This is a genomic window from Microbacterium sp. DT81.1, assembly GCF_049844955.1.
GTDB lineage: Bacteria > Actinomycetota > Actinomycetes > Actinomycetales > Microbacteriaceae > Microbacterium.
On record NZ_JBNCMA010000004.1, the window covers coordinates 459,792 to 516,742 of the forward strand.

Annotated in this window: 49 protein-coding genes (2 of these 49 cut by a window edge); 24 read left to right on the forward strand and 25 right to left on the reverse strand. The window is 68.7% G+C overall.

Going from position 1 to position 56,951, the window contains the following annotated elements; all coding sequences use genetic code 11:
• The 5 genes in view from ACLQ2Q_RS13695 to ACLQ2Q_RS13715 are tightly spaced (at most 38 nt apart) and all read right to left on the reverse strand, a layout consistent with a single transcriptional unit that may run on beyond the window.
• Positions 1-1,284: the 5' portion of a DUF2868 domain-containing protein gene (locus ACLQ2Q_RS13695; RefSeq protein WP_425821005.1), read on the reverse strand. The gene continues 180 nt to the left of window position 1, outside the view; the window shows 1,284 of its 1,464 coding nt (coding positions 1-1,284); its start codon is at positions 1,282-1,284; the stop codon falls past the left edge of the window.
• Between the two features lie 38 nt (positions 1,285-1,322).
• Complete coding sequence (locus ACLQ2Q_RS13700) at positions 1,323-3,254, reverse strand: glycogen debranching N-terminal domain-containing protein (protein WP_425821006.1); 1,932 nt, start codon at positions 3,252-3,254, stop codon at positions 1,323-1,325.
• The gene (locus ACLQ2Q_RS13705) at positions 3,251-4,156 is read right to left on the reverse strand and encodes a carbohydrate ABC transporter permease (protein ID WP_425821007.1); all 906 of its coding nucleotides are present in this window, start codon (positions 4,154-4,156) and stop codon (positions 3,251-3,253) included. Before ACLQ2Q_RS13705 ends, ACLQ2Q_RS13700 begins: the two co-directional genes overlap by 4 nt.
• Complete coding sequence (locus tag ACLQ2Q_RS13710) at positions 4,153-5,247, reverse strand: carbohydrate ABC transporter permease (RefSeq protein WP_425821008.1); 1,095 nt, start codon at positions 5,245-5,247, stop codon at positions 4,153-4,155. The genes ACLQ2Q_RS13705 and ACLQ2Q_RS13710 overlap by 4 nt, the downstream gene beginning before the upstream one ends.
• Before the next feature lie 2 nt (positions 5,248-5,249).
• Positions 5,250-6,506: a sugar ABC transporter substrate-binding protein gene (locus ACLQ2Q_RS13715; RefSeq protein ID WP_425821009.1), complete on the reverse strand. Its 1,257-nt coding sequence runs from the start codon at positions 6,504-6,506 to the stop codon at positions 5,250-5,252.
• A 197-nt stretch (positions 6,507-6,703) separates the two neighbouring features.
• Between ACLQ2Q_RS13715 and ACLQ2Q_RS13720 the strand changes: the two genes are divergently transcribed.
• Positions 6,704-7,726 (forward strand): LacI family DNA-binding transcriptional regulator, encoded by a 1,023-nt coding sequence (locus tag ACLQ2Q_RS13720; RefSeq protein WP_425821010.1) that lies wholly within the window; start codon positions 6,704-6,706, stop codon positions 7,724-7,726.
• 27 nt (positions 7,727-7,753) lie between these two features.
• On the opposite strand, the gene ACLQ2Q_RS13725 is transcribed toward ACLQ2Q_RS13720, so the two are convergent.
• On the reverse strand, positions 7,754-8,584 hold the full coding sequence (locus ACLQ2Q_RS13725) for an IclR family transcriptional regulator (protein ID WP_425821011.1): 831 nt from the start codon (positions 8,582-8,584) through the stop codon (positions 7,754-7,756).
• A gap of 52 nt (positions 8,585-8,636) precedes the next feature.
• On the opposite strand from ACLQ2Q_RS13725, the gene hutH reads away from it, so the two are divergent.
• The 3 genes from hutH to hutI are packed head-to-tail and all read left to right on the forward strand — an operon-like array spanning position 8,637 to position 13,317.
• Positions 8,637-10,247 carry a histidine ammonia-lyase gene (gene hutH, locus ACLQ2Q_RS13730; RefSeq protein WP_425821012.1) on the forward strand — a complete coding sequence of 537 codons (1,611 nt, stop codon included), beginning with the start codon at positions 8,637-8,639 and terminating at the stop codon, positions 10,245-10,247.
• Positions 10,244-12,043 (forward strand): urocanate hydratase, encoded by a 1,800-nt coding sequence (gene hutU / locus ACLQ2Q_RS13735; protein WP_425821013.1) that lies wholly within the window; start codon positions 10,244-10,246, stop codon positions 12,041-12,043. The genes hutH and hutU overlap by 4 nt, the downstream gene beginning before the upstream one ends.
• Entirely contained in the window at positions 12,040-13,317 is a 1,278-nt protein-coding gene (gene hutI, locus ACLQ2Q_RS13740) for an imidazolonepropionase (protein WP_425821014.1), read from the forward strand. The genes hutU and hutI overlap by 4 nt, the downstream gene beginning before the upstream one ends.
• Positions 13,318-13,512: 195 nt before the next feature.
• On the opposite strand, the gene ACLQ2Q_RS13745 is transcribed toward hutI, so the two are convergent.
• The 6 genes from ACLQ2Q_RS13745 to ACLQ2Q_RS13770 all read right to left on the reverse strand — a co-directional run bounded on the left by ACLQ2Q_RS13745 (position 13,513) and on the right by ACLQ2Q_RS13770 (position 19,422).
• A complete protein-coding gene (locus ACLQ2Q_RS13745) occupies positions 13,513-13,995 on the reverse strand; it encodes a SixA phosphatase family protein (protein ID WP_425821015.1) in 483 nt (160 codons plus the stop codon).
• On the reverse strand, positions 13,992-14,879 hold the full coding sequence (locus ACLQ2Q_RS13750) for an arginase family protein (protein ID WP_425821016.1): 888 nt from the start codon (positions 14,877-14,879) through the stop codon (positions 13,992-13,994). The genes ACLQ2Q_RS13745 and ACLQ2Q_RS13750 overlap by 4 nt, the downstream gene beginning before the upstream one ends.
• 28 nt (positions 14,880-14,907) lie before the next feature.
• Positions 14,908-15,282, reverse strand: a complete 375-nt coding sequence (locus tag ACLQ2Q_RS13755) for a gamma-glutamylcyclotransferase family protein (protein WP_425821017.1) — start codon at positions 15,280-15,282, stop codon at positions 14,908-14,910.
• A 42-nt stretch (positions 15,283-15,324) separates the two neighbouring features.
• On the reverse strand, positions 15,325-16,596 hold the full coding sequence (locus ACLQ2Q_RS13760; RefSeq protein ID WP_425821018.1) for a DUF445 domain-containing protein: 1,272 nt from the start codon (positions 16,594-16,596) through the stop codon (positions 15,325-15,327).
• A 191-nt stretch (positions 16,597-16,787) separates the two neighbouring features.
• Positions 16,788-18,185: an NAD(P)/FAD-dependent oxidoreductase gene (locus ACLQ2Q_RS13765; RefSeq protein WP_425821019.1), complete on the reverse strand. Its 1,398-nt coding sequence runs from the start codon at positions 18,183-18,185 to the stop codon at positions 16,788-16,790.
• A gap of 55 nt (positions 18,186-18,240) precedes the next feature.
• Entirely contained in the window at positions 18,241-19,422 is a 1,182-nt protein-coding gene (locus ACLQ2Q_RS13770; RefSeq protein ID WP_425821020.1) for an acyl-CoA dehydrogenase family protein, read from the reverse strand.
• Positions 19,423-19,499: 77 nt separating this feature from the next.
• Here ACLQ2Q_RS13770 and ACLQ2Q_RS13775 point away from each other — a divergent pair, with 77 nt between their 5' ends.
• Positions 19,500-20,492, forward strand: coding sequence for a TIGR00341 family protein (locus ACLQ2Q_RS13775; protein WP_425821021.1), 993 nt, complete (start codon positions 19,500-19,502; stop codon positions 20,490-20,492).
• Positions 20,493-20,532: 40 nt separating this feature from the next.
• Here ACLQ2Q_RS13775 and ACLQ2Q_RS13780 read toward each other — a convergent pair whose 3' ends face one another.
• Both ACLQ2Q_RS13780 and ACLQ2Q_RS13785 read right to left on the reverse strand, forming a co-directional pair.
• On the reverse strand, positions 20,533-21,294 hold the full coding sequence (locus tag ACLQ2Q_RS13780; RefSeq protein WP_425821022.1) for an alpha/beta fold hydrolase: 762 nt from the start codon (positions 21,292-21,294) through the stop codon (positions 20,533-20,535).
• A gap of 41 nt (positions 21,295-21,335) precedes the next feature.
• Entirely contained in the window at positions 21,336-22,544 is a 1,209-nt protein-coding gene (locus ACLQ2Q_RS13785; RefSeq protein ID WP_425821023.1) for an MFS transporter, read from the reverse strand.
• A gap of 337 nt (positions 22,545-22,881) precedes the next feature.
• On the opposite strand from ACLQ2Q_RS13785, the gene nrdH reads away from it, so the two are divergent.
• Genes nrdH through nrdF form a run of 4 tightly spaced genes read left to right on the forward strand, consistent with a single transcriptional unit; the run spans position 22,882 to position 26,757 of the window.
• Positions 22,882-23,115: a glutaredoxin-like protein NrdH gene (gene nrdH / locus ACLQ2Q_RS13790; RefSeq protein ID WP_425821024.1), complete on the forward strand. Its 234-nt coding sequence runs from the start codon at positions 22,882-22,884 to the stop codon at positions 23,113-23,115.
• A 3-nt stretch (positions 23,116-23,118) separates the two neighbouring features.
• Positions 23,119-23,619 (forward strand): class Ib ribonucleoside-diphosphate reductase assembly flavoprotein NrdI, encoded by a 501-nt coding sequence (gene nrdI, locus ACLQ2Q_RS13795; RefSeq protein WP_425821025.1) that lies wholly within the window; start codon positions 23,119-23,121, stop codon positions 23,617-23,619.
• Positions 23,616-25,745, forward strand: a complete 2,130-nt coding sequence (gene nrdE, locus ACLQ2Q_RS13800) for a class 1b ribonucleoside-diphosphate reductase subunit alpha (protein WP_425821026.1) — start codon at positions 23,616-23,618, stop codon at positions 25,743-25,745. The genes nrdI and nrdE overlap by 4 nt, the downstream gene beginning before the upstream one ends.
• Before the next feature lie 34 nt (positions 25,746-25,779).
• Positions 25,780-26,757 (forward strand): class 1b ribonucleoside-diphosphate reductase subunit beta, encoded by a 978-nt coding sequence (nrdF, locus tag ACLQ2Q_RS13805; RefSeq protein ID WP_425821027.1) that lies wholly within the window; start codon positions 25,780-25,782, stop codon positions 26,755-26,757.
• Between the two features lie 238 nt (positions 26,758-26,995).
• On the opposite strand, the gene ACLQ2Q_RS13810 is transcribed toward nrdF, so the two are convergent.
• Positions 26,996-27,475 carry a MarR family winged helix-turn-helix transcriptional regulator gene (locus ACLQ2Q_RS13810; RefSeq protein ID WP_425821028.1) on the reverse strand — a complete coding sequence of 160 codons (480 nt, stop codon included), beginning with the start codon at positions 27,473-27,475 and terminating at the stop codon, positions 26,996-26,998.
• Between the two features lie 89 nt (positions 27,476-27,564).
• Here ACLQ2Q_RS13810 and ACLQ2Q_RS13815 point away from each other — a divergent pair, with 89 nt between their 5' ends.
• The 5 genes from ACLQ2Q_RS13815 to ACLQ2Q_RS13835 all read left to right on the forward strand — a co-directional run bounded on the left by ACLQ2Q_RS13815 (position 27,565) and on the right by ACLQ2Q_RS13835 (position 32,061).
• Positions 27,565-28,497 (forward strand): SDR family oxidoreductase, encoded by a 933-nt coding sequence (locus ACLQ2Q_RS13815; protein ID WP_425821029.1) that lies wholly within the window; start codon positions 27,565-27,567, stop codon positions 28,495-28,497.
• 137 nt (positions 28,498-28,634) lie between these two features.
• Positions 28,635-29,522: an amidohydrolase family protein gene (locus ACLQ2Q_RS13820; protein ID WP_425821030.1), complete on the forward strand. Its 888-nt coding sequence runs from the start codon at positions 28,635-28,637 to the stop codon at positions 29,520-29,522.
• A gap of 23 nt (positions 29,523-29,545) precedes the next feature.
• Positions 29,546-29,998: a MaoC family dehydratase gene (locus tag ACLQ2Q_RS13825; protein ID WP_425821031.1), complete on the forward strand. Its 453-nt coding sequence runs from the start codon at positions 29,546-29,548 to the stop codon at positions 29,996-29,998.
• 75 nt (positions 29,999-30,073) lie between these two features.
• Positions 30,074-31,600 (forward strand): o-succinylbenzoate--CoA ligase, encoded by a 1,527-nt coding sequence (gene menE / locus ACLQ2Q_RS13830; protein WP_425821032.1) that lies wholly within the window; start codon positions 30,074-30,076, stop codon positions 31,598-31,600.
• Entirely contained in the window at positions 31,597-32,061 is a 465-nt protein-coding gene (locus ACLQ2Q_RS13835; protein WP_425821033.1) for a DUF3237 domain-containing protein, read from the forward strand. The genes menE and ACLQ2Q_RS13835 overlap by 4 nt, the downstream gene beginning before the upstream one ends.
• A 7-nt stretch (positions 32,062-32,068) precedes the next feature.
• Here the strand turns inward: ACLQ2Q_RS13835 and ACLQ2Q_RS13840 are convergent, their stop codons facing one another.
• The 5 genes from ACLQ2Q_RS13840 to ACLQ2Q_RS13860 are packed head-to-tail and all read right to left on the reverse strand — an operon-like array spanning position 32,069 to position 36,358.
• Positions 32,069-32,926, reverse strand: a complete 858-nt coding sequence (locus tag ACLQ2Q_RS13840) for a PaaX family transcriptional regulator C-terminal domain-containing protein (RefSeq protein WP_425821034.1) — start codon at positions 32,924-32,926, stop codon at positions 32,069-32,071.
• Positions 32,923-33,723: an ABC transporter ATP-binding protein gene (locus ACLQ2Q_RS13845; RefSeq protein WP_425821035.1), complete on the reverse strand. Its 801-nt coding sequence runs from the start codon at positions 33,721-33,723 to the stop codon at positions 32,923-32,925. Before ACLQ2Q_RS13845 ends, ACLQ2Q_RS13840 begins: the two co-directional genes overlap by 4 nt.
• Positions 33,716-34,540: an ABC transporter permease gene (locus tag ACLQ2Q_RS13850; protein ID WP_425821036.1), complete on the reverse strand. Its 825-nt coding sequence runs from the start codon at positions 34,538-34,540 to the stop codon at positions 33,716-33,718. Before ACLQ2Q_RS13850 ends, ACLQ2Q_RS13845 begins: the two co-directional genes overlap by 8 nt.
• Positions 34,537-35,367, reverse strand: a complete 831-nt coding sequence (locus tag ACLQ2Q_RS13855) for an ABC transporter permease (RefSeq protein WP_425821037.1) — start codon at positions 35,365-35,367, stop codon at positions 34,537-34,539. The genes ACLQ2Q_RS13850 and ACLQ2Q_RS13855 overlap by 4 nt, the downstream gene beginning before the upstream one ends.
• A gap of 4 nt (positions 35,368-35,371) precedes the next feature.
• On the reverse strand, positions 35,372-36,358 hold the full coding sequence (locus tag ACLQ2Q_RS13860; RefSeq protein WP_425821038.1) for an ABC transporter substrate-binding protein: 987 nt from the start codon (positions 36,356-36,358) through the stop codon (positions 35,372-35,374).
• Positions 36,359-36,674: 316 nt separating this feature from the next.
• Between ACLQ2Q_RS13860 and ACLQ2Q_RS13865 the strand changes: the two genes are divergently transcribed.
• Positions 36,675-38,903, forward strand: coding sequence for a tannase/feruloyl esterase family alpha/beta hydrolase (locus tag ACLQ2Q_RS13865; protein ID WP_425821039.1), 2,229 nt, complete (start codon positions 36,675-36,677; stop codon positions 38,901-38,903).
• A gap of 78 nt (positions 38,904-38,981) precedes the next feature.
• On the opposite strand, the gene ACLQ2Q_RS13870 is transcribed toward ACLQ2Q_RS13865, so the two are convergent.
• The 3 genes from ACLQ2Q_RS13870 to ACLQ2Q_RS13880 are packed head-to-tail and all read right to left on the reverse strand — an operon-like array spanning position 38,982 to position 42,310.
• Positions 38,982-40,172, reverse strand: a complete 1,191-nt coding sequence (locus ACLQ2Q_RS13870; protein WP_425821040.1) for an ROK family protein — start codon at positions 40,170-40,172, stop codon at positions 38,982-38,984.
• 12 nt (positions 40,173-40,184) lie between these two features.
• Positions 40,185-41,252 (reverse strand): Gfo/Idh/MocA family protein, encoded by a 1,068-nt coding sequence (locus ACLQ2Q_RS13875; RefSeq protein ID WP_425821041.1) that lies wholly within the window; start codon positions 41,250-41,252, stop codon positions 40,185-40,187.
• Positions 41,249-42,310 (reverse strand): Gfo/Idh/MocA family protein, encoded by a 1,062-nt coding sequence (locus ACLQ2Q_RS13880; protein ID WP_425821042.1) that lies wholly within the window; start codon positions 42,308-42,310, stop codon positions 41,249-41,251. The genes ACLQ2Q_RS13875 and ACLQ2Q_RS13880 overlap by 4 nt, the downstream gene beginning before the upstream one ends.
• 147 nt (positions 42,311-42,457) lie before the next feature.
• On the opposite strand from ACLQ2Q_RS13880, the gene ACLQ2Q_RS13885 reads away from it, so the two are divergent.
• The 6 genes from ACLQ2Q_RS13885 (at position 42,458) to ACLQ2Q_RS13910 (ending at position 49,319) form a co-directional block, all read left to right on the forward strand.
• Positions 42,458-42,949 (forward strand): VOC family protein, encoded by a 492-nt coding sequence (locus tag ACLQ2Q_RS13885; RefSeq protein ID WP_425821043.1) that lies wholly within the window; start codon positions 42,458-42,460, stop codon positions 42,947-42,949.
• Positions 42,950-43,027: 78 nt separating this feature from the next.
• Positions 43,028-44,578: an ABC transporter substrate-binding protein gene (locus ACLQ2Q_RS13890; protein ID WP_425821044.1), complete on the forward strand. Its 1,551-nt coding sequence runs from the start codon at positions 43,028-43,030 to the stop codon at positions 44,576-44,578.
• Complete coding sequence (locus ACLQ2Q_RS13895) at positions 44,578-45,531, forward strand: ABC transporter permease (RefSeq protein ID WP_425821045.1); 954 nt, start codon at positions 44,578-44,580, stop codon at positions 45,529-45,531. The genes ACLQ2Q_RS13890 and ACLQ2Q_RS13895 overlap by 1 nt, the downstream gene beginning before the upstream one ends.
• Positions 45,528-46,454 (forward strand): ABC transporter permease, encoded by a 927-nt coding sequence (locus ACLQ2Q_RS13900; RefSeq protein ID WP_425821046.1) that lies wholly within the window; start codon positions 45,528-45,530, stop codon positions 46,452-46,454. Before ACLQ2Q_RS13895 ends, ACLQ2Q_RS13900 begins: the two co-directional genes overlap by 4 nt.
• Positions 46,451-48,076, forward strand: coding sequence for a dipeptide ABC transporter ATP-binding protein (locus ACLQ2Q_RS13905; RefSeq protein WP_425821047.1), 1,626 nt, complete (start codon positions 46,451-46,453; stop codon positions 48,074-48,076). The genes ACLQ2Q_RS13900 and ACLQ2Q_RS13905 overlap by 4 nt, the downstream gene beginning before the upstream one ends.
• A 40-nt stretch (positions 48,077-48,116) precedes the next feature.
• A complete protein-coding gene (locus ACLQ2Q_RS13910) occupies positions 48,117-49,319 on the forward strand; it encodes a multidrug effflux MFS transporter (RefSeq protein ID WP_425821048.1) in 1,203 nt (400 codons plus the stop codon).
• A 191-nt stretch (positions 49,320-49,510) separates the two neighbouring features.
• On the opposite strand, the gene ACLQ2Q_RS13915 is transcribed toward ACLQ2Q_RS13910, so the two are convergent.
• The gene (locus ACLQ2Q_RS13915) at positions 49,511-51,334 is read right to left on the reverse strand and encodes a glycoside hydrolase family 15 protein (RefSeq protein ID WP_425821049.1); all 1,824 of its coding nucleotides are present in this window, start codon (positions 51,332-51,334) and stop codon (positions 49,511-49,513) included.
• Positions 51,335-51,631: 297 nt separating this feature from the next.
• The gene (locus tag ACLQ2Q_RS13920) at positions 51,632-52,639 is read right to left on the reverse strand and encodes an AraC family transcriptional regulator (protein ID WP_425821050.1); all 1,008 of its coding nucleotides are present in this window, start codon (positions 52,637-52,639) and stop codon (positions 51,632-51,634) included.
• Between the two features lie 217 nt (positions 52,640-52,856).
• Between ACLQ2Q_RS13920 and ACLQ2Q_RS13925 the strand changes: the two genes are divergently transcribed.
• The 3 genes from ACLQ2Q_RS13925 to ACLQ2Q_RS13935 all read left to right on the forward strand — a co-directional run.
• Positions 52,857-54,095, forward strand: a complete 1,239-nt coding sequence (locus ACLQ2Q_RS13925; protein ID WP_425821051.1) for a styrene monooxygenase/indole monooxygenase family protein — start codon at positions 52,857-52,859, stop codon at positions 54,093-54,095.
• Positions 54,092-55,825 (forward strand): flavin reductase, encoded by a 1,734-nt coding sequence (locus ACLQ2Q_RS13930; protein WP_425821052.1) that lies wholly within the window; start codon positions 54,092-54,094, stop codon positions 55,823-55,825. The genes ACLQ2Q_RS13925 and ACLQ2Q_RS13930 overlap by 4 nt, the downstream gene beginning before the upstream one ends.
• Before the next feature lie 257 nt (positions 55,826-56,082).
• Positions 56,083-56,951, forward strand: partial view of an alpha/beta fold hydrolase gene (locus tag ACLQ2Q_RS13935; protein ID WP_425821053.1) — the 5' portion only. The gene runs 1,375 nt beyond the window's last position; the window shows 869 of its 2,244 coding nt (coding positions 1-869); the start codon lies at positions 56,083-56,085; its stop codon lies beyond the right edge, outside the window.

Genomic DNA, 56,951 nt, shown 5'->3' on the forward strand with positions numbered 1-56,951 from the left:
GCGAAGACGGATGCCCGATTCGTCGACCATCGCGATCAGCGGATTCCCCGTCGTGTGCAGCGCGGCGATCGCGTCGAGGAAGGCGCCGTGCGCTTCGCGCTCGGGCGTTGCCGCGAGGGTGAAGAGGGGGACGACGTCCTCCTTCGCGTCAGACCCCGTGAGCGTCGCCAGAGCCCGGTCGTCGCCCCAGGCGACGGGCGCCTGCACCGTGACGGCGGCGCCGGGGTAGGCACGGGACAGAATCGCGTCGAGCCCCGCTCGCGCCTGCGCCGACGCGGTATAGCTGTACGGCACGACGCGGACTCGACCGGGGCCGCCGACGTAAGAGGAGACGAGCCGCTGGTAGTACGGCTCGGACAGCGGGAGGGAGACGCGGGCGGCGCGGCGCCGCTCGGTCATCCACGCGACCGCGGCCAGTGCCACCCGGGGCAGTATGACGAGGGTCACGACGGTGCCGGCGAGCAGGTGCATCCAGGTCGCCGCGTTCTCGCTGGCGGGTTGCTGTATCGCCGCCACGGATGCCGTGTCGGGCACCGGGATGCCGGTGAGCCAAGAACCGGGGGCGAGGGTCGTGGCCAGCAGGGCCCGAACCTGCTCGGCGCCCAGGAAGGTGCTCTCCCACGTCGCGCGGTACTCGAACGCGAGACCGCGCAGGTAGAGGCCGGCGATCACGCCGAGCGCCGTCATGGCGGCGGCGATGTGCAGCACGCGTGCCGCTCGCGCGCCGTAGAGCGGCGCCGCGACGCGAGCCCAATCGGAGGGAAGCGCCGCGAGGATCGACCGGCGGGCCTCTGCGGCGTCGTCCCCGCGCCGGCGCGAGAAGGGCGTCCGCACCGCGGCGAGACGGATGAGCAGGCTCCGCACGGGCCCCGGTGAGCCGCGGAACGCAACGAGGCGCACCAGCAGGGTGATGTAGACGACGAAGTTCCACACGAGCAGGGCGAAGACCGGGGGAGCCAGGAGATTGATGCTCGTTCCGCCTCCGATCCGGTCGACGATCAGCCCCAGCACGAATGCGCTCAGAACGACCGCCGCGCCCACCCAGCCGCGCCACCGGAGCGCACGGACCGCGCGCGTCACCGCGGGCTGCCGAGGGCCGATCCGCTCGAGCACGAGCCGTGCGCGCCGTGCCAGGAAGGCGTCCTCACCCGCCCCCTCGCCGACCACCTCGGCGGCGGCACGACTGGCCCAGTCCCGATCCGCGTCCGTCCAAAGCAGGCGATCACGGTCGCCCGTCTCCACGGCTCGCGCGGCGGTCACATCGAGGGCGGCTGACTCGTCCATTGGCCGCATTCTATGCGCGCGATGTCGCCTCTCGAGGGTCAGAGCGCGGCGCCGGGCGGAAGCCGTCGCGCGATCTGGGCGGCGGCCACCGCCGACGCCGCCGACCACGCCTGGGGGCGGCACGCCGCGGGATACGGCGTCGGAAGCGACGTCTGCGAGCGGGGGTCGCCGCTGTGCAGCTCCGGCATCCGGAAGCCGAACCCCTCGGCCGCGGCGAGCAGGCCGTCGATCACTGCTCCGGCCTGCTCGTGCAGCCCCGCGAGCGCCATGCCCCGCGCGATGATCGCGGAGTCATGCGTCCACACGCTTCCGCCGTGGTAGCTGAGCGGCCAGTAGCCCGCCGCATCCGTCGACATCGTCCGCACCCCGAAGCCCGAGAGCATGGTCGGCCCCACGAGCAGTGCGGCGACCTGCCGCTCTTCGTCCGGGTTCAACAGACCGGTCCCGAGCAGATGGCCGATGTTGCTCGTCAGCGTGTCCACCGGACGCTTCTGCGCATCGAGGGCGATGGCGGGGTACCTGCCCTCGGGCGTTTCGACCCAGTACGCCTCCGCGAAGCGGGCCTTCAGACCCGCGGCCCAGTCCCACAGCTCGGTCGCCCCCGGTTCTCCGAAGGCGTCGAGCAGCTCAGCACCCGCGAGCGCCGCCTCGTAGGCATAGCCCTGCACCTCGCACAGCGCGATCGGTCCCTGCGCCAGTTCGCCGGAGCGCCACTGGATCGAATCGCCCGAATCCTTCCACCCCTGGTTCGTGAGCCCGTGACCCGTCTCGTCGATGTAGTCGATGAATCCGTCGCCGTCCGTGTCGGCGGACATCAGCCAATCCAGTGCACGTCGGAGGGCGGGGAGCAGTTCGCGCACCTCGTCGTCGGGCATGCCCGCTGCGTGCGCTTCGAAGAGCAGGCAGACCCAGAGCGCGGTCGCGTCGACGGTGCCGTAGTACACGGGCGGCAGGGTGATGCCCTCGCCCGGCATCTCGAGCGGAGCTGCTCGCAGCTCGTGCAGGATCTTGCCGGGCTGCTCCGCCGAATCCGCGTCGGTCGCGTCACCTTGCAGGCGAGCCAGCACGCGAAGAGTGGATGCCGCGATGCGACGATCCAGCGGAAGCGCGAGGCGCGCGGCCCACAGCGAGTCCCGCCCGAAGAGCGTGAGGAACCACGGTGCGCCGGCGGCGTAGAAGGCGTCGTCCGGATGCTCGGGGAGCGCCAGGCGCAGGGCGTCGAGGTCTTGCAGGGCGGCATCCAGCCACCGGCCGATCCGCGGATCCTCTCCCGGCGCCGGCCGTGCGGGTACCACCCAGCGAGAGTGGTCCGACGCGACCTGCACCACGAGCGTCGGGTCTACGAGCGACAGCGACCACGACGCACCCGCGCCTTCGCCCGGCGCGATCCGCAGATCCCAATCGAGGACGATGGCGCCGTCGTCCAGGCTGACGTCCGCGTCGGCCGCGAGGAGCGTGAACGAGCGCTCGCCCGACGAGACGGTGAAGGGGGCCCCCGCCCCGAGCGGAATCGATGGAGACCAGTCCCTCGCCTCCGGCATGCCGGCCTTCACGTCCATGAGAAGCGCGAAATCCGGCACGAGTCGCGCGCGCAGCGTGATGTCCACCTCGTGCTCCACCTTCGAGTGGAAGGTGTAGGTCTCTCCTACTTCACCCGCCGCCACCACGCGCTCGCGCAGCACACGCACCTTCGGGTCGGGCGTACCGTCATCCAGTGCCCTCAGCAGGCCGCCGAAGACGACGCGGGAAGCGCCGTCCGGCGACACCGAGATCCACTCGGGCGCGGCGTCGCCCACGGTGAGCGTGATCTGCCTGATGTGACGGACATCCCCGTGGTAGACGCCGTGGATCGGCTCCGCCCCCAGATCGCCGGAGCGGCCCGACCAGACCTGCGTGGGCGCGCGGAGGGCGATGATCGCGTCGTTGAGCAGCGGTTGCAGAGCGCGCGGGGCGAGAGGTGCGTCGCTCATCCCTTGACGGCTCCTTCGGCGGTGCTCATGATCTTCTTCTGGAAGACGAAGAACATCACCGCGACCGGGATCGTCATGATCGCGGCGGCCGCGAGCTTCAGCGGGTACTGGTTGCCTTGGCCGAGCTGGCCGGACGCCAGCGAGGCGACGCCCTTCGTCAGCGTGGTCAGCTCCGGCGATTGCGTCGACACGATGAAGTGGTTGAGCTCGTTCCACGACCCCTGGAAAGACAGGATGATGATCGTGATGAGCGCCGGTCTCGCCATCGGCAGCACGATGGACCAGAACACCCGGAAGGTGCCGGCGCCGTCGATCCGGGCCTGCTCCTCGACCGACACCGGAATCGACTCGAAGAAGTTCTTCATGATGAACACGCCGGCGGCGTCCACGAGCAGCGGCAGGATCATCCCCGCGTACGAATCGTAGATGCCGATCTGGTTGAGCACGAGGAACTTGGGGATCAGCAGCACCACCCCGGGCACCGCCATGACGGCGACCACGAGCGCGAAGATCACACCGCGTCCACGGAAGTTCAGTCGTGCGAGGGCGTAACCCGCGAGGGACACGAAGAACACGCGGCCGAGCGTGACGCAGATCGTGACGATGGCCGAGTTCATGAACCACAGGGGGAAGGCGCTCCGGCCGAACAGCGCCTCGTAGGCCGCCCACGTGAAGACGTTCGGAATGAGCGAGATGGGGTTCGCGGTGGCTTCCGCCTCGGTCTTGAACGACGTCGCGACCTGGACGAGGAACGGATAGATGTAGATGATCGCGAGCACGATAAGGGTGGCGTAGAGCACCACCTGACCGGTGATCGCGCCCCGGGTCCATCGGCGCGTGCGCGCCGGCGGCTGATCCGGGGTCGCGACGGCCACGGCGTCGGCGACAGCGGTGACGGTCATGATGTCTTTCCCTTCACCTGATACTGGGCGGCTCTGCGCTTGGACACCGGGCGATCCCGGAGCACCCACCGCTGGATGATCGCGAAGAAGATGATGATGAGGAAGAGGATGAAGGCGATTGCCGATCCCTGGCCCCATTCCTGATCGACGAACGCGGATTGGTAGGACAGGAAGGCGGGAGTGACCGTCGTCTTCGCCGGCCCGCCCTGCGTGCCCGTGTAGATCTGGTCGAAGACCTGCCAGCACCCGATCAGCCCGAGCGTGAGCACCGTGAAGAGGGTGGGGCGAAGCTGCGGGAGGGTGATCAGCCGGAAACGCTGCCAGCCGTTGGCGCCGTCCATCATGCCGGCCTCACCGAGTTCGACTCCCACATTCTGGAGAGCCGCGATGAAGAGCAGCATCATCGTGCCGCTCGTGGTGAAGATGGCCATCAGGATGAACGCGAACATGGCGACGGAGGGGCCGGCGAGCCACTCCCACCACGAGATCCCGAGGAATCCGCTGTCCGTGAGCGCCTGGGGGCCCGCGTCGATGCCGACTGCTCCCAGCCCGACGTGCACGATGCCCCTCGGGTCGTTGAACCAGTTCGGACCGTTGATGCCGACCCACGAGAGCACCTCGTTCACGACACCCGCGGTCGAGAAGAGGAACAGCCAGAGCACCGTGATGGCGACCGAGCTCGTCACGGAGGGGAAGTAGAACGCGGTGCGGAAGAATCCGCGGCCACGCAGGATCGCCCTGCTGACCAGGACCGCGAGAAAGAGGGCGAGCATCGTCTGCAGCGGGACGACGAGAAGCACGTACCACGCGTTGTTGCGCAGGGCGATGCCGAAGTTCCGCTCGTCGAGACCGCCGCCGGTCGTCACCGCGGCGTAGTTGTCGAGCCCGACGAATCCCACCGCGGGGGAGAACGGGCTTCCCCGACCGGTCCAGTCGGAGAGGCTCACCCACAGCGCCATGAGCACCGGGATGAAGAGGAACACGCCGAGGATGAGAATCACGGGGGCCGTGAAGAGCCATCCGGCGAGGCCCTCCCCGCGCCGAATCCCGGAGGATCCGGTGCGGGCAGGTGCCTTTGCCTCGGTGGTCATGGTCAGCCGACCATTGCCTCGAGGTTCGCCTGAACCGAGTCGAGGATCGACTGGGGGTCACCGGTCTCCAGCGACTCGAGCTGGGCGTTGAAGTCGGCGATCACCTCGGTTGCGCCCTCCTGGTTGGGCGGGAACTGGGCGTACTCGGCGCCGGTCAGGAACGCGGTGATGTCGGGGTTCGCCTCGCTCCACGCATCGGCCGCGGACTGGATGGACGGCATCGGCCCGAACGCCTCCGAGAAGGCCAGCTGCTGCTCCGTCGAGGTCAGGTACTCGACGAGCTCGAGGGCGGCCTGCTGGTTGGGGCTGTCGGCGGCCATGCCCCAGCAGTTCGTGAACTGGAGTGTGCCGGGACCGGCCGGTCCGGCGGGGAGCTCAGCGACCGTGTAGGTGACGTCAGGGTAGTCGTTCGACATCGCGCCGCCGATCCAGTTGCCCTCGATCACCATCGCGGCCAGCCCCTTTCCGAAGGCTTCGCCGCCCCAGGTGGCGCCGATGTCGGTCGCGTAGGCGAATGTGCCGTCCGCGAGGTGCGCCTTGACGTAGTCCAGTGCCTCGACGTTCTCGGGGCTGTCGGCGACGGCCTCACCGTCGACCACCATGCCGCCGCCTGCCTGCGCCATGAACGTGCCGACGCGCTGGTACTCCGGCCCGAAGGCGAGGCCGACCTGGCCGCCCGTCGTCAGGGTCTGGGCCACGGTGCTCAGCTCGTCCCAGGTGGTCGGGATGTCCTCCTCGGTCAGACCGGCGGCCGCCCAGAGGTCGTTGTTGATGATGAGGGCGAGCGTCGAGAAGTCCTTCGGCGCGCAGTAGAACTCATCGTCGAGGGTGAAGTTCTCGACGAGCGACGGATAGAAGTCGTCCTTATTGGACAGCTCGTCGCCGTATGCCTGCAACGACCCGTTCCCGGCGTACCCGGCGAGTGCCTCGGGGGAGAGGTAGAAGAGGTCTGCGGGTGTGCCGGCTGCGAAGCCCTGCGAGAGCTGCTGGGGAAGATCGTTGGCCACAGTGACCTCGGCCTCGATGCCGGACTCCTCCGACCAGGCGGCGACGGCTTCCTCGACGGCCGCCGTCTCGGCCTCGCCACTCGAGCCGATCAGGATGCTGAGCGCGTCCTCGGATGACGTGAGTCCGCCCTCTTCTCCTCCGCCCGCGTCGCCGGTGTCGTCGAACGAAGAGCCGCCGCAGCCGCTCAGGACGAGCGCGCTGACGAGGGCCAGTCCGCCCACCCCTGCTAATGCGCGTGTGTTCCGTGTCATGTCTGTCTCCTTTGAAAAACACTGATGGTGCTGTTGACGACGTTCTCCGAGATGCCTTGATCGATCCAAACTTTGAACGATCAAATTCGCGATAGTCGAAACGTACGAGCCGTCTTGTGGGCATGTCAACCCCTTGAGATAGCCTGACGATAACGATTTGAACGTTCAGAGATCGGTGCCGGTCGTAAGGAGAAGGCATGGGCAAGCCGCCCACGGTGGAAGATGTGGCGTTGGCCGCCGGCGTCTCCCGGCAGACGGTGTCGAACGTGCTGAACTCGCCGGACATCGTGCGTCCGGCGACGCGGGAGCGGGTGGAGCGCGCGATCGCGGAGCTCGCGTATCGCCCGCACATGGCAGCGCGCCGTCTGCGCACCCGGCGCAGCTCCACGATCGGCGTCCACCTCGATCCCTACTCCGGCGGCATCTCCGGGGTGCTGCTGGACCGCTTCATCCACGCCCTCACCGAACACGCCAGCGAGCGCGGAATGCGGGTGCTGATCTACAGCGCCCGCAGCGCCGAAGAGGAGATCGCGCGTCTCGGCGATCTGGTCGACGGCGCCGAGATCGACGGTGTCGTCATCACGGGCACGTTCTTCGGCGACCCACGCACGGGGTGGCTGCTGGCGCGGGACGTCCCCTTCGTGTCCTTCGGCAGGCCGTGGGGCGGCGACGACGTCTATCGCTCGGCGCACACGTGGGTCGACGTCGACGGAGCCGCGGGCACGCGGGCCGCGACGCGTCATGCCCTCGCGACGGCGGGCGCCAGTGTCGGCTTCTTCGGCTGGCCTCCGGATGCCGGCACCGGCGTCGACCGGGAGCGCGGCTGGCGCGAGGCGATGGCGGATGCCGGGGCCACTGGCCCGCGTTTCGAGGTCCTCGACGGCGTCGCCAGCGCCCGCCAGGCGATGACCGCCGCCTTCTCAAACCCTGCGGTGCTGCGCGAGCTGGATGCACTGGTCTGCGTGAGCGACGCGCTCGCGGTGGGCGCGCATCTCGCCGCCGCGGATGCCGGGCGGCGAGAGCTTCCGATCATCGGGTTCGACAACACCCCGGTCGCCGAGGCCCTCGGCATCTCGAGCATCGAGCAGTCTCCCGAGCGCGTCGCGGCGGCGGTGCTCGATCTGCTGATGGGCCCGACCGGCCGCGCCGTCGCTCCGCTGCAGGCGGACCGGGCGCCCGAGCACGTGCTGGTCGAGCCTCGCCTGATCGTGCGAGGGTAGAAGGCGCGGACGTGCGCGTTCTCCCCGTCAGCGGCGCGCACCCCGGATGCGGCGGCCGAGCTCCGCGGCGGTCGGTCGGACCAGCGCGGCCAGCGCGGCGGCATTCGGAACGCCGTTGCTCGCATAGGTGACGGCGACGGCCGCGATCGGCCAGTCGACGTGGTCGTGCACGGCCACGCCGACCGAGCCGAGCCCGAGGGTGACCTCGCCGTCCTCGATCGCAAACCCGCGGGCGCGCACCTCCCGCAGCACTTCACGCAGTTCGCCCGGACGGGCCGGACCCCGACCGGTGCGGTCTGCGAAGGCCGCGGCATCCGGATAGAGGGCACGCACCTGCTCCCGCGGAAGCGCCGCGAGCATGGCGCGGCCGGACGCCGTCAGGTGGCCGGGGAGGCGGACCCCGACGTCGGTGACGAGTGCCGTCCGCCGCGGAGCCCGCTCCTCGACGATGTAGAGCACGTCCCGGCCCGTCATGACGGCGAGGTGGGCGCTCTCGCCCGCGCGGTCGACGAGCTCGGCGAGCAGCGGGCGGCCGAGCCGGGCAAGCGGCTCCTGGCGCGCATACCCGCCGCCCAGCTCGAAGGCGGCCACCCCGAGCCCCCACCGCCGGTCGTCGGGCAGATGCACGACGAAGCGATGGGTCTCGAGCGCGCCGAGCAGATGGTAGACGCTCGAACGGGGGATGCCGAGCGCCGTCGCGATGGTGCGCGCGGCGACGGGGCCGCGCTGATGCGCAAGGAAGGAGAGGATGCGGAGCGTCTGGTCGGCGGCGGGAACCTGAGCGCGCGGAGAAGGCACGAGCGCAGGGGAACCGGGAGATGCGGGAACATCGGCCTGGCTGTCTGGTATCACAGACACAGGATGGCATAGCGCCCTCGTGAACGGGAGTGCCGGGGTGTGGAATCGAGCCATGACCACCGTCAGCCCTCCTCCTCTCACGCCCGAACACGCGCGCGCCGCCGCACCCCGGAACGTCGTCGTCGGCGCGGCGCCGCTCGACCCCCAAGACGTCGTCGCTGTTGCGCGCTATGGCGCTCGCGTCGAGCTCGATGCCCCCGCGATGGACCGCGTGGCGGCATCCCGTGCGCTCGTCGAGTCGCTGGCGTCGGACCCCGAGCCCCACTACGGCATCTCCACCGGCTTCGGCGCCCTGGCGACCACCTTCATCGCCGAGGACCGGCGAGCGCAGCTGCAGGCGAGCCTGATCCGCTCGCACGCCGCCGGCACGGGAGCCGAGGTGGAGACCGAGGTGGTGCGGGCCCTCCAGCTGCTGCGCCTTCAGACCCTCGCCACGGGCCATACCGGGGTGCGCCCCGTCGTCGTGGAGACGTACGCCGCCATGCTGAACGCCGGCATCACGCCGATCGTGCGGGAGTACGGGTCGCTCGGATGCTCGGGCGACCTCGCGCCGCTCTCGCACATCGCCCTCGCGGCGATGGGGGAGTCGGACGTGCGGGTGATCGACTTCGCTCGGTCCCTGAGCGAGCGCAGCGACACGAAGGGCGCATCCGCAGCGCTCGCCGAGGCCGGCATCGAGCCGCTCGTGCTCCGCGAGAAGGAGGGCCTCGCCCTCATCAACGGCACCGACGGCATGCTCGGGATGCTGCTGCTCGCGCTGCACGACCTCTCGATGCTGCTGGACACGGCGGATGTCGCGGCCGCCATGTCGATCGAGAGCCAGCTCGGCACCGATGCGGTCTTCGCCGCGGATCTCATGGCGCTGCGCCCGCAAGCCGGGCAGGCGGCATCCGCGGCGAACCTGCGTGCCTTCCTCGCGAACTCGCCTCTCGTCGCGAGCCATCGCGACCCGGCGGTGTGCACCCGGGTCCAGGACGCGTACTCGCTGCGCTGCGCACCCCAGGTGCACGGCGCCGCCCGCGACACCGTCGACCATGCCGCCATGATCGCCTCGCGCGAGCTCGCGAGCGCGGTCGACAACCCGGTGATCACCGACGATGACCGCGTGGAGTCGAACGGCAACTTCCACGGGGCTCCGGTGGCGTACGTGCTCGACTTCCTCGCGATCGCCGTCGCCGACGTGGCCTCGATCTCCGAGCGCCGCACCGACCGGGCCCTCGACAGGACCCGCAGCAACGGGCTCCCGCCCTTCCTCGCCGACGAGGTGGGCGTCGACTCGGGGCTGATGATCGCGCAGTATGCCGCCGCCGGGATCGTGTCGGAGCTCAAACGGCTCGCCGTACCGGCATCCGTGGATTCGATCCCCTCCAGCGCCATGCAGGAGGACCACGTCTCGATGGGCTGGGCGGCAGCGCGCAAGCTGCGCCGGGGCATCGACGGGCTCGCGCGCGTGCTGGCGATCGAGGTGCTGACCGGCGCCCGCGCGATCGATCTGCGCGCCCCGCTGCGCCCCGGCCCCGCCACCGGCGCGGTGCGCGATCTGGTGCGCACCGTTGCGCGCGGCCCAGGCCCCGACCACTTCCTCTCACCCGACATCGAGGCGGTGACCGCGCTGGTGCTCTCGGGTCAGATCGCGGCCACCGCGGAAGGAGCAGTGCGATGACCACCCACGACGCTTCGACAGGCTCAGCGACCGCTGGCTCTGCGATTGCAGGCTCAGTGACCGCGGGCTCGGCGACCGCTGGCTCGGCGACCGCTGGCTCGGCGACGACAGGCTCGGCGACGACAGGCTCGGCGACGACAGGCTCGGCGACCGCTGAGCGCCACATCCGTGCCCCGCGCGGCAATCAGCGCACGGCCAAGAGCTGGGGTGCCGAGGCCGCCAAGCGGATGCTGATGAACAACCTCGACCCCGAGGTCGCCGAGCACCCCGAAGACCTCGTCGTCTATGGCGGCACCGGCAAGGCAGCGCGCAGCTGGGAGGCGTACGACGCGATCGTCCGAACCCTCGACGAGCTGGAGCCCGATGAGACGCTGCTGGTGCAGTCCGGCAAGCCGGTGGGCGTCTTCCGCACCCATGAGTGGGCGCCGCGGGTGCTGATCGCCAACTCGAACCTCGTGGGGGACTGGGCGACGTGGCCGGAGTTCCGCCGCCTAGAGCAGCTCGGGCTCACGATGTACGGGCAGATGACTGCCGGCTCGTGGATCTACATCGGCACGCAGGGCATCCTGCAGGGAACGTACGAGACGTTCGCCGCCGTCGCACGGTCGCTCGGCCGCGACGACCTCGCCGGCACCCTCACGCTGACCGGCGGATGCGGCGGCATGGGCGGCGCGCAGCCGCTGGCCGTGACCCTCAACGGCGGCGCCGTGCTGATCGTCGACGTGGACGAATCGCGCCTCGCCCGCCGCGTGGAGCACGGCTACCTCGACGAGTACACGACCGGCCTCGACGACGCCGTCGCGCGCGTCGTCTCCGCGAAGGACGAGGGCCGCGCGCTCAGCGTCGGCGTCGTCGGCAATGCGGCCCTGGTGTTCCCGGAGCTGCTGCAGCGCGGCATCCCGATCGACATCGTGACCGACCAGACGAGCGCCCACGATCCGCTCGCGTACCTGCCGGTCGGGGTGGATGTCGAGGACTGGGCAGCGGAGGCCGAGCGCGACCCGGTGGGGTTCACCGACCGCGCGCGCGGCAGCATGGCCAAGCAGGTGGCCGCCATGGTCGGGTTCCAGGATGCCGGTGCCACCGTCTTCGACTACGGCAACTCGATCCGCGCGGAGGCGCAGCTGGGCGGTTTCACACGAGCCTTCGAGTTCCCCGGCTTCGTGCCGGCGTACATCCGGCCGCAGTTCGCCGAGGGCCGCGGACCGTTCCGGTGGGTGGCGCTGTCCGGAGACCCGGAGGACATCCGCAAGACCGACCGCGCGATGATGAAGCTGTTCCCCGACAACGCCGGGCTCGTGCGCTGGCTGGAGAAGGCCGGCGACGCCGTGCACTTCGAGGGGCTGCCCGCGCGCATCTGCTGGCTGGGGTACAAGGAAAGGCACCTCGCCGGCCTGAAGTTCAACGAGATGGTGGCCTCGGGCGAGCTCTCCGCTCCGATCGTCATCGGCCGGGACCACCTGGACGCCGGATCGGTGGCCTCGCCGTACCGGGAGACGGAGGCGATGGCGGACGGTTCCGACGCGATCGCCGACTGGCCGCTGCTGAACGCCCTGCTCAACACCTCGAGCGGCGCGTCGTGGGTGTCGATCCACCACGGCGGGGGCGTCGGCATCGGCCGCAGCATCCACGCCGGACAGGTCACCGTCGCGGACGGCAGCGCGCTCGCGGCCGAGAAACTCGAGCGGGTGCTGATCAACGACCCGGGCACCGGTGTCATGCGGCACGTGGATGCCGGCTACGACAGAGCCAAGGAGGTCGCGCGCGAGCGCGGCCTGGACATCCCGATGCTATGACCGCGACCCTTCTCACCAACATCGGCGAGCTGACGACGAACATCGCCGCCGACGGCGACCCGTGCGGCACGATCCGCGACGCCGCCGTACTGATCGAGGGCACCAGGATCGCGTGGGTCGGCACCGCCGCCGACGTCGAAACCCTGGGTTTGGGGCGCATTACGTACTTCGGGGCGCACGTAGCGCGCCCCGGCGGACGGAGCGCGCCCCAAACCCCGGACGACGGAGGGATCGCGCCCCGAACCCGCGAGGAGCGGGGGACCGAGATCGTGGATGCCGGCGGGCGGGCGGTGATTCCGGGGTTCGTCGACAGCCACACGCACCTCGTCTTCGGCGGTGACCGAGCCGACGAGTTCGAGGCACGGATGTCGGGCACGCCGTATGCCGCGGGCGGAATACGGCGCACGGTGGCGGCGACCCGGGCCACGAGCGACGTCGACCTGCGCCGCCGGCTGGCGGGTTTCGTGGCCGAGACACGATCGCAGGGCACGACCACGCTGGAGATCAAGACCGGCTACGGGCTGACGGTCGCCGACGAGGAGCGCCTCGCCCGCCTCGCCGCCGAGGTCACGCCGGAGGTCACGTTCCTCGGTGCGCACGTCGTTCCGGCTGAGTACACCGATCGCCGAGACGAGTACGTGGACCTGGTGTGCGGGCCCATGCTCGACGCCTGCGCGCCGCACGCGCGGTGGATCGACGTGTTCTGCGAGACCGGGGCCTTCACGCCAGACGAGACCCGCCGAATCCTCGCCGCCGGCATCGCCCGGGGCCTCGAAGCGCGCGTGCACGGCAACCAGCTTGGCACCGGAGAGGGCGCACGCATCGCCGCGGCGCTGGGCGCGGCATCCGTCGATCACTGCACGTACCTCGACGACGTCGATGTCGCCGCACTCGCATCCTCCGGCACCGTCGCCACCCTGCTGCCGGGCGTGGAGTTCTCGACCCGGCAGCCCTACCCCGACGCGAGGACGCTGCTCGACGTCGGCGTGACCGTCGCGATCGCGAGCGACTGCAACCCCGGTTCGAGCTTCACCAGTTCGATGCCGCTCATGATCGCGCTCGCCGTGCGCGAGATGCGGATGACGCCGGCCGAGGCCGTCTGGGCCGCCACCGCCGGCGGCGCCCGAGCGCTGCGCCGCGACGACATCGGCACCCTCGCACCGGGGATGCGCGCCGACCTGGTGCTGCTCGATGCGCCGACGCGCGTGCACCTCGCCTACCGTCCGGGCGTGCCACTCGTGCGGAGCGTCTGGAAGGACGGCGCGCTCGCCTGAGCCGCCTCGCGGCCGTGAACAGAGCCGCCTCGCTGCCGTGAACAGACCCGCCTCGCGGCCGTGAACAGAGCCGCCTCGCGGCCGTGAACAGAGCCGCCGCGCGGCCGTGGACTGAGCCGCCTCGCGGCCGTGAACAGAGCCGCCGCGCGGCCGTGGACTGAGCCGCCGCTCTTCGTCAAGCCCCGCTGCCGGTGGTCAGCTCAGCCGCGGTGCGTCGAAACGCCAGTTCGTCGGCGCGGAGGCGAGCGCCGTCTCCCACGAATCTCCGCTGCCGTCCGCCCAGGTGAAGGTCGCGACCGCACACGTCGGCATGTGCACGATGTCCGGCGCGAACCGTCCGGCGAGGACGCTCATGCCGGGGTCGTGCGCCACGACCATCACGCCGTCCACGTCGCGCTCGGCCACGATGGCCGTGATGTCCGAGGGCGAGGCTCCGTAGAGGCGCTGATCCGGCTCGACGGGAAGGCCGAGCACGTCGGCGAAGACCTCCGCGGTCGTGAGGGCGCGCAGCGCTGTACTGGAGAGGATGGCATCGAGCACGACTCCGGTTCCCGCGAGCCGCTTAGCCATGCGCGGCGCGTCGTGCTCGCCGCGGTCGTTCAGCGGCCGGTCGTGGTCATCGATGTCGGCCTCGTCCCAACTGGATTTGGCGTGGCGGGCGAGCACGAGGGTCTTCACGATCGCAAAGATACGCCCGCCAGCAGCTCCAGCACGCATAAAGCCGCGAGACGCACCGTACGCCCATCCGGAGCGTCGGCGGTGGCATCCACTTCGACGATGTCGGCCGACGCGAGACGGGCATCGGATGCCGCGTCGCGTACGAGCGCCCGCAGCTCCCACGCGGCCAGTCCGCCGGGGATGCTCGCGGGGCATCCGGGGGCGACGGAACGGTCGCACACGTCGACATCGATGTCGAGATGGATGTCGCCGCCGCCCGAGCCCGCCACCTCCAAGGCCTCGGCCATCACGTCGGCAGCGCCCCGGCGCCGCACGTCGTCGAGGCCGATGACGGTGATGCCGTAGTCGCGCGCCCGCCGGGCGTAGGCCGCCGAGTTCGCGAAATCGGCGATGCCGACCTGCACGATGCGCCGGGCGTCGAAGCCGTCCTCGACGAGGCGCCGAACGGGCGACCCGTTCGAGACTCCGTCGCGCAGGTCGAAGTGCGCGTCGATCGTGACGAGGCCGGCGGATCCGGCGCCCTGCGCCGTCGCGTACGTCGCGCTGTTGTCGCCGCCGAGCGCCACCACCAGGCGCGCCCGTGCCCTCGCCGCGGCCACGAGCGCCCGCACCGCGGCCTCGCCGTCCGGGCCATCGGGCTCCGCGACGTCGCCTGCATCCGCAACGCGCAGCGCGCCGAGATCGACGGGTCCGCCCATCAGGGTCGGGCTGTAGCGGCGGAGCGCCTCCCGCACGGCGGCAGGGGTCGCGTGCGCGCCCGTGGGCGAAAGCGAGGTGCGCCACGCGGGGACCCCGACGATCACCGCATCGAGGGCATCGCCCGGGTCATCCAGTGCCGGCCAGCCGCCGGCTCGTGGCCACAGGGGATCGGAGGGAAGCGCCACAGGTCGAGGTTACTCCGGCACCGTGACGTCACTCGGGGTGGATTGCACGGTCCATCCCGTGCCCGACGTACACCCATGCATCCAAGCCGCTCGCCAGGCGCACCCGCTCGCGGTGGTACTCCTCCACCTTGTACTCGTCGGCGGCGTCCAGCTCATCCTCGGTGATGCGCACTGCGGCGCCGACCACCTTGTCGAGCGGATTGCCGGTGTGCCGCACGATGGGGCGCGACGCCTGCGCGCTGCTGACGGCGTGCGGGTCCTCGATGTCGACGTAGTCGACCGTGTAACCGGGCAGGACGTCGGCGTCTCCGTACATCAAGCGACCGAACGTGTCGAGCTGCACCTGCGGGATGCGCAGAGTGTCATAGGTGAAGAGGATCTCGTTCGCGGGGGCGTCGCTCACGCCACCAGGCTAGTGGCTTCGCGCCCGAACGAGTCGTAGATTTCAGCCCAGCAGCGCGTTGGCGATCGTGAAGATGACGAGCCCCGCGAGGGCGCCGACGAACGTGCCGTTGAGGCGGATGTACTGCAGGTCCCGGCCGACCATGAGCTCGATCTTCTCCGTGGTCTCATCCGGATCCCACCGCTCCACTGTTTCGGTGATGATGCTCGCGATGTCGTGGCGGTAGCGGTCGACGAGGAAGACCGCGGCGTTCGTCACCCATTCGTCGACGCGGTGCTGCAGCGAGGGATCCTTCGTCAGGCGCTCGCCCACCTCTTCGAGCGCGGCCTTGGCCCGCACCCGCAGCCCGCTGGCCGGATCTTCGAGCGCCTTCAGCAGCCCCGTCTTCGCGGTGTTCCACGCCTCGCCCGCCAGTTCGCGCACCCGGGGGCTGTCGAAGATCCGGGACTTCGCGTCTTCCAGCTTGCCGATCGTCTCCGGGTCGTGCTGCAGGTTGTCGGCAAGCCGGGTGAGATAGTCGTCGATGGCGATGCGGGCGGAGTGCTGCGGATCTGCCTGCATCGCGAGCATGAACGTCACCGCCTCGCGGTAGACGGTGTCATCGACCAGCCGCGCCGCCATCCGCGGCAGCCAAGCGGGCAGCCGGCGGGATACCAGGCCCTCGAAGGCCGCGTAGTTCACTTCGAGCCAGCCCAGGATGCTGTCGACGGCGAGGTCGACCGCCCCGTGATGTGCGCCGGACCCGATGACCCGGGTGAGCCACGCGCCGGCGGGAGGCCCCCATTCCGGTTCGATCAGATGCTCGCGGGCGAGGTCTTCGATCACCTCGCGCACGTCGTCGTCGCTGAGGGCGCGAAGCACCCCGGCGGCCATCGCCGCCCCCTCCGTCGCCACGCGCTCGGCGTGCGCGGGGGTTCTCAGCCATGCGCCGAGGCGCTCCGCGATGTGCGTCGCTTCGAGCTTGGTGCGCACGATCTCGCCCGAGAGGAAGTTCGTCTCGACGAACTCGCCCAGCGTGCGGCCGATCTCGTCCTTGCGGTTCGGGATGATGGCCGTGTGCGGGATCGGGATGCCGAGCGGATGCCGGAACAGGGCCGTCACGGCGAACCAGTCAGCCAGGGCACCGACCATGCCGCCCTCTGCGAATGCCCGCACGTATGCCATTCCGGGGTACGTGCTCTGCAGGGCGAAGGCCACGACGAACAGCAGCGCCATCAGCAGCAGGGCGCCGAGCGCGACGCCCTTCATCGTGCGGAGCGCCCGGCGTCGCTCCTGGTCCGCGGGGCTCAGCAGGGCCGTGGGGGTGCGCGCCATCACGCCATCCTCGCATGCCCTCCGCTGCGCGGGCCCGACCCACACCGAGCGACACTTCGTCGCGCTGCGCTCGCCCCGTGCGGGTCGAAGCGACACGAAGTGTCGGCCGGGCGCTTCGCGGTGCCGGCAGGAGACGGAAGTGTCGCCGGGCGACCGGTGAGTGGCCACCGACGTCCCCTCGGCGGTCGCCGTCAGGAATCGAAACCCAGGCCGAGGGCATCCAGCGTTCTGAGCAGCACGTCGCGACGGCCCCCGTGGCGGTCGGCGCGGTCGAGCGAGCGGCGGGTGAGGTTGATCCCGATCGCAGCCGCCGGCTCGGGCGGGAACGGGAGCGGGCGTCGCCGCACCATCTCGAGTTCGGTGCGTTCGGTGGGTGCCCCCTCGAGCAGATCGAGCATCACATCGGCGGCGAACCGGGTCGCCCCGACACCGAGCCCCGTGAACCCCGCGGCATACGCAACCCGCCCCTCGCGTGCGGTGCCGTAGTACGCGCAGAAGCGCGTGCAGGTGTCGATCGCACCGGCCCACCGATGCGTGAACCGCAGCCCCTCGAGTTGCGGGAACGTCGTGAAGAAGTGCTCGGCGAGCGTGCGGTAGGTCTCCGGCCGGTCCTCGTACCGGGACCGGACACGCCCGCCGTAGTGGTAGACGGCGTCGTACCCGCCGAACAGGATCCGATTCCCGGCCGTGAGCCGGTAGTAGTGGAACTGGTTCGCCGAGTCGCTGAGGCCCTGTCGGTGCGACCAGCCGATGCCGGCCAGCTGCTCCGCGTCGAGCGGCTCCGTCATCAGCACGTAGTCGTAGACCGGCACGGTCATGAGCCGGTTGCGCTTCAGCAGCGACGGGAAGACGTTGGTCGCCAGCACGACGTCGCGGGCGAGGACGCGGCCATGCTCCGTGCGCACCGACACGGGGTGTGTGCCCTCGAGGCCGCGCACGGGGGAGTGCTCGAAGATCTCGACGCCGAGCTCCGCGGCCACACGCGCGAGCTCGAGGGCGAGCTTCGCCGGATGCACGAGCGCGTTCGACCGCTTGTCCCACGCCCCGGCCAGATAGGTGGGGGAGTCGACCTCGGCGCGCACGGCATCCGTGTCGAGGAACCCCTCCTCCTCCCGCAGCCACTCCACCTGATGCGGCTCGGTCGCGACGCTGAGCGCCCCGGTGCGCTCGAAGTCGACGTCCATGCCGTAGCGGCCGACGGTGGCCTCGATGTCGTCGAGGTTCTCCGCGCCGAGCCGCTCCAGCCGGTCGATCTCCTTCGGCCAGCGGGTGACGCCGTTCTCGCGGCCGTGCGTGATGCTCGCCTCGCAGAAGCCGCCGTTGCGGCCGGAGGCGGCCCATCCGATGCCGGCCGCTTCCACGAGCACCACTCGGCGCTCCGGGTCGCGCTCCTTCGCGCGCACCGCGGTCCACAGACCCGCGTAACCCCCGCCGACGACGGCGAGGTCGGCTCGGACCTCTCCTCGCAGGGATGGATGCCGGGGGCGTTCGACGTCGTCCAGCCAGAACACCGCGGGCTGCGTGGTCGAGAGTGCGTCGGCCACCGCCCCGGCCGATGGCGGCCGTCGATCGAAGACGGTCGTGCTCATGGGTGTCCTCCGTTGCTGCAGGGTCGAGCAGCCGAGGTGTTCGGCGCCGTGCGCACTATGCATCCACCGGGCCGAGCCAGGCGCTCGCGACAGTGGAATGGGCCGATTCCGGATCCGAGGGGTGGAAGAGGCCCGCGAGCACGTCGCGGTACAGCCGGCTGAGCTCGGATCCGGAGAAGTACGACGAGCCGCCCGCCACGAGGATCGCGTCATCCACCACGGTCTTGGCCATGGTGACGGCGCGGTGCTTCACGCCGGCGAGCAGCGAGAACCACCGGGAGCCGTGATCGACGAAGCCGTCTATGTCGCGCCCGATCGCCTCGAGCTGCGGCGGAAGCGCGTCGTACGCCAGCGCCATCTCGGCGACGCGCCAGCGGATGTCGGGGTCCTGGCTGTAGGTCTTGCCGGTCTTCTTCGACCGCCGCTTTCCGGCGGTCTGGACGGCGAGCTCCAGGGCACGGCGGGCGATCCCGGTGTAGACCGAGGCCAGCAGCAGCTCGAAGACCCCGAAGAGGCCGAAGATCAGGGGGTCGGGATTCGGGCCCGGCGGGATGCGCCGCACGACCCGGTCCGGTGGGGCGACGGCGCCGTGCAGCTCGGTGGTGCGGCTCTGGGTGCCCCGCATGCCGAGGGTGTCCCAATCGTCCCTCGTCACGAGGGTGCCGCCGGCCTCGGCATCCGCCCGCCCGACGAAGGCGTAGATCATCTGCGGCGCGTCCGGGGACGTGGTGTCGAGGCCGTGCAGCCCGAGCTGTGTCCAGACCGGGGCGAGGGACGTGAAGATCTTGGTGCCGGTGAAGGCGTACGAGCCGTCGGGCTGCGGGGCGGCATCCGTGTCGCTTCCGAAGAGGACGAGGTCATTGCCGGCCTCGCTGATGCCGAAGGCGAACACTTCCCCGGCCGCCGCGCCCTCCTGCACGAACGCCAGGTCGTCGATTCCGCGATCGCGCAGCACCTTGGCCACGCCCGTCCACACGAGGTGCATGTTGATGGCGAGCGCGGTGGCGGGGGCGGCGCCGGCAAGGCGCTGCTGCAGCACGGATGCCTCGGCGAGGCCGAGCCCGGCGCCTCCACGGTCGCGCGGCACCAGGATCGACAGGTAGCCGGCGGCCTTCAGCTCGTCGAGATCCTGCTGCGGGAAGGTGTTCGCCCGGTCGTGCGTCGCCGCGCGGGAGCGGATGCGCTCGAGCAGCTCGTCGGGAAGGAGAGCGGCGGGGTCGAATCCGGGAGCGGTCACCCGTCCATTCTGTCCCGGCGGCGTGCGTGGCGGCGCGGCCCCGTCATCCCCGACCGCGCCGGGAGCATGATGTGGACATGTCGCGAATGACGCAGTCGCTGATCCCCGTGTCACAACGCCAGCCGGTCGCCGTGCTGAACGATTCACTCGACCTCGACCACGGCGACGTGATCAGCAAGCGCAGTGGATTCCTCATCATGCTGACCCTGTCCGCCGTCATCGCGATCGCCGGCATCCTGACAGACTCCACCGCCACGGTGATCGGCGCGATGATCATCGCACCGCTGGCGACGCCGATCCAGGGCATCGGTCTCGGCATCGTGACCGGTCACCTGAGCCTGGTGGTGAGGTCGATCTTCTGGGTCGTCGCGGGCATGCTGATCGTGATCGTGCTGGGCGTCGTCTTCTCGGCGGTGATCGCGGATCCCGCGAGCCTCTCCACCAACTCACAGATCACCAGCCGCACGGCACCGGGTCTGCTCGACCTCCTCGCGGCGATCGCCACCGGAACGGCCGGTGCCTTCGCCCTCGCCCGGCGGGACCTGAGTGCGGTGCTGCCGGGTGTCGCGATCGCGATTTCGCTCGTTCCGCCGCTGGGTGTCGTCGGCGTCACCCTCGGGCAGGGGGACTGGAACGGCGCATTCGGGTCGCTGATGCTCTTCCTCTCCAACCTCGTCGCGCTCGTCATCGCTGCGAGCATCGTGTTCACGATGTCGGGTTACGCGAGGGAGCCTGATTCGCTGCCCACGGCCAATCGCCGCCGCGCCTACACGGTGGTCGGCGTGCTGGCGCTGCTCGTGACGATCCCGCTCGCGGCCAATTCCGTGGTGGCCGTCGCCCTCGCGCGGTGGAGCGTCGAAATCAGCGATTCCACCGCGGAGTGGCTGGGGGACGATTCGGAGGCGAGCGTCGACGACGTGCAGTGGCAGGGCCTGACGGCCGTCGTCGATGTCACGGCGCCGGACGGCGACGTGCCCTCCGTCGATGAGCTGCGCGACATTCTGAACCTGCCGAGCTTCGTCACGGTCGTGCTCGAGATCGACGAGGGGTCGAAGATCCCGGTGACATGACATGCAGTGACGTGACGCGGCGCGACCAGTCGCGGCGCGATCAGTCGCCCAGCGCCGCGAACAGCTGCGCGAGCGTCGCGTCCGGCTCGTCGCGGTGGGGCGAGTGTCCCGCGCCCTCGACGATCGACATCGTGATGAGGGGGTTCGCCGCGAGCACACCCTCCGCCGTCGCTCCGGTGAACAGGCTGTACACCTTCGGATCCGCGCCGAGCACGTGCGTCGGCACAGTGAGGCGCGCCGCGGCATCCCGCACATCCCACGGACGGTTCTGCACGCTGGTCTGCTCCACGGCCCATCGGCTGGCGCGCGCGACCGCGTCGATCTTGAGCTCGAGGTCGTGCGGATGCCAGTTCGGGTGCTCCTCCCGCACCACGGCGAGGCGGTTGTCGGCGAACGCGCGCTCCTGGCTGGAGCGCACGATCTCGGCGTCGCGCTGCATCACGACGATCCCCGGGTCCACCAGCACCAGGCGACGGGTCCAGTCCGGGCGGTCGGCGGCGGCGAGCACGGATGCCGCGCCCCCGAGCGAATGGCCGACCACGAGGTCCCACGGCCCGCCGCCCTCCGGACGGGTCTCGGCAAGGTCCGCGGCGTACGCGGTGAGCCGGTAGTCGAGGGCGCGCGGCGCCGAGCCGTGACCCCGCAGGTCGACGGCCTCGGCGTGCCACCCGGCATCCGCGAGTCCCACGCCGATGCGCCACATCAGCGCACCGGACGAGCCGAGGCCGTGCACCAGCAGGGCGCGCCTGGGTGCCGAAGGATCGCCCCACGCCAGCCGTGGAAGGGTCAGCGGTGCGCTCATCCGGCCAGTTTACGAGCGGGCGCGGCGCGGGTGCGCAGCGCTCAGGAGGTCGGAAGGGTCAGCGGCTCGGTGTCGGGGATGGGGCTCGGATCCCGGTGCCGCAGGTCGGGGAAGGCGCGCACGAACACCAGCGCCACGACAAGGCCGAGCAGGGCGAACGTCGCCGCCGCCCAGTACGCCCCCTGCGGGCCGATGCCGTCGATGAGGAAGCCGGCCACCGCCGAGCCGGCGGCGGCGCCGATGAGCTGGCCCGTCCCGATCCACCCGTACGCCTCGGCGGTCTCGCTGAACTTGACGCTCGCGCTCGTCATCGCGAAGAGCACCGCGAGGGCGGGGGCGATGCCGATTCCTGCAAGAAAGAGCGTGCCGCCGATCCACCAGATGTTCAGCGAGACGATCGTGAGCGAGAGCCCGACGGCGAGGATCGCCATGCGCCGCGCCATCGCCCACGGGCCGATCGGGATGTGGCCGAACGTCAGGCCCCCCGTCAGGCTGCCGATGGAGAACACCGCCAGCACGAGACCGGCCTCGAGCCCGCTGTGCCCGAAGGTCGCCACGACCCCCGCCTCGACGGCGGCGCACGCGCCGATCAGGAGGAAGCCCACGACCGTGGCGAGCAGGATGGGCGGCTTCATCAGCACCTTGCCAAGACCGCGACGGCTGCGCGGGATGCGCACCCTGCCCACCTCGGGCGACAGGATGAACCAGGCGCCCCCGCCGATCAGGATGACGACGATCAGCAGCAGCGCCTGGACGGTGCCGACCTGCGTCGCCACGATCGTGATGACGACCGGCGCCACGATCCAGATGATCTCCTGCAGCGACGCATCGAGTGAGAAGAGAGGCGTGAGCTGCCGGGAGTTGACGAGCTTCGGGTAGATGGTGCGCGCGGCCGACTGGATGGGCGGCGTCGCAAGGCCCGCGATCACGCCGAGGGCCATGTACCCGGGAAGGGGCAGCTCCAGCAGCGCCAGGGCGGTGATGGCGAGGGCGCAGATCGCCAGGGTCACGGTGAGGACCCGACGCATGCCCCAGATGCCCATCCAGCGGCTGGTCACCGGGCCGGCGATCGCCTGACCGACGGAGGTGGCAGCCAGAACGAGTCCGGCGGCGCCGTAGGAGCCTGTGACCTGCTCGATGTGCAGCAGGATCGCCAGCGAGGTCATTCCGTTGGGGAAGCGCGCGGTCAGCTGCGCCGCGATGATGCGCCCGACACCAGGGGTTCGCAACAGATCCCGGTAGGCGCCCACGAGAGACAAGCCTAGGGCGCGACACGCCGGAGCCCGTTGTCCACAGGAGATCGGATGTCGGAGGCCACGCGTAGCGTCTGGTCTGTGGAGAGGATGTGGCCGCGCCATCCGAAACAGCCGTGATTCAGGCCTTTTCCAGGTTCGGAATCCGCGGCGTCCCTGTGGATGAAACGGTGGACAACCTGTGTTGTACTCAGGGAGAGCGGTGGAAAACTACACGGATGTAACTACTAGCCCTTGTGGTGCTACCTAATGTCGGTACCCATATGTAGTATTGGACTCCCGGCGGGGGCATTGCCGGACATACCATCAGATTCAGAGGGAGAACGGGTCACACATGTCGATCACCGTCTACACCAAGCCCTCCTGCGTTCAGTGCACGGCGACCTACCGCGCGCTCGATTCGAAGGGCATCGAATACGAGGTCCTCGACCTCTCGCAGGACCCCGCGGCCCTCGAGCAGGTCAAGGCTCTCGGCTACCTGCAGGCGCCTGTCGTCATCGCCGATGAAGACCACTGGTCGGGCTTCCGCCCCGACAAGATCGACGAGCTCGCCGCCCGCCTGGCCTGACCGATGAGCGCCGCGGCCACAGCACCACATGTGCCGCTGCGCAGCAGCGACGCGCGGTTGGCCGACGCGTCCGCACCGCTGGTCGTCTACTTCTCCAGCACCTCCGGAAACACGGCTCGTTTCGTCGCCAAGCTCGAACAAGCCGGCTCCCTCGGATCGCCCGCGGTCCGCATCCCGCTCCATTACTCCGACCCTGTCCCCGTGATGGATGCACCGTATGTGCTCATCACGCCGACCTACGGGGGCGGGGAAGGCCGCGGGGTGGAGCGCGGAGCGGTGCCCAAGCAAGTCATCCGGTTCCTCAACGACGAGCGAAACCGGAACAACCTGCGGGGGGTCATCTCCGCGGGGAATACCAACTTCGGCGAGTCGTTCTGTCTCGCCGGCGACATCATCAGCCGCAAGTGCCATGTGCCGCACTTGTACCGGCTCGAAGTTTTCGGCACACCAGAAGACGTAGATCGCGTGAGCGAAGGATTGGAACGACTGTGGAAGCGACAGTGAACGAAAAGGTCGATGCATACGCGGGTTTGGACTACCACTCCCTGAACGCGATGCTCAACCTCTACGGCGCGGACGGCAAGATCCAGTTCCAGGCCGACAAGCGTGCCGCGCGCGAGTACTTCCTGCAGCACGTCAACCAGAACACGGTCTTCTTCCACACCCTCAAGGAGCGGCTCGACTACCTCGTCGAGAAGGAGTACTACGAGGGAGCGGTGCTCGAGAAGTACCCGTTCGAGTTCATCCAGAGGCTCAACGACCTCGCGTACTCGAAGAAGTTCCGGTTCGAGACGTTCCTCGGGGCGTTCAAGTACTACACGAGCTACACGCTCAAGACGTTCGACGGCAAGCGCTACCTCGAGCGCTTCGAGGACCGCGTGGTGATGACCGCCCTCGGCCTCGCCGACGGCGACCAGAAGCTCGCCACCGAGCTGGTCGAGGAGATCATCTCCGGCCGCTTCCAGCCCGCCACGCCGACGTTCCTGAACACCGGCAAGGCGCAACGGGGCGAGCTCGTCTCGTGCTTCCTGCTGCGCATCGAAGACAACATGGAGTCGATCGCCCGCGGCATCAACTCGGCCCTGCAGCTCAGCAAGCGGGGCGGCGGCGTGGCGCTGCTGCTCTCGAACATCCGTGAGGCCGGCGCGCCGATCAAGCAGATCGAGAACCAGTCCTCCGGCATCATCCCCGTGATGAAGCTGCTCGAAGACTCCTTCAGCTACGCCAACCAGCTGGGTGCCCGTCAGGGCGCCGGCGCGGTCTACCTGTCGGCGCACCACCCCGACATCATGCGCTTCCTCGACACCAAGCGGGAGAACGCCGACGAGAAGATCCGCATCAAGACGCTGTCGCTGGGTGTCGTCATCCCCGACATCACGTTCGAGCTGGCCCGCAACGACGAGGACATGTACCTCTTCTCGCCCTACGACGTCGAGAAGGTCTACGGCAAGGCCTTCGGCGACATCTCGGTGACCGAGAAGTACCGCGAGATGGTCGATGACCCTCGGATCAAGAAGACGAAGATCAACGCGCGCGAGTTCTTCCAGACCATCGCCGAGATCCAGTTCGAATCGGGCTACCCGTACGTCATGTTCGAGGACACGGTCAACAAGGCGAACCCGATCAAGGGCCGCATCAACATGTCCAACCTGTGCAGCGAGATCCTGCAGGTGAACACCCCGACGACCTACAACGAGGACCTCTCGTACAAGGAGATCGGCAAGGACATCTCGTGCAACCTCGGCTCGATGAACATCGCGCTGTCGATGGATGCCCGTGACCTCGGCAAGACGGTCGAGACCGCCATCCGCGCCCTGAGTGCGGTGAGCGAGCAGAGCCACATCCGTTCGGTCCGCTCGATCGAGGACGGCAACGACCGGTCGCACGCGATCGGCCTCGGGCAGATGAACCTGCACGGCTACCTCGCGCGCGAGCACGTGCACTACGGTTCCGAAGAGGGCATCGACTTCACGAACATCTACTTCTACACGGTGCTCTTCCACGCGCTGCGGGCGTCGAACAACCTCGCGATCGAGCGCGGCACGGCGTTCGACGGGTTCGAGGACTCGACGTACGCGAGCGGCGCGTTCTTCGACAAGTACATCGACCGCGCATGGGAGCCCGAGACCGCCAAGGTCAAAGAGCTCTTCGCCGGCCAGCACATCCCGACGCAGGACGACTGGGTGGCGCTGAAGGCGTCTATCCAGCAGCACGGCATCTACAACCAGAACCTTCAGGCCGTGCCGCCGACCGGGTCCATCTCGTACATCAACAACTCGACCTCCTCGATCCACCCGATCGCGTCGAAGATCGAGATCCGCAAGGAAGGCAAGCTCGGTCGCGTCTACTACCCGGCGGCGTTCATGACCAACGACAACCTGGAGTACTACCAGGACGCCTACGAGATCGGCTACGAGAAGGTCATCGACACCTACGCCGCGGCGACGCAGCACGTCGACCAGGGCCTCTCGCTGACGCTGTTCTTCAAGGACACCGCGACCACGCGCGACATCAACCGCGCGCAGATCTACGCCTGGAAGAAGGGCATCAAGACGATCTACTACATCCGCCTGCGGCAGATGGCCCTCGAGGGCACCGACATGACCGAGTGCGTCTCCTGCATGCTTTAGTAAAGACGACTAACAAATAGCGAAGAAGATCACAATGACCCCCGAAAAGCTCAAGCTGCTCTCGCACGTCGAGGCGATCAACTGGAACCGGATCCAGGACGACAAGGACGTCGAGGTCTGGAACCGCCTCGTCAACAACTTCTGGCTGCCCGAGAAGATCCCGCTGTCGAACGACATCCAGTCCTGGAACACTCTTACCCCTGACGAACAGCTGCTCACCATGCGGGTGTTCACCGGGCTGACGCTGCTCGACACGGTGCAGGCCACGGTCGGCGCCGTGTCGCTCATCCCCGACGCCATCACGCCCCACGAAGAGGCGGTGTACACGAACATCGCGTTCATGGAGTCGGTGCACGCGAAGAGCTACTCCTCGATCTTCTCGACGCTCGCGTCGACGAAGGAGATCGACGAGGCGTTCCGGTGGTCGGTCGAGAACCCGAACCTTCAGAAGAAGGCCGCGATCGTCATGGAGTACTACCAGGGCGACAGCCCGCTCAAGCGCAAGGTCGCATCGACCCTGCTCGAGAGCTTCCTCTTCTACTCCGGGTTCTATCTGCCGATGCATTGGTCGTCGCGTGCCAAGCTGACGAACACGGCCGACCTCATCCGTCTGATCATCCGCGACGAGGCCGTGCACGGGTACTACATCGGCTACAAGTTCCAGAAGGGCCTCGAGAAGGTCAGCGAGCGCGAGCGCGAGGAGATCAAGGACTACACCTTCTCGCTGCTCTACGAGCTCTACGACAACGAGATCCAGTACACGCAGGACCTCTACGACGGCGTCGGCCTGACGGAGGACGTCAAGAAGTTCCTGCACTACAACGCCAACAAGGCGCTGATGAACCTCGGCTACGAGGCGATGTTCCCGTCATCGGTCACGAACGTGAACCCGGCGATCCTGTCGGCGCTGTCGCCGAACGCCGACGAGAACCACGACTTCTTCTCGGGATCGGGTTCCTCGTACGTCATCGGCAAGGCCGTCGCCACCGAAGACGAGGACTGGGACTTCTGAGCTGACGCGAGCCCCTGAAAACGGCTGCTGAGAGGCCCGGTCCCGCAGGATTCTGCGAGTCCGGGCCTCTTTCGTGCCTTCTCTTGACAGACAGAGGCGGACAGCGATGGACATGAATTGCCCTTCGGTCGGGCATGCGGGGGGCACGTGCGCACCCCTCACATGGGTCAGCGGCTCGCAACGGGGACGATTTTGGACTCGAGGTGGCTGTGACCTCGTGCCCATCGGAGCACCGCGATCAGGCTGCGGAATCGGGGAACGCGAGCTTCCGGAGCAGTGCGGTGAGCTGCCGGCGCTCCGCGGCGCCCAGACCGCCGAGCACCTCGGCCTGGGCCGCCGCCACCGACACCGCGGCGCGCGCGTGCAGTGCGCGCCCTTCGTCCGTCGCGAGGACGACGTTCACGCGGCGGTCGTTCGGGTCCGGGAGCCTCGTGACCAGGGAACGGCTCTGCAGGTCATCGACCAGGGCGACGACCTGGCTCGGATCCAGGCGGAGGAATTCGGCGAGTTCGCGCTGAGTAGGCTGTCGACCGCTCGCCGCCAGAGCAAGCACCGAGTAGGACCGCACCCGAAGCCGGTGCTCGCTGAGAGCCGCACTTCCCGCCGCAAGCGACAGGGCGTTGACGCGGGCGAGGAGGAAGCTCGGGTCATCGAACAGATCCGCGTCCGCATCGGATCGCCAGCCGGGATTCCCGGGCCTCGACTCGACGCTGCTCATGGTCCGAGGATAGCAAACATCCACGTTCTCAATCATTGACAAGTTCAACGATTTGACGTTCAATGTAGCGAGACACGAAGGAGTTCCGCATGTCGCTGAACGGCAAGGTTGCCATCGTCACCGGATCCGGCCGAGGCCTCGGCCTCGCCTACGCGGCCGAGCTTGCCCGGCAGGGCGCATCCGTCGTCATCAACGACGTCGACGCGCAGACCGCCGCGGACGCGGTCGCCACCGTCGAGGCCGCGGGAGGCAAGGCCGTCGCCGTTGTGGCGCCGGTCGGTCCCACCGAGACCGCGCAGAAGCTGGTCGCTGCAGCGGTCGAGAACTTCGGCCGGCTCGACATCCTCGTCACGAACGCCGGCGTGCTGCGCGACACCGTGCTCTGGAAGATGAGCGATGACGACTTCGACACCGTCATCAACGTGCACCTTCGCGGCACCTTCACCTGCGTGCGCGAAGCCGCGACCCGCATGCGCGAGCAGGGTGAGGGCGGGCGGATCATCTGCATCGGTTCTCCGACGGGCCAACGAGGCAACTTCGGCCAGACCAACTACGCCGCTGCCAAAGCCGGCATCGTCGGCATGGTGCGCACGTGGGCTCTCGAGCTCAAGCGCGCGGGGATCACCGCGAACGCCGTCATCCCCGTGGCGGCGACGGCCATGACGGCGACGGTGCCCTACTTCGCCGCGGCCGTGGAGGCCGACGCCAAGGGTGAGCCGATGCCCGCGTTCTTCCGGCACGATCTCGGGTTCGGCACGTCCGATGATGTCGCGGGCGTCATCGCGTACCTTGCATCGGATGCCGCAGCCGACGTCACGGGACAGGCGATCGGCGTCGGCGGCGATCGACTGCAGCTCTGGTCGCACCCCGAGCCCGTCGTCACCGCGTACCGCGACGGTGGGTGGACATACGACGCCCTCGAGGCGGACTTCGCGGGCGAGTTCGGCGGCTCGCTGCAGTCGGTGGGGGAGAGCTTCCCGCCTCTGCCCGAAGATCTCCAGCGCCCGGCGCCGTCCGCGTGACGATCGTGTTCAGTCTGCGTGCGGTCGCGGGGCGTTTCGTCTCGCTTCGCTCGCTCAACGACCGGGGCGCGGCGCGGTCGCGCGGCGACGGGCGGGCACTCAGTCGCCTTCCGGTCGCTGAGCGGGCGGCGGGCGGGATGACTCGGTACGAAGCCGCGATCGACGTCGATGCCGTCGAGGCGATCGACATGCACGTGCACATCGAAGTCGACGAGCACGGGCGCACCTCCCTTCCGCCCGATCTGGTCGAGGCCGCCAGCCGGTACTTCAGCACCGACGCGCCCCGGCCGGACCTGGACAGCGTCGCCGGGTACTACCGGGAGCGCCACATGGCGGCGGTGGTCTTCACCGTCGACGCGGGCACCCGGCTCGGGCACGCCCCGCTGTCCTCGGCGGAGGTCGCTGAGGGCGCCGCGCGGAACAACGACGTGCTCATCCCGTTCGGCTCGGTCGACCCGCTGCGCGGTGCCGCGGCCGTCGACGACGCGCGTCGCCTCGTCGAGGAGAGCGGTGTGCGGGGCTTCAAGTTCCACCCGACCGTGCAGGGGTTCGACCCGAGCGACGAGGCGCACTACCCGCTCTACGCGGCGATTCAGGATGCCGGGGTGCCGGCGCTCTTCCACACCGGGCAGACCGGCATCGGCGCCGGCATGCGCGGTGGGTACGGGTTCCGCCTCGGCCTGTCGAACCCGATGCTGCTCGACCCCGTCGCCGCGGACTTCCCCGACCTGCAGATCATCATGGCCCACCCGTCCGTGCCCTGGCAGGACGAGGCGCTTGCCGTCGCGACCCACAAGCACAACACGTGGATCGACCTGTCCGGCTGGAGCCCGAAGTACTTCCCTGCCGAGCTCGTGCGATACGCCAACTCGATCCTCAAGAAGCGCGTCCTCTTCGGATCGGACTTCCCCCTGCTGATGCCCGACCGCTGGATCCGGGATGCGGAGCAGACCCCCCTCAAGCCCGAGGTGATGCCGGGGATCATGAAGCACAACGCGGCCCGGCTGCTCGGGCTCGCCCCCTGACCCATCGGAATGAAGGAGCACCAATGACCACCACCGTCGCCTACGCAGATGTCGCCGGCCTCGCCGGCGCCGACCTCGGATACACGGATTGGCTGGAGATCACGCAGGAGAAGGTGAACACGTTCGCCGACGCCACCGGCGACCAGCAGTGGATCCACACCGACCCCGAGCGGGCCAAGGACGGCCCCTTCGGCGGGCCGATCGCCCACGGATTCCTGACCCTCTCCCTGGCCGTGACCTTCTGGACCGAGCTGTTCGAGGTCGAGGGGGTCAGCACGAAGGTCAACTACGGCCTCGACAAGGTGCGGTTCATCTCGCCGGTGAAAGTCGGCGCGCGGGTGCGCATGACGGCCGTCATCGCCGAGGTCACCGAAGTCGCCGGCGGCTACCAGTTCGGCGTCGACCAGACCATCGAGATCGAGGGCGGCACGAAGCCCGCCGTGGTCGCCCGCGGCCTGTATCGCTTCTACGCCTAGCGCGTTTTGGTCTCGCGGCGCTCGCTCGACGACCGATCCCGCAGGACGGCAGCAAGCCTCGACGGAGAGGATGAGATGGACCACCCAGGCCTCGACACCTGGCTGCGCAAGCGGCGCCTGAAGACGCCAGGCAAAACCGCGCTGATCCACGGCGACGGCTCGGCCGTGACCTACGCGCAGCTCGCCGACTTCGCGGACCGGGTCTCCGCGCTGCTCGCCGCGCGCGGCATCCGCAAGGGGGATGCCGTCGCCTATCTCGGCGAGAACAGCCCGGAGTTCCTTGCCACCTTGTTCGGCTGCGCTCAGGTGGGAGCCGTCTTCGTGCCCGTCAACACCCGGCTGGCTCCGCCGGAGATCCTGCACGTCCTCGCCGACTCGCGGGCGCACATGTTCATCCACGACCGCGAGTTCACGACGCGCATCGCGCCGCTCGTCTCGGCGGTGAACCTGCCCCACGTCATCGAGACGAGCGAACTCCCGAGCGAGCATCTTCAAGGGGCCGGCGAGGACGAGAGCGAGCCGCCGAGCGGCTTTCGCGCCTCACCCGAGGACCCTGCGGCGATCATCTACACGTCGGGCACCACCGGGCGGGCGAAGGGCGCCGTGCTCTCCCACCAGAACCTCACCTGGGTGGCGCTGAACTGCCTCGTCGACTACGACGTCGTGTCGAGCGACGTCGCGCTGATGATCTCCCCGCTGTTCCACGTCGCCTCCCTGGGCATGGGGGCTCTCCCCGTCCTGCTGAAGGGTGGCACGATCGTGCTCGAGAAGGGCTTCGACCCCGGCCGAGCGCTTCGTCTCATCTCGGAGCACGGCGTCACCATGCTCAGCGGCGTCCCCACGACCTACCAGCTGCTCGTCGATCACGCCGATTGGGCCACCACGGATCTGTCCACCCTCACCAAGCTGACCTGCGGGGGATCGGCCGTTCCGACCCGCATCCTGAACGCCTATGAGGAGCGAGGCCTCTCCTTCTCGCAGGGTTACGGCATGACGGAGACCTCCCCTGGCGCGACGTCGCTGTCGCCCGCGATGACGAGGCAGAAGCAGGGCAGTGTGGGTCTGCCGCACTTCTTCACCGAGGTGCGCGTCACCGACGAGAGCGGCGCCGAAGCTCTCCGCGGCACGGTCGGGCAGATCGAGATCGCCGGCCCCAACGTGTTCCCCGGCTACCTCAACCTTCCCGAAGCGACGGCCGACGCGTTCTCGCCGGACGGATGGTTCCGCTCGGGCGACATGGGATACCTCGACGAGGACGGGTATCTCTTCGTGTCCGACCGGCTGAAGGACATGATCATCTCCGGTGGTGAGAACATCTATCCCGCAGAGATCGAGAACCTCCTGAACGACATCGACGGCGTGACCGGCGCCGCCGTGATCGGCGTCCCCGACGATCAATGGGGCGAGGTGCCCTGGGCGGTGCTGACCGTCGCAGACGAGGCATCCGTCACCACCGAATCCGTGCGCGAGCACCTGACCGGGACGATCGCCCGGTACAAGATTCCGAAGCGCGTCGTCGTGGTCGATCAGCTTCCGCGCACCGCGTCGGGCAAGGTCCGCAAGGCCGAGCTGCGGGCACGGTTCTCGGCCGGTGCGCCATGAGCGGGCCAGCGCCGCCGCCGCTTCAGTTCCTCGCGACGATCGAGGTCGATGTGGGCGAGCCCATCACGGTCGGGCCGACGGACGGCGGCGTGCGCCGCGTCGTGCCGATCCTCGGTGGACGAGTCTCCGGACCCGAGCTGTCGGGCGTCGTCCTGCCGTTCGGCGAGGACTTCCAGCTGCTGCGCTCGGACACCGTCAGCGAACTGCACGCGCGGTACCTGATCCAGACGGATGACGGCGAGCGTGTCACCGTCGACAACCGAGCGCTCCGCGTGGGGGGAGCCGACGTCCTCGCACGGCTCAATCGCGGCGAAGAGGTCGACCCGGGCGAGGTGTACTTCCGGTGCACGCCCCGGCTCGAGGCATCCGGCCGTTGGTCATGGCTGTCGGAGAGGATCATCGTCGGCACGGGGGAGCGGCGCCCGCGGTCGGTCCTCATCCATCTCTACGTCGTCGAATGATGCACACCTACGACGCGCGGCGCTGGGTGCCATCAGCGGTCAACGCGGTGAACTGCCGGGTGGATGCCGCCTCCAGGGCGTTTCGCGCGGCCCAGTAGACCTCGTACGAACGATCCGCCGGCCAGTCGTCGTCCATGAAGGCCCGAGGAAGCCGCGGGTCGGTTCCCAGGAGCGCGAGCCAGTCGGCCACGAGCATCGCACGTGCGGAGAGCGGGCTGCCCGCCTCCGCGGCGGTGGACGCGGCGCTCCACGTGTCGATGAAGGCCAGGTGCTCGTCGCGGATCTTCTCGATGTCCCACGCGGCCCGCACATTGTCGGCCATGGCGTATCCGGGCAGCTCCCGCGCGTGGAAGGCGGTGATGGCTGCGGCGGGCAGGTCGGCGCGCAGCGGCTCGAGCGCTGCGTCGAGATCCACCTCGCCGGGCGCCAGCCAGAGGCCGTCCCGCAGGGGTGCGAAGCCCTCCCATGTCAGGGCGGAGCGAAGGCGGTGCCGCAGGGTCCGCTGATCCTCCGGCACCGTGAAGGTGACCAGGGTCCAGCCGGTGCCGTGCGGCTGGAAAGGGTGCGGGCCCCTCACCCGTTCGGTCGCCTCGCGGAGCACCGCGCCACCCTCCTCGGTCAGGGAGAAGAGGATCTCGCGGCCGCGGCGCTCGCGGGTGAGGAGGCCCCGCTGCACCATCCGGTCCAGCGTCGCCCGTGTCGCGGGCGCCGCGACGCCCGCCCCCTCGAGCACCTCGATGAGAGAGCTCGCCCGCAGCGGCGGCACGTCCTGATCGACCACGTGCTCGCCGAAGAAGGCGAGCAGCAGCTGCTTGGGCTGGCGGCTGCGCATGCTCTTCCCCTTCTCGGCCGGTGCGATGCTCACGCGACCGGCCGTACGGCCTCCCCGCGCTTCGCCCGCTGGATCTGCTCGTACACATGGGTGCGCAGTTCTGTGAAGCGGGGCAGCGCCCGCGTCGTGATCTGGTCGCGCGCGGGGGAGAGATCGATGGACAGGTCTTCCTGCACCCAGGTCGGCGACTTGGAGAGCACGATGACGCGCTCGCCAAGATACACGGACTCGTCGATGTCGTGCGTCACGAACAGGATCGACATCCCGCGCTCCAGGTGGAGTCGCCGGACGAGGTCCTCGAGATCAGCCCGTGTCTGCGCATCCACGGCGGCGAACGGCTCGTCCATGATGAGCACCTCGGGCTGGTAGGCAACCGCACGCGCGATCGCGACGCGCTGCTGCATCCCGCCCGAGAGCTGCCACGGGTAGCTCCGGGCGGCGTGGTCCAGGCCGACGGCGGTGAGGGCGTCGTCGATCAGGCGATCGCGCTCGGCTGCGGCGAGGTTCTTGTGCTTCAGCGGAAGCTCGACGTTGCCACGCACCGTCAGCCAGGGGTAGAGGCTGCGGCCGTACTCCTGGAACACCAGCGCCATGTTGGGCGGAGGTCCGGTGACCCGCTTTCCGTCGAGGTCCACGGTTCCCTGGGTGGGGCGGAGGAGGCCGGCGATGCACTTGAGAAGCGTCGTCTTGCCGCATCCCGATGGCCCGACGATGCAGACGAGCTCGCCGGAGCCCATCTCGAAGCTGATGTCGCCGATGGCCTCGACGTCGCCCGTCGTGGATTCGTAGACCTTCTTCAGATGCTCGACCTTGAGCAGGGTCTCAGGCACGTTCGACCTCCTTGATTCCGTGGTACCAGCGCAGCACGCGCTTCTCGACGATGCCGAACAGTGCGGCGAGCAGGATTCCGATCAGGCCGAGCAGCAGGATGCCGCTCCACATCTCGGCGATCAGGTAGTTGCGCTGGAAGTAGACGATCCGGTATCCGAGCCCGGACGACGATGCGAACATCTCCGAGATCACCATCAGGATGAGCGCGACCGACATGGTCTGGCGCACTCCCGCCATGATCCGTGGGCTGGCCGAGGGCAGCACGAGGTAGCGCAGCCTCTCCCCGCGGGTGAGGGCGAAGGAGCGGGCGGTCTCGGTCATGACGCTGTCGGTCGACCTGACGCCCTCGATGGTGTTCAGCAGCACCGGCCACACGGCGCCGAAGACGATCACCGCGACCTTCATCGCATCGGTGATGCCCATCAGCAGCATCACGATCGGGATGAGAACCGGCGGCGGGATGGCGCGGAAGAACTCCAGGAGGGGCTCCAGCAGTTCACGCAGCCACCGGTTCAGGCCGATCAGGGTGCCCGCGACGATGCCGATCGCGATCGAGAGGACGATGCCCAGCGCCAGACGGCCGAGGCTCGGCAGCACGTCGGTGAAGAAGGCGGGTCCCACCCAAGTGTCGATGAACGCCTGCAGGATGACCAGCGGCGGTGGGAAGAACTTCGCAGGGGCGACGGTCGCCCACACCCCCCACAGCACGAGGAGCAGGAACGGCAGCCCGATCGCGTAGGCGATGTTCTCGCCGGCGCGCCTCCTCGCCTGCGAGCGCTGCGGCGGCACGCGGACGGTGCTGGTGTAGAGGGTCACAGCAGTTCCTCCCCCCGCACCGACTGGTGCCACGCGAGCGATTTCCGCTCGATAAGGCGGAAGACCAGGTTGATCGCGAGTCCCAGGAGTCCTGTGACGACGACGAGCGAGTACACACCGACCCAGTCTCCGGCTGCCTGGTAGAAGACGATCGCCCTGCCCAGCCCCGGTGTGCCGATCACCATCTCGGCGGTGATGGCGAGGATGAGGGCGACGGATGCCGCGAGCCTCAGCCCCGTCATCAGGTAGGGGAGTGTGGTGGGAAGGATCAGGTACCGCACCCGTTCGGCGCGGGTGAGCCCGAACGCGCGCGCCGTGTCGCGGGCCACGGCATCCACGTCCGCGACGCCGTAGAGCACCTGCACGAAGACCTGCCAGAAGCTCGCGAAGACGATGATGACGAGCGCCGCCTGCAGCTGGATGCCGTAGAGGAGCACGGCGAGCGGGATCAGGGCGACGGACGGGATCGGCCGCAGGAACTCGACGGTCGTGTGGGTGGCTCGCCGGAGGAACGGGACGAGCCCGATGATCGTGCCCAGCACGGTGGCTGCGACCGTCGCGATGAGCAGACCCAGGAACCACGCGGTCATCGTGCGACCGACGTTGCGCCAGAACTCCAGATCCCGGAACTCCGCGACCATCCGCGCCAGGGTCTCCGTCGCGTACGGCAGGTACTGAGGGCTGACGATCCCGAGCGTGGGGATGAGCTGCCAGAGGATCAGAAAGCCCAGGATGCCGCCGGCGCCCAGCGCGAACGTGCGCGCCGTGTGAGCGGACCGCCTGGTTCGGCGGGGGGCGGCGACCGCGGGGGCGTCGGCGGTGGCCATGGAGCTACTGCTGCTGGATCAGCGTGTCGAGGTCCGGCTCCTCGGTGAGCACGCCGAACTGCATGGCGAGCGCGACGAGCTGTTCGATGGCGTCGACATCCACCTCGGACGTGAAGTTCGGAAGGGTGATCCCTGCTGCCGCTTCCTCAGGGATGCCGAGGTTCTCCACGATCGCCGCCCGGACGGCGTCTTCGTTGGCCGCGGCCCAGTCGAGAGCCTCGGCCATCGCGTCGGCGAACTCGGAGACGAGTTCCGGCTCGGTGTCGAGCAGCTCCTGGGTGGTGATGTCGACGAGCAGCGGCAGGCCGGGGATCGTCGCCTGGTACGGGTGCACGACGAGGTTGCCGCCGGCGCCGACGATCTGAGACATGAACGGGTCGGGAACCCATGCGGCATCGATGTTGCCGGCGTCGAGCTGCGCCTGTGCGTCGGGGAACGCGACCTCGACGAACTCGATCGTCGAGGGGTCGCCGCCGTCGTCCTCGACCGCCTTCATGATGGTCACATCGCCCGCGGCGCCGAGGCTGTTGACCGACACGCGCTTGCCCTCGAGATCCTTGGGCGTCGTGATGCCGGAGTCCGCGAGCGAGACGACCGCGTTGACGTCCTTGCCCTCCTCGAGCGAGCTGGCGTAGTTGCCGATCACGACGACGCCGAGATCCTGCAGATCGGCCCGGATGGGGCCGAACGGCTGGCCGATGGCGAACTGGATGTCGCCGCTGAGGAGTGCGGGAATCGCCTGCGCACCACCCTGGGCCGGCACGATCTCGACCTCGAAGCCGTGCTCCTCGAAGATGCCTTCATCGATCGCGCCCCACAGTGCCCCGGTCTCGGCGATAGGCAGGGCGGCCACGCGGACCGCGGTCAGTTCGCCGCCTTCCGCATCGTTCTCCGTCGGAGCGGATGACGGAGCGGCACCGGAATCGGTGCATCCGGCGAGCGCGAGTGCGGCGGCGGCCAGCAGGCCGAGCGCGGCGAGCCTCTTCTTCATGAACGGGCCTCTCTGTGGTGTCGGGAGCGTCTCGCGACGAGGGGGAGGTGCCCGCGGCATCCGGTCTCACGTCGTCGTGGTGACACTGCAATGGTCGATCACGTCACGCTGATTGTCAAGGATTTGGTGACGGGCGTCACAAATCGGTTGAGTAACGGAGCGGAGCGGGCTACCGTAGCCGCATCGGCGAGCAACGGTGCGCGCCGTCGTCACAACCCGCGTGCGCACGTCGCCTCGCCGGCGCGGCAAGGAGAGGATCGACAATGTCCGTCGTAATCAGGTGCCTTCCGTTCATCACGAGCAGGGGAGATCGGCGATGACGCGCTGGGGACGCGGCCGGAGCGCTCTCGTCTCCGCGCTCGCCACCGGTGCGCTGCTCATGAGCGCCGCCATCGCTCCCGTCTCGGCCGCGGAGCAATCCTCCGATCCGCCGCAGCTCACGGCGGCCCAGCCCGGCACGCTCGCCGAATGCGAGGGGCTCGCGGAGTTCGCGTATCCGAGCACGGTGATCGACGGTGCGGAGGTCGTGCCCGCCGGCTCCGTCAACGGCGTGGAAGTGGGGGAGCACTGCCTGGTCACCGGACGCATGAACGAGCGGGTGAGCGACGTCGACGGTGCGACGTACGCGATCGGGTTCGAGATGCGCCTTCCTGTGGCCTGGAGCGGGCGCTTCCTCTATCAGGCGAACGGGGGCCTGGACGGAGCGGTCGTTCCGGCGCTCGGAGGCACCGGGGGCGGCGAGAGCGGATTGCAGATGGGGTTCGCCGTCATCAGTTCGGATGCCGGGCACTCCGGCAGCCAGGGCCCCGTGTTCGGGCTCGATCCGCAAGCCCGGCTCGACTACGGCTACCAAGCCGTCGGCACGCTCACGCCGATGGCGAAAGCGCTCATCGAGGCGGGATACGGCCGTGGCCCCGATCGCTCGTACATGACCGGCGGGTCCAACGGCGGGCGGCACACAATGGTCGGAGCGGCGCGCTACGCCGATCAGTACGACGGGTTCCTCCCCATCGCGCCCGGCTTCAACCTTCCCCAGGCGGCCGTGGCGCAGATCTGGGGAGCGCAGCGGTACGCGACAGTGGCCACCGACCCGGCGGACATCTCGACGGCGTTGACCCCGGCGGAACGCGCCGTCATCGCGGCGTCGGTCCTGGCGCGCTGCGATGCGCTCGACGGACTGGCCGACGGGATGGTACAGGCCAGCGCCCTCTGCCAGCAGGTCTTCTCGCTGGATCGCGACGTGCCGACGTGCGACGCCGACCGGGATGGAACGTGTCTGACCGTCGAGCAGAAGTCGGTCGTGTCGGACATCTTCGCCGGAGCGCGCACCAGCGACGGTGAGCCGATCTACAGCTCCTTCCCGTTCGACCCGGGCCTCGTCCAGCCGGGATGGGGGTTCTGGGAGTTCACGGCATCGGTGGCACTCGATCCTGGCGCCGTGGGGTATCTCTTCACCACACCGCCGGACGCGCCGCCGCTTGCGTCGCTGCCGGCGTACGCGCTCGGGCTGGACATCGACGCCGCCGCGGCGAGCATCTACCAGTCCAGCGGCATCTACACCCAGAGCGCGATGTCGTACATGACGCCGCCCGATCCCACGAACCTCGAGAGGCTTCGCGATCGCGGCGGCAAGATGATCGTGGTGCACGGCGCCTCGGATGCGGTGTTCTCCGCCGATGACACGGCCGCCTGGTACGACCAGCTCGATGCCCGCAATGACGGCGACGCCGAGCGGTTCGTGCGCTACTTCGAGGTTCCGGGGATGGGCCACGTGCAGGGCGGTCCGGCAACCGATCAGTACGCCGCGCTCGCCGCTCTGGTGGACTGGGTCGAACAGGGCCACGCGCCCGACCGGCTGGTGGCTTCTGTGTCCAGCACCAACGCGGAGGTACCCGCATCGTGGTCGCCGACGAGGACGCGGCCGCTGTGCGTGTACCCGTCGGTCGCGGTGTACAGGGAAGGCGACCCCGAGAGCGCGGACAGCTTCGTGTGCGATCAGCCGGCCACTCCGGTCGGCGTGACCGCGCCGGTGGTATCCGGTCAGCCCGACGTCGGACGCACGCTCTCGGCGACTCCCGGAGAGTGGGCGGGCGAGAACCTCGCGTTCAGCTATCGATGGCTAAGGGACGGTGTCGCCATCCCAGGTGCAACGGCACCGACCTACCTCGTGGGATCGGCTGATCAGGGCAAGGCGCTGACGGTGGAGGTCACCGCCTCCGACGGCTCCGGCACGGCGAACGCGACGAGCGCCGGGGTCACCGTGCGCTGGGTGTCTGCGGCTGTGGTCACCACCACGCCGCTGCTCGTCGCCGCGGCATCTCGACCCGTGACGGTCACTGTGCGCATCCTTCCTCTCCGGGCGGATGCCGAGGGAACGGTCACCGTCACGACGGCCGGGAGGACGTTCACGGGCACGGCTGCCGACGGCAAGGTCGCCATTCCGGTGGGGAAGCTACCCCGCGGAGTGCACGCCATCGTGGCCGTTTACGAGGGGAGCGCAGCGGTCGCACCGACGAAGGGCTACGGGGTGGTGGTCGTCCGCTAGGTCAAACAGAAGAAATGGCCCGGGGACTCGACGCTCGCGTCGGGTTCCCGGGTCAGCGGTGCGCTCGGTGCCCTCGGCTCAGGCGTGGCGGGCGACGACGGCTTCGACGTTCTGCGAGGACAGCACCTGCTGCGTGACCAGAATCGCCGCTCCGAGCACCCCCGCCCGTTCCTTCGCCTTCGTCTGCACCACCTGGAGGTTCTGCGTGGCGGCCGGGATCGAGGTGCGGTACACCACTTCCCGGATGCCGGCCAGGAGGTGGTCACCGGCGGTGGCGACGACGCCGCCGATCACGATGATCGCGGGATTGAGCGTGTTCACCACCATGGCGAGTACCTCTCCGACCTCGCGGCCGGCCTGACGGGTGGCGGCGATCGCCGCCGGGTGGCCCTGTTCGACGAGACGGACGACGTCGAAGCCGTTCGCGGCTTCCAGGCCTTTGGCACGCAGCTCGGCGGCGATGGCCGTCCCGCTCGCGATGGAGGAGAGCCCGCGTTCGTCGTCGATCGGCCGCACGGAGTCCTTGCTGTGCGGCACGCGCACGTGGCCGATGTCGCCCGCGATCCCCTGCGAACCCCTCTGCAGGACCCCGCCCGAGATGATTCCGGCGCCGATCCCCGTCGCGACCTTGACGAAGACCAGGTCGTCGACGTCGGGCCAGCTGAGCGTCCTCTCCCCGAGGGCGAGGACGTTGACGTCGTTGTCGACGTACACCGGCACGGGGAAGCGGCGCTGGACGTACTCCGGGACGTCGAAGCCGTCCCATCCGGGCATGATCGGCGGCTTGACCGGGCGTCCTGTCGAGTGCTCGACAGGGCCGGGCAGCCCGATTCCCACCCCGTACAGGGGCTTTTGAGGGGCATGCTGCTCGAGAAGCTCGGCTCCGATCTCGAAGACGCGGTCGAGAATCTCGGTCGGCCCCGCAGAGATGGCCATCGGCGTCGAGTGAAGCCCGAGCACCGACGCGGCGAGGTTCGTCACGGCGATCGTCGCATGGGTGGCCCCGAGGTCGACGGCCAGCACCACGCCGGCGTCGGCGTTGAAGGCCAGTCGAGCGGGCCGGCGACCGCCGGAGGAGGGGTCGGAGCCGACGGGCACCACGAACCTGCCTCTGAGGAGCGCGTCGACCCTGGACGACACGGCGTTGCGGGACATGCCGGTGATCTCCCCGAGCTCGGCTTTGGTACGTGCCCGGCCGTCCAGGAAGATCTGGAAAAGCTCTCCCGTGCCTATCCCGCCAGATGTCGTCAGCACGGCCTCATCTCGCATTCCGAAAGTCAATCACACGGCCGGAACGGCGACCGCGCGCTGCTGCGTCACGGATTCGTAGGCGGCTTCCACGATCGCGGACAGTGCGAGTCCGAGCTCCAGGTTGCCGTTCCCGCGTTCGCCGGTCTTCATCTGCTCGACCCACTGGCACAGCGCGGGCGACGCGTCCGGCCGCACGTCGACTTCCTGCCACCCCGTCGTTCCCGTCCTCGTGGAGCGCACGCGAAGCCGTGGCCGCTCGTCTGGGCCGTCGCCGCGCGCGGGACCGCCCCCGTTCCGCGCCGCGACCAGCGCACCGATCCCCGGCTCCGAATAGAGGATGCTTCCCTCGGTGCCGTGCACCTCGATCGTGAACGGCGTGATGCGCGTGACCGACGAGGTCTCGGCGATGCCGATCGCCCCGTTCGGGTATGACAGCAGCACCGCGGCGTTGTCTTCGGTGCGCCGTCCGGTGACGTGCCCGAACGTCCCGACCACGCTCTGCGGCGTGCCGACGATGCGCGCCAGGAGATAGAGGGGATGGCAGAGGTCGATGAGCACTCCGCCCTTGGCCTCGGTGGGATCCCAGAACCGGTCGGGGAGCGTGCCATCAGGTCGCCCGTCGGCGGGAAGGGCGAAGGGATGCCCATCGCGCACCCGTGCGGAGGTCACCTCGCCCACGACCCCGCTCTCGACGAGCTCCGCGATCTGCGTGGTGTACCCGCGGTCCGATCGCCACAGCGAGACGACCAGTGCGACGCCGGCGGCGCGCGCCTCCTGAACGATGGTGGATGCCTCGGCCAGCGACGCGCTGATGACCTTCTCCATGAACACGTGCTTTCCCGCCCGGATGCAGCGCAGGACGACATCCAGGTGCTCGGCCGTGGGGTTGCAGACGATGACGCCGTCGATCTCGGCGTCGTCGAGGATGTCGTCAAGGTCGGAGACGTACGGGATGTCGTGCTGCGCCGCGCCGGCCACCCCTCGCTCCGGATCCTCGTCCCACAGGCACACGAGATCGAGCTCGGGATGCGCCTGGGCATCGCGTGCGTAGTCCGTGCCGTGCAGGTGCCAGAAGCTGACGCTTGCGACCTTCATCATGCGGTGCGTTCCTTCACGTCGACCCAGTTGTTCGAGTGGGCGGCGGCTTCTGCCGCAGCCACGATCTGCTGCACCCGCCACCCGTCGGCGAACCGGGGGAGAACCTGCACGTCGGCGAGAACGGCATCGATGAACTCGGCATCACCGCTCGGCGCCGCAAGATCACCGGGAAGATCGAGCACGGCGAAGTCACCGCGATCGTCCGGGGCGTACCGAAGCTCGGAACCCGCGAAGGTGTGCGTCAGCTCGAGACGACCGGTCTCACCCTGCAAGTGGACGGTGTTGCGCTGCGCGCCCGCGCCGATGTGCGACAGCACGCTCACCTCGAACGTGGCGTGCGCTCCCGTCTCGAAGACCAGCGCACCGACGCAGGAGTCGTCTGCGGTCGCATACGCCGTGCCGTCGGGGTGCGGGCGGTGGACGAAACCGGCACCGTGTGCCGCCACCGAGCGCACCTCGCCGACGTACCAGCGGGCCAGATCGAAGAGGTAGCAGCCGAGGTCGGCGACGACGCCCCCGCCCCGCGAGGCGTCGAACCGCCAGTTGTATTCGGGCGATCGGAAGAAGCCGTGCGCGAGCGTGAAGTTCGCGGTGCGCACCGCCCCGATCAGTCCCTCTGCGACGAGCTGACGCAGGTGACGGTGATGCGCCGATGTCCGCAGGGCGAAGTAACTCATGTTCACGAGCCCCGACGCGTCCGCGGCATCCATCATCCGACGGGCCGCCTGCGGCGTGCTCGCCAACGGCTTCTCGCAGAGCACGTGGATCCCCGCACCGAACGCCGCGATGGCGATGGGCTCGTGCAGATCATCCGGCGCGACGACGATGAGCGCATCCACTTCACCGGACCCGATGAGCTCTTCGTACCCGGCGTAGACCTGCGGCACGTGGTGCGTTGCGCCGACGGCCTCTGCGCGCGTGCGATCCCGGCCGGCGATGGCTGTGAGAACGGCTTGCGGGTGCTCCTTGACACGTCTCATGTGCGTCTCGGCGTACGCCGTGGTGCCGATGACGCCGACCCGCAGAGGGCTGCGGATCGAGCGCGTCCTGTTCGGCATGAGAATCCCTTCTTCGCGATTCGAGTCGGTCGAGCGAGACATCCGTGACCGCGTATGTGCGTAAGTCAATGCGTCAAGGACAGCACAATGTCCGAGAAAATACAACTTCTGCTTGACAACGGGCAAAAGATGGCGCACCATCATTCTGTGATCAAGGACGACACCGATTCCCCCGCACCCCGCACCGCCTATGCCGGACAGGCCGCCCGTTCGGTCGAGCTCATTCGCGTGGACCACGTGGGAATCATGGTCGACGAGCTGGACCCCGCCGTGAACTGGTACGTGAACGCGCTCGGGCTCTCCGTGACTGACAGGTGGGAGAACGAGTCCAGCGGGATGGCGTGGGCGCACCTCCAGGCCGGAGGGATCCGGCTCGAGATCGTGCAGCGCCCAGGTCTCGCTTCGCCGACTCCCGGGGCCGCCGGCATCCACCACATCGCGATCGTCGTCGACGACTGCGCTGCCGCGACCGCGGAGCTGATCGAACGCGGCGGTGACGAGGTCATGCCTGCCTCATACTTCGAGCGCCACGACATGGACTGGTCGTTCGTGCGTGATCCGTTCGGCAACATCCTCGAGATCGTCTCCTACCGATCCACAGACGTCCCTGAGTCGCAGGGCGGCGCCGACCGGCGCTGAATCGGCAGTAGCCACTGCCGCACGACAAGCCAGCAGGCTTTCCGCACTGATGCACCAATGAACAAGGAGTGTTCTGACATGACGAAGAAGTCCAGAGGGCTTGTCACGCTCGTGGCGGCGGTTGCCGCCGCTACCGTGCTCGCCGGATGCGCGGGAGGCGGTGGCGGCGGCGTCGCGGCCAGCCCTTCCGCTTCAGAGTGGGATGGCGCCGCCATCCCTTCGGCCGTGATCTCGCTGGCCGCCCAGACGGCGAGCTTCGACCCGACGGCGACCGTCTCAGCGACCGACCGGGCGGTCAGCGCCCTGATGAACACCTCGCTGTTCGTGGTGACGGCCGACGGCGAGACCGAGCCGGGACTCGCAGAGAGCGTGACGTACAGCGACGACTTCACGTCGGCGACCGTCACCCTCCGGGATGCGAAATTCTCGGACGGCTCCCCGATCACGGCGGAGGATGTCGCGGCCACCATCAACCGGCACAAAGCCGTCGAGGGCAGCCGGATCGCCTCGACGACGAATCGAATCAGCACCGTGACGGCGACCGATGAGTCGACCGTGGAGTTCACCTTCCCCTCGCCGTACCCGTCGTTCGAGGGGCAGGCCGGTCTGCTGGCGATCTTCCCTGCTTCCGCCATGGCTGACGCCGACACCTACTTCCAGGCGCCGACGGTCACGTCCGGTCAGTACACGATCGAGGAGGGCTGGGCATCGAGCAAGCTCGAACTGACGGCGAGCCCGAACTTCTGGGGTGAGGCTCCTGCCGTGGAGCAGGTGACGTTCGAGATCATCCCCGACGGCAACTCGGCGCTGAGCCAGCTGCAGTCCGGTCAGGTCGACTTCGCGGGCGATCTCGCGCCCAACTTCATCACTCAAGTCGCCGGCGACGCCGGTCCGCAGGTGCTGATGACCGACGTGTACGGATTCTTCGACCTCCGCCTGCAGAACACCCGCGGACCGTTTGCGGACGCCGATGTGCGCAAAGCAGTGAACGCGGCGATCGACCGGGAGGCGATCGTGTCCTCGATCTGGGGCGAGTACAACACGCCGCAGTCCGGATTCTGGCCCGCGGGGACCGACGCCTACGATGACAGCAAGCCGGTCGCGCAGGATCTCGATGCCGCGAAGGAGTTCCTCAAGGGCACGGAGTGCGAGTCCGGCTGCACGGTCGACATGGTCTATTCCGACCAGGACTTCGCGTTCTCCGGCCAGCTGGCACTGATGGTGCAGCAGCAGCTCGAGGAGATCGGCATGACCGTCGAGCTCGAGAAGGTGGACGGCGCGACTCTCGTCGACCGCCTGTTCGCCGCCGACTACGACATCGTGCCCGGCGCGATGGCGAGCGCCTCCAACACGCCGGATCAGCTCATGGCCAACGCGCTGCTCGGCACCGGTCCCCTCAAGTCGGAGTTCACCGGATACAACTCGGAGGAGATGAATCAGCTCATCGCGCAGGTGAACGCGACCACCGGCGCCGAGCGCCTGGAGGCACAGGCGGCCGTCGAGGAGCAGTTCTCTGAGGACCAGCCGTTCGTGACGCTCGCCCCGTGGGTTCGCGGCAGTGTCTCGACACTTCCCGACGGCGTGTTCACGCTCGTGCAGTCGATGGCACGGATGGAGTCGCAGAACTGATGAACGCACGAGCAGTCACGACCCGGATCGGACGGATGACCGGTCAGGCTCTTCTGACCATCGCTGTTGTCGTCGTCCTGGTGTTCCTGCTCGTGCGACTCATCCCCGGCGACCCGGTGAGGGTGATCCTCGGATCGGAGTATTCGCCCGAGGAGGCCGCGGAGCTCGCCAGCCAGCTCAACCTCGACAAGTCAGTCCCGGAGCAGTTCCTCCTCTACGTGGGTGGGCTGTTCCGGGGCGACCTGGGGGAGTCGACGTCCCAGCCGGGTCGCTCGGTCGCCGACATCATCGGCGACGCGCTCCCCGCCACCGCCGCCATCGCCCTCGCCGGGATCGTCATCGGCGTGACGGTCGGCATCATCCTCGGGCTGCTCGCCGCCCTCACCCGGCGGCGCGGGGTCGACCTGGCGGTGCGGACGTCCAGCATGATCACGTTCTCCACGCCCGCGTTCCTCGTGGGACTGCTCCTGATCCTCGTCTTCTCGCTGACGCTCGGCTGGCTGCCGGCCGGCGGATGGCCGGGGACCTGGCCGGAGAACTTCGCATATCTCATCCTCCCCGGGGTCGCACTGTCCACGACCATGTCGACGCTCGTCACCAGGACCGTTCGTCAGTCGGCGATCGACTCCCAAGGACAGCAGTACATGGAGGCCGCATTCATGCGCGGTCTGCCGGCACGCGTGCTCACGATGAAGCACACGCTTCCCAACAGCCTGCTCCCCGTGCTGACCCTCATCGGCATCAGCTTCGCCACCCTGCTGACCGGAGCCATCATCGTCGAGTCGGTCTTCGGCATCCCCGGCCTCGGATCGGAGATGAGCCAGGCCGTCTCCCGACGCGACTACCCGGTCATCCAGGGCATTGCACTCGTCTCCGCCATCGTCGTCGTGATCAGCGGCTATGTGGTGGAGATCGCCTACACATTCGTCGACCCGCGAGCGAGGACCCTGTGACCGACCGCAAAGTAATCGACCCCATCGTGACCGACCTCGTCGCGACGGACGCTGTCGTCGACCGCCGGGTCTGGGCGCTGGGATGGCTCCGTGCCGTCGTCGGTGCGCCGGCCAGCCGGATCGTGGGCGCCACGGTGTTCGGCATCATCGTGCTGGCCTGCATCTTCGTCCCGCTCTTCTACCCGTACGGTCCCGACGACTTCGTCGCCGCTCCGTTCCAGGCGCCGAACCTGGCCTTCCCGTTCGGCACGGATGCCGTCGGCAGGGACGTCTTCCTCCGTACTCTGGTGGGCGGTCGCGTCGACCTCTCGGCAGCCGTCATCGTCACGATCTTCGCCCTCGTCGTGGGAACACTCCTCGGAACGCTGGCCGGTTCCGGTGCCCGATGGATCGACTCGCTGATCATGCGCATCGTGGATGCCGTGATCGCCTTCCCCCTCGTCATCCTGCTGCTCGCGCTCGTGGTGCTGATCGGGCCGGACACGTCCTGGGGACCAGCGCCTCCGGGCCTTCCGGCGGCCATGATCGCCCTGATGTGCGTCATGTGGTCCGGCTACGCGCGGGTCGCCCGAGGACAGGCGCTCGCGCTCCGCGACTCGGACTTCGTGCTCGCCACCCGGGTCGCGGGCATCTCGAACACGCGCATCGTGACCCGCCACATCGTGCCTGGCGTGAGCCGGATCACCGTCGCTCTCGCCGTCAGCGACATCGTCATGGTCGTCGTCATCCTCTCGTCCCTTCCCTTCCTCGGGGCGGGCGTCCAGCCGCCGGCTGCCGAGTGGGGAAGCATCATGTACGAGGGACGCGCCTTCCTGCGGCAGGCGTGGTGGATCACGATCCTGCCGGGCGTCGTGCTCGCGCTCACGGGCCTGTCCCTGAGCTTCGTCGCAGACTCCCTGCTCGACTCCAGGAGGAACAAGTGAGCGCCGTGAACCTGCTGTCCCTGAACGACATCTCCGTCGAGCTGGGCGGACGCGCCGTGGTGCGCAATGTGACCCTCGACGTCGCCCGCGGCGAGTCGCTCGCGCTGGTCGGCGAATCGGGATCCGGCAAGACGGTCACCGCGCGCGTCATCACGGGCCTCATCGATCGGATCGGCGGCACGGTAACCTCCGGCGAACTGCGATTCGACGGGCAGCCCATCGCGCAGGGCGACCCCGCGTGGCAGAAGCTCCGGGGCAGACGGATCGCGCTGGTGCCGCAGGCCTCGCTCTCCAGCCTCGACCCCGTCGTGCGCATCGGCAACCAGATCGCAGAGGCCGTTCGCGCCCTCGACCCCGGCGCGAACGTCGGCGCCCGCTCTCGCGAGCTGCTGGAGCACGTCCACATGCCGCGCATCGAGAACGTGCTCAAGTCGTACCCCCACGAGCTGTCGGGCGGGATGCGCCAGCGCGTCATGATCGCGCTCGCGCTCGCCGGCCGGCCGGAGCTGATGGTCGCCGACGAGCCGACCACAGCGCTCGATGTCACCGTGCAGGCGAACATCCTCAAGCTGCTCGGGGAGCTGCGCAGGGAAACCGGGATGTCGCTCCTCATGATCGCCCACGACCTCGCCGTCGTGGGCATGGTGTCCGAGCGCGTCGCGGTGATGCGCGATGGCGAGATCCTCGAGACGGGCAGCACGCACGACGTGCTCACGGCGCCGAAGCACCCCTACACCAAGGCGCTGCTGGCCGCCCGTCCCGAGACGTCCGCCCCGGGTGCGCCGCTTGCGGTTCTGAACCGATCGACGGGCGAGCTGCGCGCCCCGGATGCTGCCATTCCGGTGCAGACGGATGCCCGCACCATCGTGTCGCTCACCGACGTGTCCGTCACCTTCCGGCACGCCAAGGCACCGGCGGTGGCGCCGATGTCCATGGAGATCAAGGCGGGCGACTCGATCGGGATCGTGGGGGAGAGCGGCAGTGGGAAGACGACGCTCGGCCGCATGATCGTCGGAGCGCTCTCGCCGACGACGGGATCCGTCCTCGTGAACGGGCGGTCGTGGGGCGGGCGGCGGGCGATCGGCAAGACCCGCCGGGAAGTGCAGATGATCTTCCAGGATCCGTTCGGGTCCCTGACACCGTGGCGCACGCCGCGGCAGACGGTCGCCGAGGTTCTGCAAAGATGGCACCCGATGACTCAGAAGGCCGGGGCCGCCGCGGCCGGTGAACTTCTCGACGAGGTCGGTCTGCCGCTGCAGGCCATGGATCGCAGGCCCTCCGGACTGAGCGGCGGCCAGTGCCAGAGGGTCGGCATCGCCCGGGCCCTCGCCAGCGAGCCGAGACTCCTTGTGGCCGACGAGCCGACCTCCGCCCTCGACATCTCGGCGCAGGCTCAGATCCTCAACCTGCTGATGCGTCTGCGGGCGTCGCACGGGCTCGCCCTCGTGCTCATCTCGCACGATCTCAGCGTCATCCGGCATATGACGTCCGACGCTCTCGTCATGCGCCACGGCGAGGTCGTCGAGGCGGGGTCCTCGGAGGCGCTGTTCACCGCGCCCGAGCACCCCTACACGAGAGACCTGGTCGCCGCCACACCCACCTTGCCGAAGTCGAGAGGATGACGGCGGGCGGGCGATGACGGAGGGCGCGAACCCCCGACGGGTGACCGCCCCCCTGACCCTGGCGCTCGGGGTGATGGCTGCAACGGGCCCGCTCAGCCTCGACGCCTATCTCCCGGCGCTGCCCACGATGGCGACGGAGTTCGGAGTCTCGCCGCAGGTCATCCAGCTGTCTCTGTCCGCGTGTCTGCTGGGTCTCGGGGTGGGGCAGCTGTTCGCCGGCCCGCTCGGGGATCGTTTCGGGCGCCGCATCCCCATGGTGATCGGCGCGGCACTCTATGTGCTGGCCTCGCTCGGATGCGCCCTCGCCCCCGACGCTGTGTGGCTGATCGCATTCCGGGCGATCCAGGGCCTGGCGGGTGCGGTCGGTCTCGTGCTCTCCCGGGCGGTCGTGCGCGACATCACGAGCGGCAACACCGCCACGAGGCTCTACTCGCAGATGGCCGCGGTTTCCGGGGCCGCGCCCGTCGTGGCCCCGGTGGCGGGTGCCCTCCTGATCGGGGCGGCGGGATGGCGAGCGGTCTTCGTGGCGCTGGCCCTTCTCGGCATCGGGATGATGCTCCTCGCCCAGTTCGTCATCCGAGAGACGCATCCACGGAACGCACGTACGTCCGCCGCGGTGATACCCGTCCTGCACTCGTACGGGCACCTGCTGCGTGACCGCACGTTCCTGGGCTATATGGTCGTGGTGCTCTTCACGGCCGCGATCCTCTTCTCCTACATCTCCAGCGCTCCCTTCGTGCTGCAGAACGTCTTCGGCCTCACCGAGCTCGGTTTCGCGCTGTGCTTCGCGGCGGTGGGCGGCGGACTCGTCGTGGTCAGCCTGCTCAATGCCCGCCTGGTCCGGCGCCACGGTGCGCGTGTCACGCTTCCCATAGCGTCCGGCGTGCAGCTGCTCGGCATCATCGCACTCGGCGCCCTGATCGTGGTGAGGATGACACAAGGCTGGAGCTCCATCCCGCTGCTCGTCGTCTGTCTCGTCTGGGCGGTGACGCCATGCGGGGCCATCACGCCCACGTGCGTGTCGCTCGCGATGGCCCGGGGCGGGAACCGAGCCGGATCCGCGTCCGCCCTGCTCGGCACGAGCATGTTCTTGGTCGGCGGGCTGGTGAGCCCGATCTCGGGAGGTGTCGCCCCGGCGATCGCGATGGTCGTCCTGATGCTGATCGCCTGCTGCGCCGGACTCGTCGGCATCCTCGTGGTGACCCGCCGCGGGGCGGACCCGGAGAGCTCCACAGCGGACTGAGACGGGGCCACCGGCACAGCCGCTTCCCGAGCGCGTGGGCCGGTCAGGATCCCCAAGCGGACAGTTCCGTCGGACGCCGTTACCCGCGTCGGTGGTGTGAACGATTCGCCGATGGGCGATGACTGTGCGGGAAACGTCCGATCCAGTGCCGATCGAGTGTGCGTGCCGGGCGGGGTTCACCCGGCCGGTGTTCACTTCAGCTGCCGGGCGCGTGCGTCACTCAGCGCCTCCGCGGCGATGACGAGCCCCAGGTGGCTGAAGGCTTGCGGAAAGTTTCCGAGGAGCTCGCCTGTCTCGCTGTCGACCTGTTCCGCGAGCAGACCGAGGTCGTTCGCATAGCCTGCCCCTCGGATCAACACGCCCTGCGCTTCCTCCGTTCGACCGACCGTCGCGAGCGCTTCCGCGAGCCAGAACGTGCAGAGCAGGAAGCTCCCTTCCTCGCCGGCAAGTCCGTCATCCGCGGTGTATCGGCGGACGAGACCGCGCTCGTCGACGAGTTCGCCCATGATCCTCTCGAGAGTTGCTGCGAACTTCGGGTCGTCAGGCGGGAGGAACCCGGTCAGCACAAGCAGAAGAGCTGATCCGTCGAGTTCCCGGCTCCCGAAACTCTGGGTATAGGCGCCCTCAGCTGCATTCCAGCCCTCGGCGACGATCGCGTGCCGGATCTCGTCCCGCACCCTCGCCCATCGCTCGAGACGGTCGGTTGCGCCGAGCATGTCGGCGAGCGCGATGCCACGGTCCAGGGCCACCCAGCACATCAGCGTGCTGTGGAGGTAGCGGCGCTGCGGCCCGCGGATCTCCCAGATTCCGAAGTCGGGCGTCTGCCATCCTTCGGCGGCGGCTTCCACGGCGGCGATGAGCAGCTCGCGACTGGGCTCCGCCAGGTCGGGGAGCTGGTTGCGGAGGGTGTAGGCCGCGTCGAGGAGGGCCCCGTAAATGTCTTGCTGGCGTTGCGCCCATGCGCCGTTTCCGGTGCGCACTGGCGCGCTGTCCCGCCATCCGCGCAGTTGAGGGTGCGACCGCTCTGTCAAGTCGCGTTCACCGCCGATGCCGAACATGATCTGCATGGGCAGCCCCCGCTGGAGCTGGGTCGAGGTGGCCCTCGCGAGGAAGGCGAAGAATTTGGAGGCCTCCTCCGGGCATGCCGCGATGAACAGCCCACGCATGGTGAGGCTGGCGTCGCGCACCCACGTGTACCGGTAGTCCCAGGTGCGCGCCGTGCCGATGCCTTCGGGGAGGCTCGTAGTCCCGGCGGCGAGAATGGCACCGCTGCGGGCGTAGGTGAGACCCTGGAGGATGACGCCGCTGCGATGAACGAGTTCTCTGAGCGGTCCCTCGTATCGCTGGTGCAGGTTCGACCAGCTCTCCCACGCCGCCTGGGTGTTCTCGATCCTCCGAATGACCTGTCGCTGACCGAGGGGTGCCGGTGGGGTATCCCATGCGTCGGACTGCTCGAGTGCGAGAGTCAGATGGTCTCCGGCAGCGAGCGCGATCGTCCCGGAAGCGCCCACCACGCCCGTGGAGAGCGGGGCCTCAATGGAGAGCAGCAGCTGCGTCGCACCGCCCAACGCGAGGAACCCTCCAGCAACGGGTCCGAGACGCGGATGGATCAGACCGAACTCGGGACGCGGACACCACTCGACCAGAACCTCCACCTCACCGCTGACGCACTCGGCGTCTCGGAGCAGAATGCTCGGCGCATTCAGGCCGAGGTCATGCCCTCGCTCGTTCTCGCCGAGGCTCAGCGCGTCACGCACCCTCAACTCACCGGCAGCGGATGTCCAGGTGGTTTCGAGCACCAGACTCTGCGGCAGGTAGCGGCGCTCCGCCCTTGCGCGTGGGTCCGCGGGCCGGAGAGCCAGGTAGCCGGCATCCTCATCCAGCAGGCGGGCATGGGCGGGAGTGCTGTCGAAACGGGGAAGGCACAGCCAGTCCACGCGTCCATCCCGACTGACCAGCGCACTCGTACGGGAATTCGACAAGAATGCGTACTCGGCGATCGGCGTCTGACTCATCGGTGGCCGCCTCCCGTCAGCGTGCGTCTGCAAGGGTGAATGCGAGCGAGAGGTTCCTGCTCGCCTTCGAGGAAGCGATCGACTGCCTCCTAGCGGTCGCAATCGGAGATTCTCCGGGGTCCACCAGGCCGAGCCTCGTCTCGGTGAGCTAGCCCCGAGTGCCCTGCGACGTGTCCTGGGTCGCACTCTGCCTCGCGGCCCAGCGTGCCTGCTCTGCCCTACGAGGTCAAGTTACGGATCGATGACGTCGAGGCGCCGTGCGGTCATCTCAGAGGGTTGATGCGATTCCCGTGCCGCTCATCGCCGCAGTGTCTGGGCGGGACTCTCGCCGTACCGCGCTCGGTAGTCGACCGAGAAGCGTCCGAGGTGACCGAATCCGCACCGCTGGGCGATCGAGGTGACCGATTCATGGGTCTGGTCGGATGCCGCGAGGAGCTCGTGAGCGCGACGGTATCTCGCATCGCGCAGCAGCGCGGACGGAGTCGTTCCAGCCGCCGCGCGGACGTGCTCCTGTAACGTGCGCAACGGAACGCCGATCGCTGCTGTGGCATCCATCACGCCCGCTTCGGTATACGCCGCGTCGTCCAGAAGGGCCAGGTAACGGCGATAGATGCTGTCGCCGTGCACGACCGTCGATGCCGTGGCCCACGCCTTCGGACGGCCACCGAGCGAGTGCTCGATCGACTGGAGCAGGCGGATGATCATGAGTTCGGCCGCGAGCTTGCCGGCATAGTCGTCAGTGCCGACAGGCTGCTGAAGTGTGTCGTGGAGCTCGACGACGGCGCGGAGGAATCGGAGGCTGTCGATCGTGTCGAGGTTCAATTGCGGGGCGACCGTCAGCTGCGGCGGCTCGGCCAGCCCGTACATCGCAGCGGCGACACGGACCAGCTCGTCGCGTCCCACGTAGACGATCAGGTGCGGGGTGCCGGCGTCCCAGCGCAACACGAAGTCCCGGTCGATGGGAGGCACGGTCGCAACGTGGCGGGAGGATTCGACTTCGACGCGCCCCGCACTCATGGTCGCCCGGCCCGTCAGCGGAATCTGCACCAGGTGGAAGTCGTTCAGACCCACCGGGGAGATTTGCACGGGTCCGCCGTAGTCGAGGAATTCGATACCGGTCGTCGCCAGGTGTGCTGATCGCAGTCGAAGGTGCACGGGATCCCGCCCGAGTGGCCTCAGGACGTGGGTGCAGAACAGGTCCGAGATCGTCGCCTGGGCGTCGTCCACATCATCCCGCGCGACCGTATCCCGAGACGAGAGCACGTCATCGGCCTGTGGCAATTCGATTCGAGCGGGCGTGCTCATGGCGGGTCGCCTCCTTGCGCGAACTCGATCCGCGTCGGATGGACAGATCCTGCGTCGTGCGGATAGCAGGGCGCACCGTCATCGGAGTTGACTCCAGTTACGCAGTCGCATCGACGGTGCCACTGTACGCCGGGGTCCGCAGAGTCGCACTACGGCATATCCGCTCCTTCCGGCCGAAGCAGGACGAGGAGCATCACACCGAAAGGCAGCTCCACGCATGTCACATCGATACGTCACCATCGTCGGCGCCGGCCAGTCCGGCCTTCAGCTCGGGCTCGGTCTCCTCGATAACGGATATCAGGTTCGGATCATCTCGGATCGGACGCCGGGCGAGATCCGGTCTGGCTCGGTCGCCTCCAGTCAGTGCATGTTCGCCTCGGCGCTCGGCTACGAGCGCGATGTGGGCATCGACATGTGGAACGCCGCTCCCTGGGTGGAGGGGATCGGATTCGCGGTTCCTGATCCGGCTGCACCGGGGGAGAAGCTGTTCAGTTGGGCCGCCCGCCTGGACCGCCCGGCGCAGTCGATCGACCAGCGGGTGAAGTTTCCCGCCTTGATCGACCTGTTCACCCGTCGCGGCGGTGAAGTCGTCTACGAACAGGCTGGCATCGCCGAACTGGAACGCTACACCCAGGAGTCGGAGCTCGTCATCGTCGCGGCCGGCAAGGGTGAGATCGCGCGTCTCTTCGAGCGTGACGCACAGCGCAGCACGTACGACGCGCCGCAGCGTGCCCTCGCCCTCACGTATGTGCACGGCCTGACGCCGACGCCCGACTTCTCGCGGGTCAGCTTCAACCTGATCCCCGGTGTGGGCGAGTTCTTCTCGTTCCCGGCTCTGACGATCACCGGGGCGTGCGACATCTTCGTGTTCGAGGGCGTCCCCGGCGGCCCTCTCGATCGGTGGGCCGGTCTGACACCTGAGCAGCACCTCGAGGCATCCCTCGACGTCCTACGCACCTTCCTCCCGTGGGAGGCCGAGCGTGCGGCAGACGTGACGCTCACCGACGATCGCGGCGTGCTGCAGGGGCGCTTCGCGCCGACGGTGCGCAAACCCGTCGCGGCGCTGCCTTCGGGTCGCACCGTGCTCGGCATCGGCGACGTCGTCGTCTTGAACGACCCGATCACCGGGCAGGGATCCAACAACGCATCCCGCAGCGCGCAGACGTACCTCGAAGCGATCCTCGATCACGGGGCGCTGCCCTACGACCGGGCATTCCAGCAGGGCGCGTTCGAGCGCTACTGGGCGCGGGTCAAGCCGGTCATCGACTGGACGAACGCGCTCCTCCAGCCGCCGCCACCGCACGCGCTCGGAGTGCTCGGGTCTGCCGCGCGATACCCCGAGATCGCCCATCGTTTCGCCAACGGCTTCGACGACCCCGCAGACTACGGCGACTACTTCCTCGACCCTGAGGGGGCGGATCGGTACCTGGCCGGTATCACCGCTCGCGCGGCATGATGGACGCGCCACGGCGCGTTGCGATCGTCGGGGCGGGCGAGGCCGGGGCGCAGCTTGCGCTCAAGCTGCAGTCGGCCGGCGTTGCGGTCGTCCTCTTCTCTGATCGATCCGCAGAGCAGATCCGCACCGGGTCGATCATGTCGAGCCAGTGCCTGTTCGGCTCAGCGCTCGCCATGCAAGCGGGGCTGAGCGACGCCGCGATCTACGCCGGACCTCGTAGCGTCGCCATCCGTGGTCTCGACGTCGCCCTTCAGGGGACGGCCAAGTGGTGGGCGCCGCTGGACCGGCCAGCCCTGTCGATCGATCAGCGGATCAAGGTGAGCGACTGGATCGAACAGTTCACGCTCGCTGGGGGCGACTTCCGCGTCGAGGACATCCGGCCATCCCGGCTCGACGTGCTCGCGGCGTCCTCCGACCTGGTCGTCGTTGCCACCGGCAAAGCCGACCTGTCACAGGTATTCGTCACGGACCGCTCGCGAACCCGCTACGACCGTCCGCAGCGAACATCGGCGGTCACGTATGTGCGCCGCACGGCGGCGAACACGAGTGACAGCATCCGGCTGCACATGAGTCCCGGAGTCGGCGAGTTCTTCACTTTCCCGGGTGTCACGACGAGCGGCGACTGCCAGATGCTGGTGTTCGAAGGCGTGTCAGGAGGCCCAATGGACGCCTGGGCCAACGTGTCGACACCGGATGCTCACCTCGAGCGCGGCATGGAGCTGCTACGACGGCACTTCCCCGACGAGGCCGAGAGGTTTCACGGCGCCGAGCTCACGGACGCGGGTGCGGTCCTCCGGGGGCGGGTCGCTCCCATCGTTCGCAGGCCGGTCGGCGAGCTTCCCAGCGGAGCGGTGGTGATGGGACTCGGGGACGCGGTGATCCTCAATGATCCGCTGACCGGTCAGGGGTCGAACAACGCGACGATCGCGGCCGAGCACTACTTCGAAGCGATCATCCGTCGTGGCCGGCTTCCTTTCGACCGCTCATGGATGACGGAGACCTTCGAAGAGTATTGGCGGGCGTGGGCGCAATGGTCCACGATCTGGACCAACGACCTGCTGTCCGGCCTCCGCCCCGAGCAGGAGCGGCTGTTCGCTGAGGCCGGTCGGCACCCGTCGCTCGCCGCCGCCATCGCCGCCGGCTTTGACGACCCTCGAACGCTCTTCCCATGGTGGAGCGACGCGCGCGCCGCAGAGGCCTTCGTCGAGGATCGCGCGGCCGACGGAGAGGCCGTGTTCGACCTGCGCGACTTTCGCCGCGCGCTCGGGCAGTTCGCGACAGGGGTGACGGTCGTCACCACACTGAATCCGCACGGCGACAACGTCGGAGTGACGGCGAACTCCTTCGCGTCGGTGTCGATGGACCCCCCACTGGTGCTGTGGTGTCCGGGCAGGCATCTGCGCAGCCTCGGGGACTTCGAGCGCGCGACGCACTACGCGATCAACGTCCTGGCCAGCGACCAGCATCCGCTCTCACGACAGTTCGCCTCAGCGGCCACCGACAAATTCCAAGGAGTGCCGGTAACCGAGGGCATCGCCGGGGTGCCGTTGATCGCCGATGCGATTGCGACGTTCGAGTGCCGCACCGTCGCCCGGCACGACGCTGGAGACCACGTGATCTATATCGGCGAGGTCGAACGCTACTCGTACCGGCCGGACCCCCCGCTGGTGTTTCATGGTGGTGGGTATCGCGACACCGCCCCGCACGCGTCGGCGCTGCCTGCTGAGTAGCGCGGCTACCACGCCCGCGCGCACGAGAAGGTCTGTGCCTTCGTTGAGGATCCTTGACCGGGCGTACCGCTGAGTGGTGGTCGTCCGTCTCATGACGGCCCCGCACCGCGACTCGACGGTGTGCCGCTGGAGCGGCGCAATCGAGATCACGAGCGGATGCTCGCTGGCGCACTATCCCGACGAATGCGGGAAAGGTATGGTGGCGTCAGGAGTGCCGGGAAGCCTGGTCGGCGGCTGATTGTCGATCGGAGCTCACGGTGCGCGTTCTCATCCTCACCTTCGGTACCCGCGGGGACGTCGATCCCTTCATCGCCCTTGCCGATCGCCTTGCCAGCGACGGCCATTCGGCGGTGCTCGCCGCGCCGGAGCCTTATCGTGGAGCGGTCTCGCCCGCCGTCAGGTTCGAGGCGATGGCGACGGAGATGCATCGCGTCATGCGCGCGGGGATGGCCGATCTCGGTGGCCCTTCTCAGGCGCTGGGGCTGGCGCGTGAGATGTTCGCGGCGATGGATGAGTCGCTGGGTGAGCAGTGGAACATCGCCCAGCGCGTTGATCCGACCGTCATCGTCGGCCACCCGAAAGCGCTCGGTGGCATCCACATCGCGGAGCGGCTGAGTGTGCCGTTCGTTTCATCGCTGCCGCTTCCCTTCCTTACACCCACGACGGCGTTTCCGATCCCGTTCGTGGCCCGACCGCTTCCCGGACCGGTGAATAGGGCCACTTACCAGTTCAACCGGATCACAGCGCTGGCATACGGAGGCATGGTGAACCGCTTCCGGCAGTCACTGCTCGGATTGCCTCGGATGAGTCGACACAGCGATTATCTCCGCACGCTGGATGGTGACCATGCGTCGGTGCTCTATCCGTTCAGCCGCCATGTCGTCGCCGTCCCGGCCGACTATCCGGCACGCGTGCATGTCACCGGTTACTGGTTCACCGCCACCGCCACGACCTGGACCGCGCCCCCGAGATTGGTGGACTTCCTCGAAAGCGACCAACCTGTGGTGTACGTCGGTTTCGGCAGCATGGGCTTCGGCGCAAAGGCGGCGCAGCGCAGTCGCGTCGTTCTCGATGCCTTGCGAAGTGTCGGCGTCCGTGCCGTCGTGGCAACCGGGTGGGGAGGGCT

Excerpts from the sequence above, each read along its gene's own strand:
- ACLQ2Q_RS13700 (WP_425821006.1), bottom strand. The coding sequence starts at position 3,254 with ATGAGCGACGCACCTCTCGCCCCGCGCGCTCTGCAACCGCTGCTCAAC.
- ACLQ2Q_RS13705 (WP_425821007.1), bottom strand. The coding sequence starts at position 4,156 with ATGACCGTCACCGCTGTCGCCGACGCCGTGGCCGTCGCGACCCCGGAT.
- ACLQ2Q_RS13710 (WP_425821008.1), bottom strand. The coding sequence starts at position 5,247 with ATGACCACCGAGGCAAAGGCACCTGCCCGCACCGGATCCTCCGGGATT.
- ACLQ2Q_RS13715 (WP_425821009.1), bottom strand. The coding sequence starts at position 6,506 with ATGACACGGAACACACGCGCATTAGCAGGGGTGGGCGGACTGGCCCTC.
- ACLQ2Q_RS13720 (WP_425821010.1), top strand. The coding sequence starts at position 6,704 with ATGGGCAAGCCGCCCACGGTGGAAGATGTGGCGTTGGCCGCCGGCGTC.
- hutH (WP_425821012.1), top strand. The coding sequence starts at position 8,637 with ATGACCACCGTCAGCCCTCCTCCTCTCACGCCCGAACACGCGCGCGCC.
- hutU (WP_425821013.1), top strand. The coding sequence starts at position 10,244 with ATGACCACCCACGACGCTTCGACAGGCTCAGCGACCGCTGGCTCTGCG.
- hutI (WP_425821014.1), top strand. The coding sequence starts at position 12,040 with ATGACCGCGACCCTTCTCACCAACATCGGCGAGCTGACGACGAACATC.
- ACLQ2Q_RS13760 (WP_425821018.1), bottom strand. The coding sequence starts at position 16,596 with ATGGCGCGCACCCCCACGGCCCTGCTGAGCCCCGCGGACCAGGAGCGA.
- ACLQ2Q_RS13765 (WP_425821019.1), bottom strand. The coding sequence starts at position 18,185 with ATGAGCACGACCGTCTTCGATCGACGGCCGCCATCGGCCGGGGCGGTG.
- ACLQ2Q_RS13775 (WP_425821021.1), top strand. The coding sequence starts at position 19,500 with ATGTCGCGAATGACGCAGTCGCTGATCCCCGTGTCACAACGCCAGCCG.
- ACLQ2Q_RS13780 (WP_425821022.1), bottom strand. The coding sequence starts at position 21,294 with ATGAGCGCACCGCTGACCCTTCCACGGCTGGCGTGGGGCGATCCTTCG.
- nrdH (WP_425821024.1), top strand. The coding sequence starts at position 22,882 with ATGTCGATCACCGTCTACACCAAGCCCTCCTGCGTTCAGTGCACGGCG.
- nrdI (WP_425821025.1), top strand. The coding sequence starts at position 23,119 with ATGAGCGCCGCGGCCACAGCACCACATGTGCCGCTGCGCAGCAGCGAC.
- nrdF (WP_425821027.1), top strand. The coding sequence starts at position 25,780 with ATGACCCCCGAAAAGCTCAAGCTGCTCTCGCACGTCGAGGCGATCAAC.
- ACLQ2Q_RS13810 (WP_425821028.1), bottom strand. The coding sequence starts at position 27,475 with ATGAGCAGCGTCGAGTCGAGGCCCGGGAATCCCGGCTGGCGATCCGAT.
- ACLQ2Q_RS13815 (WP_425821029.1), top strand. The coding sequence starts at position 27,565 with ATGTCGCTGAACGGCAAGGTTGCCATCGTCACCGGATCCGGCCGAGGC.
- ACLQ2Q_RS13820 (WP_425821030.1), top strand. The coding sequence starts at position 28,635 with ATGACTCGGTACGAAGCCGCGATCGACGTCGATGCCGTCGAGGCGATC.
- ACLQ2Q_RS13825 (WP_425821031.1), top strand. The coding sequence starts at position 29,546 with ATGACCACCACCGTCGCCTACGCAGATGTCGCCGGCCTCGCCGGCGCC.
- menE (WP_425821032.1), top strand. The coding sequence starts at position 30,074 with ATGGACCACCCAGGCCTCGACACCTGGCTGCGCAAGCGGCGCCTGAAG.
- ACLQ2Q_RS13835 (WP_425821033.1), top strand. The coding sequence starts at position 31,597 with ATGAGCGGGCCAGCGCCGCCGCCGCTTCAGTTCCTCGCGACGATCGAG.
- ACLQ2Q_RS13855 (WP_425821037.1), bottom strand. The coding sequence starts at position 35,367 with ATGGCCACCGCCGACGCCCCCGCGGTCGCCGCCCCCCGCCGAACCAGG.
- ACLQ2Q_RS13860 (WP_425821038.1), bottom strand. The coding sequence starts at position 36,358 with ATGAAGAAGAGGCTCGCCGCGCTCGGCCTGCTGGCCGCCGCCGCACTC.
- ACLQ2Q_RS13865 (WP_425821039.1), top strand. The coding sequence starts at position 36,675 with ATGACGCGCTGGGGACGCGGCCGGAGCGCTCTCGTCTCCGCGCTCGCC.
- ACLQ2Q_RS13870 (WP_425821040.1), bottom strand. The coding sequence starts at position 40,172 with ATGCGAGATGAGGCCGTGCTGACGACATCTGGCGGGATAGGCACGGGA.
- ACLQ2Q_RS13875 (WP_425821041.1), bottom strand. The coding sequence starts at position 41,252 with ATGATGAAGGTCGCAAGCGTCAGCTTCTGGCACCTGCACGGCACGGAC.
- ACLQ2Q_RS13880 (WP_425821042.1), bottom strand. The coding sequence starts at position 42,310 with ATGCCGAACAGGACGCGCTCGATCCGCAGCCCTCTGCGGGTCGGCGTC.
- ACLQ2Q_RS13890 (WP_425821044.1), top strand. The coding sequence starts at position 43,028 with ATGACGAAGAAGTCCAGAGGGCTTGTCACGCTCGTGGCGGCGGTTGCC.
- ACLQ2Q_RS13895 (WP_425821045.1), top strand. The coding sequence starts at position 44,578 with ATGAACGCACGAGCAGTCACGACCCGGATCGGACGGATGACCGGTCAG.
- ACLQ2Q_RS13915 (WP_425821049.1), bottom strand. The coding sequence starts at position 51,334 with ATGAGTCAGACGCCGATCGCCGAGTACGCATTCTTGTCGAATTCCCGT.
- ACLQ2Q_RS13920 (WP_425821050.1), bottom strand. The coding sequence starts at position 52,639 with ATGAGCACGCCCGCTCGAATCGAATTGCCACAGGCCGATGACGTGCTC.
- ACLQ2Q_RS13925 (WP_425821051.1), top strand. The coding sequence starts at position 52,857 with ATGTCACATCGATACGTCACCATCGTCGGCGCCGGCCAGTCCGGCCTT.
- ACLQ2Q_RS13930 (WP_425821052.1), top strand. The coding sequence starts at position 54,092 with ATGATGGACGCGCCACGGCGCGTTGCGATCGTCGGGGCGGGCGAGGCC.